Annotated in this window: 47 protein-coding genes; 39 read left to right on the top strand and 8 right to left on the bottom strand. The window is 67.3% G+C overall.

Translation table 11 applies throughout. The annotated features are described in order from the left end of the window. The first annotated feature begins 180 nt into the window (after nucleotides 1-180). The gene (locus F3J18_RS10640) at nucleotides 181-1,473 is read left to right on the top strand and encodes a GTP-binding protein (RefSeq protein ID WP_166912782.1); all 1,293 of its coding nucleotides are present in this window, start codon (nucleotides 181-183) and stop codon (nucleotides 1,471-1,473) included. A 156-nt stretch (nucleotides 1,474-1,629) separates the two neighbouring features. Here the strand turns inward: F3J18_RS10640 and F3J18_RS10635 are convergent, their stop codons facing one another. Next, entirely contained in the window at nucleotides 1,630-1,908 is a 279-nt protein-coding gene (locus F3J18_RS10635) for an HU family DNA-binding protein (protein ID WP_006401505.1), read from the bottom strand. 415 nt (nucleotides 1,909-2,323) lie between these two features. Here F3J18_RS10635 and mnmC point away from each other — a divergent pair, with 415 nt between their 5' ends. The 7 genes from mnmC to F3J18_RS10600 all read left to right on the top strand — a co-directional run bounded on the left by mnmC (nucleotide 2,324) and on the right by F3J18_RS10600 (nucleotide 11,586). Further along, on the top strand, nucleotides 2,324-4,300 hold the full coding sequence (mnmC, locus tag F3J18_RS10630; protein ID WP_166912781.1) for a bifunctional tRNA (5-methylaminomethyl-2-thiouridine)(34)-methyltransferase MnmD/FAD-dependent 5-carboxymethylaminomethyl-2-thiouridine(34) oxidoreductase MnmC: 1,977 nt from the start codon (nucleotides 2,324-2,326) through the stop codon (nucleotides 4,298-4,300). 773 nt (nucleotides 4,301-5,073) lie between these two features. Further along, nucleotides 5,074-6,288 (top strand): cation:proton antiporter, encoded by a 1,215-nt coding sequence (locus F3J18_RS10625; protein WP_166912780.1) that lies wholly within the window; start codon nucleotides 5,074-5,076, stop codon nucleotides 6,286-6,288. Nucleotides 6,289-6,355: 67 nt separating this feature from the next. Then, the gene (locus F3J18_RS10620) at nucleotides 6,356-7,471 is read left to right on the top strand and encodes a YbdK family carboxylate-amine ligase (RefSeq protein WP_017917940.1); all 1,116 of its coding nucleotides are present in this window, start codon (nucleotides 6,356-6,358) and stop codon (nucleotides 7,469-7,471) included. 511 nt (nucleotides 7,472-7,982) lie between these two features. Continuing rightward, a complete protein-coding gene (locus tag F3J18_RS10615) occupies nucleotides 7,983-8,624 on the top strand; it encodes a MarR family transcriptional regulator (RefSeq protein ID WP_025097696.1) in 642 nt (213 codons plus the stop codon). Nucleotides 8,625-8,664: 40 nt separating this feature from the next. Then, nucleotides 8,665-9,375 carry a glutamine amidotransferase gene (locus tag F3J18_RS10610; RefSeq protein WP_166912779.1) on the top strand — a complete coding sequence of 237 codons (711 nt, stop codon included), beginning with the start codon at nucleotides 8,665-8,667 and terminating at the stop codon, nucleotides 9,373-9,375. 216 nt (nucleotides 9,376-9,591) lie between these two features. Beyond that, complete coding sequence (locus F3J18_RS10605) at nucleotides 9,592-10,704, top strand: NADH:flavin oxidoreductase/NADH oxidase (RefSeq protein WP_166912778.1); 1,113 nt, start codon at nucleotides 9,592-9,594, stop codon at nucleotides 10,702-10,704. 306 nt (nucleotides 10,705-11,010) lie between these two features. Next, nucleotides 11,011-11,586 carry an SET domain-containing protein-lysine N-methyltransferase gene (locus F3J18_RS10600; RefSeq protein ID WP_025097699.1) on the top strand — a complete coding sequence of 192 codons (576 nt, stop codon included), beginning with the start codon at nucleotides 11,011-11,013 and terminating at the stop codon, nucleotides 11,584-11,586. 63 nt (nucleotides 11,587-11,649) lie between these two features. Here the strand turns inward: F3J18_RS10600 and F3J18_RS10595 are convergent, their stop codons facing one another. Together F3J18_RS10595 and F3J18_RS10590 are read right to left on the bottom strand one after the other, a co-directional pair. Then, on the bottom strand, nucleotides 11,650-13,206 hold the full coding sequence (locus F3J18_RS10595; RefSeq protein WP_166912777.1) for a sensor histidine kinase: 1,557 nt from the start codon (nucleotides 13,204-13,206) through the stop codon (nucleotides 11,650-11,652). Nucleotides 13,207-13,364: 158 nt separating this feature from the next. After that, nucleotides 13,365-14,057, bottom strand: a complete 693-nt coding sequence (locus F3J18_RS10590; protein ID WP_025097701.1) for a response regulator transcription factor — start codon at nucleotides 14,055-14,057, stop codon at nucleotides 13,365-13,367. Between the two features lie 110 nt (nucleotides 14,058-14,167). On the opposite strand from F3J18_RS10590, the gene F3J18_RS10585 reads away from it, so the two are divergent. Beyond that, nucleotides 14,168-14,398: a DUF3717 domain-containing protein gene (locus F3J18_RS10585; protein ID WP_013696146.1), complete on the top strand. Its 231-nt coding sequence runs from the start codon at nucleotides 14,168-14,170 to the stop codon at nucleotides 14,396-14,398. A 368-nt stretch (nucleotides 14,399-14,766) separates the two neighbouring features. Here F3J18_RS10585 and F3J18_RS10580 read toward each other — a convergent pair whose 3' ends face one another. Then, on the bottom strand, nucleotides 14,767-15,072 hold the full coding sequence (locus F3J18_RS10580) for a 4a-hydroxytetrahydrobiopterin dehydratase (RefSeq protein ID WP_013696147.1): 306 nt from the start codon (nucleotides 15,070-15,072) through the stop codon (nucleotides 14,767-14,769). A 110-nt stretch (nucleotides 15,073-15,182) separates the two neighbouring features. Continuing rightward, nucleotides 15,183-16,082 (bottom strand): phenylalanine 4-monooxygenase, encoded by a 900-nt coding sequence (phhA, locus tag F3J18_RS10575; RefSeq protein WP_166912776.1) that lies wholly within the window; start codon nucleotides 16,080-16,082, stop codon nucleotides 15,183-15,185. Nucleotides 16,083-16,220: 138 nt separating this feature from the next. Between phhA and F3J18_RS10570 the strand changes: the two genes are divergently transcribed. Next, nucleotides 16,221-16,712 (top strand): Lrp/AsnC family transcriptional regulator, encoded by a 492-nt coding sequence (locus F3J18_RS10570; protein WP_013696149.1) that lies wholly within the window; start codon nucleotides 16,221-16,223, stop codon nucleotides 16,710-16,712. A gap of 86 nt (nucleotides 16,713-16,798) precedes the next feature. Here the strand turns inward: F3J18_RS10570 and F3J18_RS10565 are convergent, their stop codons facing one another. Further along, nucleotides 16,799-17,329, bottom strand: a complete 531-nt coding sequence (locus F3J18_RS10565) for a class IV adenylate cyclase (RefSeq protein WP_013696150.1) — start codon at nucleotides 17,327-17,329, stop codon at nucleotides 16,799-16,801. A gap of 224 nt (nucleotides 17,330-17,553) precedes the next feature. Continuing rightward, nucleotides 17,554-18,450: a LysR family transcriptional regulator gene (locus tag F3J18_RS10560; protein ID WP_025097703.1), complete on the bottom strand. Its 897-nt coding sequence runs from the start codon at nucleotides 18,448-18,450 to the stop codon at nucleotides 17,554-17,556. A 135-nt stretch (nucleotides 18,451-18,585) separates the two neighbouring features. Here F3J18_RS10560 and F3J18_RS10555 point away from each other — a divergent pair, with 135 nt between their 5' ends. The 26 genes from F3J18_RS10555 (at nucleotide 18,586) to F3J18_RS10430 (ending at nucleotide 48,052) form a co-directional block, all read left to right on the top strand. After that, on the top strand, nucleotides 18,586-20,283 hold the full coding sequence (locus F3J18_RS10555) for a GMC family oxidoreductase N-terminal domain-containing protein (protein WP_166912775.1): 1,698 nt from the start codon (nucleotides 18,586-18,588) through the stop codon (nucleotides 20,281-20,283). 485 nt (nucleotides 20,284-20,768) lie between these two features. Next, on the top strand, nucleotides 20,769-21,548 hold the full coding sequence (locus F3J18_RS10550) for an ABC transporter ATP-binding protein (protein ID WP_013696153.1): 780 nt from the start codon (nucleotides 20,769-20,771) through the stop codon (nucleotides 21,546-21,548). Beyond that, complete coding sequence (locus F3J18_RS10545) at nucleotides 21,545-22,339, top strand: ABC transporter ATP-binding protein (protein ID WP_240154498.1); 795 nt, start codon at nucleotides 21,545-21,547, stop codon at nucleotides 22,337-22,339. Before F3J18_RS10550 ends, F3J18_RS10545 begins: the two co-directional genes overlap by 4 nt. A 125-nt stretch (nucleotides 22,340-22,464) precedes the next feature. Beyond that, entirely contained in the window at nucleotides 22,465-23,670 is a 1,206-nt protein-coding gene (locus F3J18_RS10540) for an ABC transporter substrate-binding protein (protein ID WP_025097706.1), read from the top strand. 90 nt (nucleotides 23,671-23,760) lie between these two features. Continuing rightward, nucleotides 23,761-24,645 (top strand): branched-chain amino acid ABC transporter permease, encoded by an 885-nt coding sequence (locus tag F3J18_RS10535; RefSeq protein WP_013696156.1) that lies wholly within the window; start codon nucleotides 23,761-23,763, stop codon nucleotides 24,643-24,645. Then, nucleotides 24,645-25,619 carry a branched-chain amino acid ABC transporter permease gene (locus F3J18_RS10530; protein ID WP_013696157.1) on the top strand — a complete coding sequence of 325 codons (975 nt, stop codon included), beginning with the start codon at nucleotides 24,645-24,647 and terminating at the stop codon, nucleotides 25,617-25,619. Before F3J18_RS10535 ends, F3J18_RS10530 begins: the two co-directional genes overlap by 1 nt. 547 nt (nucleotides 25,620-26,166) lie before the next feature. Next, nucleotides 26,167-27,339, top strand: a complete 1,173-nt coding sequence (locus F3J18_RS10525; protein WP_166912774.1) for an ABC transporter substrate-binding protein — start codon at nucleotides 26,167-26,169, stop codon at nucleotides 27,337-27,339. A 186-nt stretch (nucleotides 27,340-27,525) separates the two neighbouring features. Next, entirely contained in the window at nucleotides 27,526-28,683 is a 1,158-nt protein-coding gene (locus F3J18_RS10520; RefSeq protein ID WP_025097709.1) for an ABC transporter substrate-binding protein, read from the top strand. 191 nt (nucleotides 28,684-28,874) lie between these two features. Continuing rightward, nucleotides 28,875-29,930, top strand: coding sequence for a branched-chain amino acid ABC transporter permease (locus F3J18_RS10515; protein WP_025097710.1), 1,056 nt, complete (start codon nucleotides 28,875-28,877; stop codon nucleotides 29,928-29,930). A gap of 4 nt (nucleotides 29,931-29,934) precedes the next feature. Beyond that, entirely contained in the window at nucleotides 29,935-31,719 is a 1,785-nt protein-coding gene (locus F3J18_RS10510; protein WP_166912773.1) for a branched-chain amino acid ABC transporter ATP-binding protein/permease, read from the top strand. Further along, nucleotides 31,719-32,495, top strand: coding sequence for an ABC transporter ATP-binding protein (locus F3J18_RS10505; protein ID WP_166912784.1), 777 nt, complete (start codon nucleotides 31,719-31,721; stop codon nucleotides 32,493-32,495). The genes F3J18_RS10510 and F3J18_RS10505 overlap by 1 nt, the downstream gene beginning before the upstream one ends. A 182-nt stretch (nucleotides 32,496-32,677) precedes the next feature. Then, complete coding sequence (mnmG, locus tag F3J18_RS10500; RefSeq protein ID WP_025097713.1) at nucleotides 32,678-34,648, top strand: tRNA uridine-5-carboxymethylaminomethyl(34) synthesis enzyme MnmG; 1,971 nt, start codon at nucleotides 32,678-32,680, stop codon at nucleotides 34,646-34,648. Further along, the gene (gene rsmG, locus F3J18_RS10495; RefSeq protein ID WP_025097714.1) at nucleotides 34,645-35,334 is read left to right on the top strand and encodes a 16S rRNA (guanine(527)-N(7))-methyltransferase RsmG; all 690 of its coding nucleotides are present in this window, start codon (nucleotides 34,645-34,647) and stop codon (nucleotides 35,332-35,334) included. The genes mnmG and rsmG overlap by 4 nt, the downstream gene beginning before the upstream one ends. 56 nt (nucleotides 35,335-35,390) lie before the next feature. Continuing rightward, entirely contained in the window at nucleotides 35,391-36,161 is a 771-nt protein-coding gene (locus tag F3J18_RS10490) for a ParA family protein (protein ID WP_013696165.1), read from the top strand. A 38-nt stretch (nucleotides 36,162-36,199) separates the two neighbouring features. Continuing rightward, complete coding sequence (locus F3J18_RS10485) at nucleotides 36,200-37,087, top strand: ParB/RepB/Spo0J family partition protein (RefSeq protein ID WP_013696166.1); 888 nt, start codon at nucleotides 36,200-36,202, stop codon at nucleotides 37,085-37,087. Between the two features lie 7 nt (nucleotides 37,088-37,094). Continuing rightward, nucleotides 37,095-38,228 (top strand): SLC13 family permease, encoded by a 1,134-nt coding sequence (locus F3J18_RS10480; protein WP_046580203.1) that lies wholly within the window; start codon nucleotides 37,095-37,097, stop codon nucleotides 38,226-38,228. A gap of 264 nt (nucleotides 38,229-38,492) precedes the next feature. Further along, on the top strand, nucleotides 38,493-39,023 hold the full coding sequence (locus F3J18_RS10475) for an ATP synthase subunit I (RefSeq protein ID WP_013696168.1): 531 nt from the start codon (nucleotides 38,493-38,495) through the stop codon (nucleotides 39,021-39,023). A gap of 161 nt (nucleotides 39,024-39,184) precedes the next feature. Beyond that, a complete protein-coding gene (gene atpB / locus F3J18_RS10470) occupies nucleotides 39,185-40,036 on the top strand; it encodes a F0F1 ATP synthase subunit A (RefSeq protein WP_025097717.1) in 852 nt (283 codons plus the stop codon). Between the two features lie 76 nt (nucleotides 40,037-40,112). Then, a complete protein-coding gene (atpE, locus tag F3J18_RS10465; protein WP_013696170.1) occupies nucleotides 40,113-40,382 on the top strand; it encodes a F0F1 ATP synthase subunit C in 270 nt (89 codons plus the stop codon). A 126-nt stretch (nucleotides 40,383-40,508) separates the two neighbouring features. Continuing rightward, nucleotides 40,509-40,979: a F0F1 ATP synthase subunit B gene (locus tag F3J18_RS10460; protein ID WP_013696171.1), complete on the top strand. Its 471-nt coding sequence runs from the start codon at nucleotides 40,509-40,511 to the stop codon at nucleotides 40,977-40,979. A 2-nt stretch (nucleotides 40,980-40,981) separates the two neighbouring features. Beyond that, entirely contained in the window at nucleotides 40,982-41,521 is a 540-nt protein-coding gene (locus tag F3J18_RS10455) for a F0F1 ATP synthase subunit delta (RefSeq protein WP_060004443.1), read from the top strand. Between the two features lie 44 nt (nucleotides 41,522-41,565). Then, nucleotides 41,566-43,107: a F0F1 ATP synthase subunit alpha gene (atpA, locus tag F3J18_RS10450; RefSeq protein ID WP_013696173.1), complete on the top strand. Its 1,542-nt coding sequence runs from the start codon at nucleotides 41,566-41,568 to the stop codon at nucleotides 43,105-43,107. Nucleotides 43,108-43,179: 72 nt separating this feature from the next. Beyond that, nucleotides 43,180-44,058 carry a F0F1 ATP synthase subunit gamma gene (gene atpG / locus F3J18_RS10445; RefSeq protein WP_025097719.1) on the top strand — a complete coding sequence of 293 codons (879 nt, stop codon included), beginning with the start codon at nucleotides 43,180-43,182 and terminating at the stop codon, nucleotides 44,056-44,058. Between the two features lie 72 nt (nucleotides 44,059-44,130). Continuing rightward, nucleotides 44,131-45,525 (top strand): F0F1 ATP synthase subunit beta, encoded by a 1,395-nt coding sequence (atpD, locus tag F3J18_RS10440; RefSeq protein ID WP_017917924.1) that lies wholly within the window; start codon nucleotides 44,131-44,133, stop codon nucleotides 45,523-45,525. 159 nt (nucleotides 45,526-45,684) lie between these two features. Next, a complete protein-coding gene (locus F3J18_RS10435) occupies nucleotides 45,685-46,110 on the top strand; it encodes a F0F1 ATP synthase subunit epsilon (protein WP_013696176.1) in 426 nt (141 codons plus the stop codon). A gap of 175 nt (nucleotides 46,111-46,285) precedes the next feature. Further along, nucleotides 46,286-48,052: an AMP-binding protein gene (locus F3J18_RS10430; protein ID WP_166912772.1), complete on the top strand. Its 1,767-nt coding sequence runs from the start codon at nucleotides 46,286-46,288 to the stop codon at nucleotides 48,050-48,052. 673 nt (nucleotides 48,053-48,725) lie between these two features. Here the strand turns inward: F3J18_RS10430 and F3J18_RS10425 are convergent. Then, complete coding sequence (locus F3J18_RS10425; protein WP_152554330.1) at nucleotides 48,726-49,574, bottom strand: transporter substrate-binding domain-containing protein; 849 nt, start codon at nucleotides 49,572-49,574, stop codon at nucleotides 48,726-48,728. A 183-nt stretch (nucleotides 49,575-49,757) separates the two neighbouring features. Here F3J18_RS10425 and hemE point away from each other — a divergent pair, with 183 nt between their 5' ends. The 3 genes from hemE to putA form a co-directional block, all read left to right on the top strand. Further along, entirely contained in the window at nucleotides 49,758-50,852 is a 1,095-nt protein-coding gene (gene hemE, locus F3J18_RS10420) for a uroporphyrinogen decarboxylase (protein ID WP_345891759.1), read from the top strand. Between the two features lie 528 nt (nucleotides 50,853-51,380). Further along, on the top strand, nucleotides 51,381-53,633 hold the full coding sequence (locus F3J18_RS10415; RefSeq protein ID WP_166912770.1) for a primosomal protein N': 2,253 nt from the start codon (nucleotides 51,381-51,383) through the stop codon (nucleotides 53,631-53,633). A 493-nt stretch (nucleotides 53,634-54,126) separates the two neighbouring features. Continuing rightward, nucleotides 54,127-57,671: trifunctional transcriptional regulator/proline dehydrogenase/L-glutamate gamma-semialdehyde dehydrogenase (putA, locus tag F3J18_RS10410; protein ID WP_166912769.1), on the top strand; the 3,545-nt coding region annotated here is incomplete at its 3' end.

Genomic DNA, 57,671 nt, shown 5'->3' with positions numbered 1-57,671 from the left:
GCCGCCTGCTATCCAGATATGGCGAGCCGACGTTTGGGGCCTCGCGGCCGGCGCCCCAGCCCGGCGCGGGCGGGCCCAGCCGGGTTTGATGCACAATGCGGCTTTCACGCCGCCGTGCGCGCGAGCCTCGTTTCGCCGCGCCGGCCGCCGCTTCCGCCACTTTCCAGGGTACGCACCGCCATGAACCAGCCCCTGCCCGTCACCGTGCTGTCCGGCTTTCTCGGCGCCGGCAAGACCACGCTGCTGAACCACGTCCTCGCCAATCGCGAGGGCCTGCGCGTGGCCGTGATCGTCAACGACCTGGCCGAGGTCAATATCGACGCCGCGCTGGTCGAGGATCGCGCCACCCTCTCGCACGTCGAGGAGCGGCTGGTCGAGATGTCCAACGGCTGCATCTGCTGCACGCTGCGCGACGACCTGCTGGTCGAGATCCGCCGGCTCTCGGCCGAGCAGCGCTTCGACGCGATCCTGGTCGAATCGACCGGCGTGGCCGAGCCGATGCCGATCGCCGAAACCTTCGGCTTCGTCGACGACGAGGGCGAGACGCTCGGCGATATCGCGCGGCTCGACACCATGGTCACCGTGGTCGACGCCTTCAATTTCCTGCGCGACTACGGCTCCGACGAGGGCCTGGCCGACCGCGGCCTGGCCGAGGGCGACGACGATCGCCAATTGGTCGAGCTGCTGATCGAGCAGATCGAGTTCTGCGACGTGCTGGTGATCAACAAGGCCGACCTCGTCGCGGCGGACGAACTCGCGCGCCTGCAGACGATCCTGGCCAGCCTCAACCCGCGCGCGCGGCAACTGGTGAGCCGCTTCGGCGCGGTGCCGCTGCGCGAGGTGATCGACACCGGCCTGTTCGATTTCGAGGCCGCCGCCAATGCGCCGGGCTGGCTCGCCTCGCTCGAGCATCGGCACGATCACGAACACGGGGAAGATTGCGGCGAGGATTGCGGGCACACGCACGCGGCCGGCGAGTTCGGCATCGACAACTTCGTCTATCGCGCGCGCCGACCGTTTCATCCGCAACGTTTCTGGACCCTGCTGCACGACGAATGGCAGGGCGTGCTGCGCAGCAAGGGCTTCTTCTGGCTGGCCACGCGCAACGATATCGGCGGCTCGCTCTCGCAGGCGGGCGGCGTCTGCCGGCACGGGCCGGCCGGGCTCTGGTGGGCCGCGCAGGACCGCGCCGAATGGCCCGACGACGATCCGGCGCTGCTCGAGGAGATCGCCGCCGACTGGCATGGCGCGCCCGACGACGACAGCATCGGCGACCGCCGCCAGGAACTGGTGCTGATCGGCATCGGCCTGGACGCCGCGCAATGGCGCGCGAAATTCGACGCCTGCCTGCTCGACGATGCCGAATACGCGGCCGGCGTCGAAGCCTGGCGCGCGCTGCCCGATCCGTTTCCGTCCTGGGACCTCGACGAACACGACGATCACGACGACGAGGAAATCGTCCATCGCCACTGAAACGGGCGCTTTCGAGGCCCGCCTCGGTCGATGGTCAAGCTTGGTCAAATCGGGGAAAAGCGTCGCGCAAACACGTCATTCCAGCGCCCGCGACGCTTCCTGGGGACGAAAAAAAACCCGCCGCGAGGCGGGTTTTTCCGTTCACAAACGCTGGACTCAGCGCTTGTTCACTGCATCCTTGAATGCCTTGCCAGCCGTGAACTTGACGGTCTTGGCTGCCGGAATCTTGATGGTTTCGCCCGTCTTCGGGTTGCGGCCGGTACGTGCTGCACGCTTACCCGAGCCGAAGCTGCCGAAGCCGATCAACTGAACCGCGTCGCCTTTCGACACGGCCTTCTTGATCACCTCGAGGAGCGTGTCCAGCGTTTCGCCGGTTTGAGCCTTGCTGGCGCCCGTCTGTGCGGCGACGGCGTCGATCAGTTCCTGTTTGTTCATTAAGGTTCCTTTCTCAGGTTAAGTTGACACGAACAGCGCGGACGCGCCGATTATACGTGCGCAGGCCGTAGCATCGCAGTTCGCGGCGACGACCAGGCGCATCCGGACCGCGCCGCGCCTGGTACCCGCGGGTGAGCCCTGAGGCGCTTCCGCAGTACGGCGCTTGCTATGATAGCGCAGCGCAAACCCAATAACGACAAGGGTTTCAAAGATTTTCATCCGGATTTTGCCGGATCTTCAGGCCGTTGCCCGCATTTTTGCCGCGTGGCGACCAGCGTTGTCAAGCGCCGCAAGCGAGCCTTCGGAGCCGACGTTGGTTTTTGCCAACGCCAGGCTGGGCGCGGCTTTGGCGGCTCCGGCCAGGTGTTGCAGCGCATTTGCCCGGACCCTTCGCCGGCCCTTTCGATTGTTTCGCATGACCGACCGACTCGCTCCCGCCACGCTCGTCTTCCGCGAAGACGGCACGCTCGTTTCCCCCGCCTACGGCGATATCTACCATAGCGCGGCCGGCGCGCTCGCCCAGGCCGAGCACGTGTTCCTGCGCGGCAACCGCCTGCCCGAACGCTGGCGCGGGCGTCGCCACTTCACCATCGTCGAGACCGGCTTCGGCACCGGCTGCAACTTCCTCGCGACCTGGGCCGCCTGGCGCGCCGATCCTTCGCGCAGCGAGCGGCTGCATTTCGTCTCGGTCGAGAAACATCCGTTCGCGCGCGAGGACCTGCGCAAGGCCGCTCGCCATATCGTTGCGGGCACAACCATCGAGGCGAGCCTCGTCGACGAACTCGCCGATGCCTGGCCGATGCTCACGCCGGGGCTGCATCGCGTCGAACTCGATGCAGGACGCGTGGTACTGACGCTCGCCTTCGGCGATGCGCGCGAGATGCTGTCCTCGCTGGTGCTGCGTGCCGATGCGTTTTATCTCGATGGTTTCGCGCCCTCGCGCAACGCCGAACTCTGGTCCGTCGAGGTGTTCCGCGCGCTCGCGAAACTGGCCGACGAACACGCCAGCTTCGCCACCTACACGAGCGCCGGCGATGTGAAACGAGCCCTGGAAAACGCGGGCTTTTCGTATCGCAAGGTGGCGGGATTCGCGGGCAAGCGCGCGATGCTGGTCGGCGAATTCGCGCCGCGCTGGAAGCTGCGTCGACACGAACCGCCGCGCGCCTTCGACGCCGATACGCGCGACGCGATCGTGATCGGCGCGGGCCTGGCAGGTTGCGCGCTGGTCGAGCGTCTCGCCGCGCGCGGCTGGCAAGTCACGCTGATCGATCGACATACCGAACTCGCAGGCGAAGCCTCGGGCAATCGCGCCGGCGTGTTCCATCCGCTGGTCGCGATCGACGACAACTTCGGCGCGCGGCTCTCGCGTGCCGGTTATCAATACGCGCTGTCGCGATGGCGCGCGTTCGAAGCAGCCGGACATGCGTTCTCGCGTAGTCGCGAAGGCCTGCTGCAACTCGCCTGCGACGAGCCGGAATTCGCGCGCATGCAGGCCGCCGCCAATGCGCTGGGCATGCCCGATGAACTGGCCTCGCTGCGCTCGCGCGAGCAGGCCGGCGAGCAACTGGGTAGCGAAACCGCGCAAGGTGGATGGTTCTTCCCGCAAGGCGGCTCGCTCGATCCGGCGAAACTGGCCGCGGCCGCCTGCGCGACGGCGGGCGAACGGCTCACGCGGCTGGCGAACGTGGAAGTCGCGCGCCTGGTGCCGCGCGAGGGCGGCGGCTGGCTCGCGCTCGACGCGAACGGCGCGACACTGGCCTCGGCCGCGGTGGCGATCGTCGCGAACGCTGCCGACGCGCCGCGCCTGGCCGGCTTGCGACATGCGCCGGTACAGCAGGTGCGCGGCCAACTGAGCATGCTGCCGGCAGGCAGCGCACCCAAGGTCGCGCTGCCCGTGATCGGCGACGGCTACCTGATCCCGTTCGCCGACGGCAGCGCGCTGACCGGCGCGACCTACGAGCCCGACGACCTCGATCCGATCCCGCGCGAAGCCGGCCATCGAGAGAACCTCGTCCGGCTCGCCGCGCTGCTGCCCCGCGCCCAGGTCGATTCCGGCATGCTCGCCGATCCTGCCTCGCTGGCCGGCCGAGTCGCGTTCCGCTGCGTGGCCAGCGATCGCCTGCCGCTGGCGGGCGCGCTGGGCGACGAAGCCGCCGCGGCCGCCCATGCTCGTGCCTTGTCGGGCGCCCAGCCACGCGACCTGCCGCGCGCGGCCGGTCTCTACGGCGCCTTCGGCTTTGGTTCGCGCGGCTTCGTCTGGGCCTGGCTGGCCGCCGAGCTGATCGCCTCGCAACTGGAGGGCGAACCCTGGCCGATCGAGCGCGAGCTGGCCGAGGCGATCGATCCCGCGCGCTTCCTGCTGCGCGCGCTACGCCAGGGCCGCGCCGGCTGAGCCAACCGGGCGGCGTTCGTCCGCCCGTCATTTCCATTGCATCCAATGCTTTTCCGAGCGGCGCCGGCCGAGGCAGGCCCGCGCCCGCTCGCCGCGAGCCACAGTATTTTTTGCACGGCAACACAGCGGCGAGGGCAGGTTATCCACCCGAATCTGTGGATAAGCGCGCGAATTGCCTGCGAGTTGTCTGTGCAAGCACAGTGGACGTAAACGGGGTAACTTGGCTTCGCCGCACAGCACAGCAAAAGTTGCTCTGTGAATCCCTGTGCGCACGCACAGCCTGTGCGAGTGCTTATGATTTTCCCAAGCCCATGAATCTGTGAGGTTTACCGGAGTTATCCACAGAAAAGGCATGCCTTTGTTAACTTCTACTACGTATACATACAGGTAAACCTTTGGATATAACCCCGAGCCATCAGCCGGGCGGCCAGGCACCGGACAAATCCGATCCGGATCGAAATAGATGTGGCACAATCGGACACCTTCGCGCCGCACCGGCATGCCACCGGCGCGGCACCCACGGAACAGTTATTGCGAATCGGAATCTGAGGATGAGAGATCGCGCTGTTTCCTTCACACCCCAGGCCGACGATCAGATCGGCCATCGCCCGAGCGGCAAGTCCACCCGCCGCGAATCGGGCAGCCCCGTGTCCTGACGCCCAGACCAGCGAACACACCGATCACGGGGCGATCAGCCGCCAGCGCGCCCACTCGTTCGACATGCTCGACCCCGCGTCGCTGCCGGTTGCCTTCGAATAGGAGAAGTCACCACGATGAAGTCGGCGTTCTCGTTTCTACCGAATTGGCCGCTTGTTCCCGACGCCGTGTTCTGGGCCGGGATTGCGCTGTTTGCCGCCGGCCTGTGCGGCGAGCTCTGCTACCGGGCCTGGCGCCTGCCGCGCGTGACCGGTTACGCGGTGATCGGCCTGATCGCCGGCTCGGCCGGCTTCGGCGCGATCGACGCGAGCGACAGCGATACCGCGCGGCTATTGATCAACGTCGCGCTCGGCCTGCTGCTGTTCGAGCTCGGCAACCGGCTCGACCTGCGCTGGATCCGCCGCAACCCCTGGCTGATCGCCACCAGCGTGGCCGAGGCGACGCTGACCTTCGCCCTGGTGCTGACCGTGCTGCTGGTGCTCGGCGTACCGGCGATGGTGTCGATCGTGCTGGCCGCCATCGCGGTGGCCACCTCGCCCGCGATGGCGATCCAGCTCAAGACCGAACTGCGCGCGGAAGGGCAGGTCTCGCAGCGGCTGCTCACGCTGACGGCGCTCAACAGCGTCTATTCGGTGGTGCTCACCAAGCTGCTGACCAGCTGGCTGCACCAGGAGGAATACGGCAACGTGTTCGCCACCATCCTCCAGCCGATCTACCTGATCGCCGGTTCGCTGATCCTGGCCTACCTGCTGGCGCGCGCCTGCCGCTACCTGTTCCGCCACATCGCGCCGGCGATGCGCGACGAGCATTCCTTCGTCGCCCTGTTCGGCCTGGTGGTGCTGGCCATCGCGATTGCCCAGGCGCTCAAGCTCTCGACCGTGCTGACCCTGCTGCTGGCCGGCATCATCGTGAAGAACCTCGAGGTGCGCCCGCAGCTCTGGCCCGAGCACTTCGGCACCGCCGGCTGGCTGCTGACCGTGATCCTGTTCGTGCTGACGCTGACCTCGTTCACCTGGCACGACCTCGCCGCCGGCGGGCTGGTGGCGGTGGTGCTGATCCTCACGCGGCTGGTCGCCAAGCTGGTGGGGGTGGTCGCCTTCGCGAAGAAGAGCGGCATCAACGTCAAGCAGGGCGTCGCGCTCGGCTTGTCGCTGGCGCCGATGTCGGCGCTTGCCTACCTGCTGGTCGACGACACCTACCAGGCCTATCCGAATTTCGACCCGCACCTGCGCGCGGTCGTGATGTGCTCGATCGTCCTGCTGCAGCTGGTCGGTCCGCTGTTCGTCTACCGCAGCCTGTCGGCCGTCGGCGAACGACGCGACGAAAGCTGACCGGCGCGGCCGCCGCCCTGCGTCGAGACGGCGGCGGCCGTGCCCAACCCGTTATCCGGAATTCGCCATGGCACTCGAAACCTTCAACAATTCCGAGCCGTTCACCTTCGGCGTCGAACTCGAAATCCAGATCGTCAACACCCATAACTACGATCTGACCAAAGCGGCTTCCGACCTGATGCGCCTGGTCGAGAACGAGCCGCACCCGGGCAACATCACGCCCGAAATCACCGAGAGCATGATCGAGCTGTCGACCGGCATCTGCCATTCGCACGAGCAGGCCCTGAGCGAGCTGCATGCGATCCGCGACGTGCTGGTCAAGGCGGCCGACCATCTCAACGTCGGGCTGTGCGGCGGCGGCACCCACACCTTCCAGCAATGGAGCGAGCGGCAGATCTACGACGCGCCGCGCTTCCAGTACCTGTCCGAGCTGTACGGCTACCTGGCCAAGCAGTTCACGGTGTTCGGCCAGCACGTGCATATCGGCTGCCCCGACGCGGACAGCGCGCTGTTCCTGCTGCATTCGATGTCGCGCTACATCCCGCACTTCATCGCGCTGTCGGCGTCCTCGCCCTATGTCCAGAATGTGGACACCGGCTTTCATTCGGCCCGCCTCAATTCGGTGTTCGCCTTCCCGATGTCGGGCCGCGCGCCCTATACGCTGACCTGGGACGGCTTCGAGGAGTACTTCTCGAAGATGGTCAACACCGGCGTGGTCAACAGCATGAAGGACTTCTACTGGGACATCCGTCCCAAGCCCGGCTTCGGCACGATCGAGGTGCGCGTGATGGATACGCCGCTGTCGGTCGACCGCGCGGCGGCGATCGCCTGCTACATCCAGACGCTGGCGCGCTACCTGCTGCTCGACAAGCCGCTCACGCTGTCCGAGGACGATTACCTGGTCTATACCTTCAATCGCTTCGAGGCCTGCCGCTTCGGCCTGGACGGCACCTGCGTGAACCCGCAGACGGGCGAGCGGCGCACCATCGCCGAGGACATCCTCGACACGCTCGACAAGCTCGCCCCGCACGCGGCCGCGCTCGGCTCGCGCGCCGCGCTCGACGAGGTGGGCGCGCTGGCCAAGGCGCGCGTGAACGACGCTTCCTGGCTGCGCACCGTTTTCAAGCAGGAAAAATCGCTCAACGAGACGGTGCGACAACAGTGCTTGCGCTGGCGCGAATGAAAAAGACTATTTCCGCGATCGGCTGTACTGGCGCAAAGCGATACCGACTGTCCGTCCTGCCCGAACAAAGGTAGTAGTCGCAAACAATTCGCCTGGCGCGCTTGTGGATAACCGGGACTTTCCCAGCAAAGTCAAGGCTCTGCGAGCGCCGCCGGGCGCCCCGCGCAAGGCCCGCGGCGGCGCGTTGTTTGTCGAATGAAAGCGTCGCGGCGATTTCATATGAGATTGATTCACGAAATCACAGCGCGCTGATTCACTTATCCTCGCTTTATCCACAGACTTATTTGGATAACTTAGCTGTGCGATTTTCCGCTCTCGCTTAGAATGTCGGCTTTGCGAGCGACGGCACCGGATAGTGCCGCGTTCGCGCGCCGGTTCGTGGCGAATCCAGCCACGGTGAACGGGCATCGGTTGCGCCGTTCCGGGCACTGCAGCTCGATCGCAGGACCGGACACGGATCTCCCCACAAAGGCCGTCGGATGGAACCGAGGCCGGCAACAGCGAAAAGACTATGAGCGAAGGCGTTTACGGGAACGAGGCAGCGGGTCGTGTGACCCACAGCCTGTTGCGATTGAGTACGGCCATGCGGAGCGAGGCATGGGATTGGGCGGAAGGCGCTGGCCTCACGCCGACGCAGGGCGAAATCCTGGTGCTGCTGCTGCAGCGCAAGGGCCCGATGCGGCTCGGTGAGATCGCCCGTGAAACCCAGCTCACCGCGGCGACCACCAGCGACGCGGTCAGCACGCTCGAAGGCAAGGGTCTCGTCGAAAAGCGCCGCGCGCTCGACGACGGTCGCGCGCTGGCGGTGCGCCTGAGCGCGCGCGGCCGCACCGCGGCCAAGAAGGCGCTGCAATGGCCGGAGTTCCTGTCGAAGGCGGTCGGCGTGCTGGCCAACGACGAGCAGGGCGCCCTGTACCGCTCGCTGCTGAAGGTGCTGCGCGAACTGCAGGTGGCGGGCCAGGCGCCCCAGCACCGCATGTGCGTCACCTGCAAGCACTTCCAGCCCGGCAAGGCCGCCAAGAAGCCGTCGTATCGCTGCTCGCTGCTCGACCTGACGATGGCCGACAGCGATCTGCGCCTCGACTGCTCGGTGCACGAGGAAGCCGATGCGCTGACGCAGAAGAAGACCTGGAAGGTGTTCGCGCAGTTGTGATGACGCGCCGCGCGTGGCGTGCCAGACGGAGTTCGGTTGAATGAATGCAGAAGTCGTAGCAATCCGCCACGTGCACTTCGAGGACCTCGGCAGCTTCGAGCGCGTGCTCGGCCAGCGGGGCAGGCGGGTGCGGTATGTCGATGTCGGCACCTCGCGCGTCGAGGTGCTCGATGCCTGCGGCCCATCCCTGCTGGTGGTGCTGGGCGGCCCGATCAGCGCCTATGACGATGATCTCTATCCGACCACGGCGCCGCTGGTCGAGCTGATCCGCAAGCGCATCGAAGCGGGCCTGCCGACGCTCGGGATCTGCCTGGGCGCCCAGCTAATCGCTCGCGCGCTCGGTGCGCGCGTCTATCCGGGCAAGGTCAAGGAAATCGGCTGGACGCCGCTGACGCTGACCGACGCGGGCCTCGCGTCGCCGCTGCGGCACCTGGCCGGGAGCGAGACCTCGATGCTGCACTGGCATGGCGATACCTTCGACCTGCCGCCCGGCGCGATCCATCTCGCCTCCACGCCCGATTGCGCGCACCAGGCGTTCTCGTGGGGCCAGCACGTGCTGGGCCTGCAATGCCACCCGGAAGTCGCCACCGAGAGCTTCGAGGCCTGGCTGATCGGCCATGCCAACGAGATCGGCTCGGCGCCCGGCGTGGATGCCCGGCAATTGCGCGCGGCCACCGCCCAGCACGGGCCGGCGCTGGAACCGGCCGCGGCGCGCATGTTCGGCGAATGGCTCGCCTCGGTGGGGCTCTGAGCGGCACGGGCAACCGGAACCGGCAACGGATCTCGAAACGGCACGCATGGCGTGCCGTTTTGCTTGGCGGTCCCGATACTGGTATCCACATCTTCATCCGGCGCTTTCGTGCACCCCGGCGGTGCCGCCGAACGCGGCCCGGGCCCGCGCCAGCAGCCGCGCGGCACGCGTGCTAACCTCGTGCGCTCCCGTCCCCCCTGTAGCGAGTCACACCCGATGAGCGCCCTGTTTTCCCCCCTCCAGCTGCGTGACATCACGCTGCCGAACCGTATCGTCGTGTCGCCGATGTGCCAGTACTCGGCCGAACGCGGCGAGCCGACCGCCTGGCACACCATCCATCTCGGCCAGCTTGCCTTGTCGGGCGCCGCGCTGCTCTGCACCGAGGTGGTTGCCGTTGAGCCCGACGGCCGCATCACGCCGGGCGATCTCGGCTTGTGGGACGACGCCACCGAAGCCGCCTACGTGCCGCTGCTGGCGGCGATCCGCAAGCATTCGCCGATCCGCGTGGCGATGCAGATCGGTCACGCGGGACGCAAGGCCTCGAGCCGCGCGCCCTGGGAAGGCGGCTCGCTGATCGAGGTGGCCGACGGCGGCTGGCTGCCGCACGCGCCCTCGGCGGTGCCGCACAAGGAAGGCGAGACGGCGCCGCTGGCGCTCGACACGGCCGGCCTGAACCGCCTGCGTCGCGCCTTCGAGGCCACCGCCAGGCGCGCCGCGCGGCTCGGCATCGATGCGCTGGAAGTGCATGCCGCGCACGGCTACCTGCTGCACCAGTTCCTCTCGCCGCTCGCCAACCAGCGCGACGACGAATACGGCGGCTCGCTCGAGAACCGCATGCGCTTCCCGCTCGAGATCTTCGAGATCGTGCGCGCCGCGTTCCCCGCGGACCGGCCGGTGGGCGTGCGCGTCTCCGCCACCGACTGGGTCGAGGGCGGCTGGACGCTGGACGAGACGATCGCCTTCGCGAAGGCGCTCAAGGCGCGCGGCTGCGACTGGATCGACGTGTCCTCGGGCGGCGTCTCGCCGCTGCAGAAGATCCCGCTCTCGGCCGGCTACCAGGTGCCGTTCGCGCGCGCGGTGCGGCACGCGGTGGAGCTGACCACCTTCGCGGTCGGCCTGATCACCGAGCCGGCGCAGGCCGAGAAGATCGTCGCCGAGGGCGATGCCGACGCGGTCGCGCTGGCTCGCGCGATGCTCTACGATCCGCGCTGGCCGTGGCATGCGGCCGCCGAGCTCGGCGCGACGGTGACGGCGCCGCCGCAATACTGGCGCTCGCAGCCGCGCGACCAGAAGAACCTGTTCGGCGACATCTCGTTCGGCCAGCGCTGAGCGCGGCCGCGGCGGCCCGGGCGGTGCCGGCGTGCGAGGGAAGCGATTCCGCGCGCCGGCACCGCCATGTTTTTGATGCTGCATCATGATCGGCACGACGCGCCCGCGTCGTTGCCAACCCACGTCGCTTCGCCCGATTGGTTGAACGAAGCAAGGCCGAGCGTGTAGCATTCGGTTGGCTCGTTCACGGCGGCCTCGTCGCCGAGGCATGCCGCCGCGCGCGAGCGCGTTCGCGCGCAGCGGGCGGACGGCGCCACGCCGGCGGCCGGTATCGCGCCATTCCATCGTCTTCACAAGGATTCATCGATGAGTTCACGCAGGATCGTGGTGCGCCGTTCCGGCGTTCACGGCAAGGGCGTATTCGCGGTCGCGCCGATCAGCGCGGGCGAGCGCGTGGTCGAGTACAAGGGCGAGCGGATCTCCTGGAAGGAGGCGCTGCGTCGTCATCCGCACGATCCGAACGAGCCCAACCACACCTTCTATTTCGCGCTCGAAGAGGGCGGCGTGATCGACGGCAAGGTCGACGGCAACAGCGCGCGCTGGATCAACCATTCCTGCGAGCCGAACTGCGAGGCCGAGGAAACCGCCGGGCGCGTGCATATCCAGGCGCTGCGCGACATCGCGGCCGGCGAGGAGCTGTTCTACGACTACGGCCTGGTGATCGACGCCAAGCTGACCAAGGAGCTCAAGCGCGAATACGCCTGCCATTGCGGCACCGCGAGCTGCCGCGGCACGCTGCTGGCCGTCAACGACGAGGACAAGAAGAAAAAGAAGAAGGCGAAGAAGGACGCCAAGTCGGAGAAGGGCGAGAAGGCGGGCAAGGCCGACAAGGCTTCGCGCAAGGAAAAGGGCGCCGAAAAAGGCACCAAAAAGAAGAAGTGAGGCCGGCGCATGACGGCGCCCGGGTGGCACCGTCATGCAGGCTCGGCCCGGGCGCCGACACGCTCAGGCGTGTTGCGTCGCCGATTCGGCGGCCTTCGGCGCCGCCTCGGCCGGCTTCGCAGCCAGCGGGATCCGCACGATGAAGCGCGAACCGCCCTCGGGCGCATCGGCATAGGACACCGCGCCGTCGTGCATCGCGATGATGTCGTGCACGATTGCCAAACCCAGCCCCGCGCCGGTCTCCACCCCATTGCCGCTCTGCGCGTCGCCGCGGAAGAAGCGCTTGAACAGGTCGGCCTGCTGCCCGGCCGGCACCCCCGAACCATTGTCCTCGACCACGATCTCGGCGGCGGCGCGGCCGTTGCCGAGCGTCACCTGCGAGACGTTCAGCGTGATGCGCGCGCCTTCGGGACGCGCCAGCGGCACGTATTTCAGCGCGTTGTCGAGCAGGTTCGCGATCACCTCGCGCAGCAGCACCGGGTTGCCGCGCACCACCAGCGGCGGCACGCTGGCCAGGTCGAACTCGTCGGGCGGCAGCTCCTCGCTGTCGTCGCCGACCGAGGCGGCGCGGCCGCTGCCGGCGGCGTGTTCGTCGTCGGTCTGGAAGCCCAGGTCGACATGGCAGGCCAGCGCGCGCGGCACCCATTCCGCGCCGGTCTCGAAGGCCAGCGCCGCCAGGTCGACCTCCACGAAGCGGGCCGCCTGCTCGCCCGGCTCGGCGCGCGCCAGCGACAGCAACTGGTTCGAGAGCCGCACCGCGCGATCGGCGGCGGCGCGCAGCTCGTGCACGGCGGTGAGGGTCTGCTGGGGGTCGCGCGCCACGGCGGCCTGCTCGGCATGCAGCTTCACCGCGGTCAGCGGCGTGCGCAGCTGGTGCGCGGCATCGGCGATGAACTTGCGCTGCGCGTCGAGCGCAGTCTTCAGGCGCCCGAGCAGCGCGTTCATGGCGCTGGTGAGCGGCCGGATCTCGAGCGGCACCTCGGTCTCGTCGACCGGCTCCAGCGAAGTGTGGGTCTGTCGGTTCAGCGAATCGGCCAGGTGCGTGAGCGGCCCGAGCTGCTGGTTCACCACGCGCCAGACGATGCCCCAGCCGGCCAGCAGCAACAGCAGCAGCGGCATCATGATCGCCACCAGGAATTCGGCGGCGATCTGGTAGCGGTGCCGCACCGGCTGGGCCACCTCGACGATCATCGGATTGCCGCTGTCGGCCTGCTCCACGCGCACCTGCGCGACGCGCACGGCCTGGCCCTCGTAGTCGGACTCGAACACATAGGCGTAATGCATGCGGCGCACGCTGGTGCCCTGCAGCGGCAGCCGCGGGTCGCCGGCCAGCTCGTGTTCGCCGTCGCTGATGCGGTAGATCAGTTGCTCGGCGGGATCGGAGAACATCGCCTGCGCCAGCGGCGGCACCGTGAACGGCGCGTCGGGCCCGGCGATCTGGATCTGCTTGGAGATCGCGGTGGCGAGATCGGCCAGCGAACGGTCGATCACGTGCTGCGTGTACTGCCAGGCCAGCCAGTAGGCGATCAGGCCGCTCATCAGCGCGAGCATCGACAGCGGGGCGGCGAGGCGGCGCAGCAGCGAGCGGCGCAGGCTGGAAGCGGCCGGTTCAGTGGACATCGCGTCAACCATCCAAAAAGCAGCGCCCGGCATGAACCGGGCGCGGCGGGGATACGAAAACGCGGCACGGCGCGAGGCCGGCCGCGTTGGCGTCGGGGCGGCGGCGCCGCGTCATTACCGGCCCGCGAGGGGCCGGCGGGCACGCGGCGCGCGCGGCCTCAGACGCTGGCCGGCTGGCGGATTTCCTGCAGCAGGTAGCCGAAGCCGCGCACCGTGACGATCTCGACACGGCATTGCTCGAGCTTCTTGCGCACGCGGTGCACATAGACTTCGATCGCGGTATCGCCGAGATCGCCGCCGAAGTGGGTCAGGTGATCCTGCAGCTGGGCCTTGCTGACCACGCGGCCGTGGCGCAGCAGCAGCATCTCGAGCACCGCGAATTCGCGCGGCGACAGTTCGAGCGGCTTGTCGTCGTTGAAGATGCGGCGATCGACGCCCGACAGGCGCACGCCGCCGAGCGAGACTTCCGGACGCGGCATGTCGCTGTGCGGGCCGCTGCGGCGCATCACCGCGCGGATCCGCGCTTCCAGCTCGGCCGGTTCGAAGGGCTTGAGCATGTAGTCGTCGGCGCCGGAATTGAGGCCCTGGACGCGGTCGTTCAGCTCGTCGCGCGCGGTCAGTATGATCACCGGCGTGTGGCGGTTGGTCTGGCGGAAGCGCGACAGCAGGGTCATGCCGTCGATGCCCGGCAGGCCCAGGTCGAGGATCACCAGCTCATGGCGATTCTGCGCGAGCGCCTGCTCGGCGAAAATGCCGTCATGAACCATGTCGACGGTGAAGCCGGCTTGTTCGAGGCTGCTCTGGATGCCGCGTGCGATGGGGCGGTCGTCTTCGATGAGGAGGAGTCGCATGAGATTCGCTCAAGTACAATGGGTTGGCTGGGACAGCACGACGCCGTTTCCAACAGCATGTCGCGTGGCCGACGACAGGCAAGGCGGCTAGCGAACGAAATTCCAACTATATGTCCGACATCTCGATCCACGAACTCGAAGCCGCGATCAATTTCTGGCGCGCCCGTTCGCCGTCCAGCGGCGACGAACTCAGACTGTGCGAAGAAGCGAGCGCGCTTTCCAAGCCGTATGCGTTGCTGATTGTACAGCGGCAAAGCGCACTGAAACTGGAAGGTTTGGACCCCATTGCGCGTCGCGCCTGGGAGTCTTACGTGCGCCTTATGAACGGCTTGGAAAGCTGAAGGCTCGCACCTTTTCACAGCTTTCCGTTCTCAAAGGAACGCGCGTTGACGGTGAACCGTTGACGCGCGTTTTGTTTTGCGCGGTGCTTTTGTGGCGAAGCCATGAAGAATCGGCGGCAGCGGCGTGGCGCGCGCTGACAGCCGTGATTCGTGCGGCCTGCGGGGATGGCGGTTTCGTCAGGCGCTCGTCGGTCGGGCGTTGGCGCTTCGTCGGCGGTTTGTCGGTTTCGCCGTATCGACCCCATCCGCGCTTCGGTAATGGTTCGAAATAGGGAAGGGCGAGAGACGTGCTGCGATCGCAGCGGCGGTTCGGGAAGCAGGTGGGGAAGGGCACCGCGCGGGAAGGTGATGCGCGGCGCCCGGGGGGATCAGCCGAGCTGGGCCTCGCGGCCCGCTTCGTCGATGAAGCGCGCCAGCGCGATGTCGCGTTCGGTCAGGCCGTTCGCGTCATGCGTCGAGAGGGTGATGTCGACACGGTTGTAGACATTGAACCACTCGGGATGGTGGTTCATTTCCTGCGCCTTGATGGCGACGCGCGTCATGAAGCCGAACGCGGCGTTGAAGTCGGCGAAACGCAGGCTGCGCTCGATCGCATCGCGGCCGGGCACGGCCGACCAGTGCGGCAGCGTCTCGAGCTGCGTCTTGCGTTCTTCCGATGTGAGCTTGTGGATCATCTTGATTGCCTCGTCTCCGAATGAGGCGCGCCGGTCTCGTGGAGGCGCGCCGATCCGGACATTCTTTCATACTTGCGCGCCCTGCCGCTTGATCGGGGCACGATCGCTGCTCAGTGCGTGGCGTCCTGGTCCTGCGCCCAGCCCTCGCCGGTGCCGCGATGGATCACCCGATCGCCGTCGAGCACGGCGCCGGCCGGGTACTCGCCCATGCCGGCCAGGCGCCTGGCCAGCGCCCTCGCGTCGACCTTCAGCAGGGCGAACAATTGCTCGAAGTCGTCGATCACGAAATAGGTCTTCTGGAAGGTGTCGATGCGATAGGCGGTCCGCATCACGCGGTCGAGCTCGAAGCCGATCCGGTTGGGCGCCTCGCTCTCCAGGCTGTAGACCGACTCGCCGCGGCTCGACACGATGCCCGCGCCGTAGATCTGCAGCGTGTCGCGATCGTGCCGGCTGCGGATCAGCCCGAACTCGACCGTGTACCAGTAGAGCCGGCCCAGCAGCGAGAGCGCTAAGGGATCGTCGGCAACCGCCAGCGCGGCCCGGCCGTAGGCGTGCATGTAGTCGGCGAACACCGGGTCGATCAGCAGCGGCACGTGGCCGAACAGGTCGTGGAAGCAGTCGGGTTCCTGCAGGTAGTCGAGCTGGTCCGGGCGGCGCATCCACCAGGTCACCGGGAAGCGCCGTTCGGCCAGATGGGCGAAGAACACATCGCCGGGCACTAGGCCCGGCACCGCGACGATCTTCCAGCCGGTGGCGGGCTCGAGCTGCCGGTTCACCTCCTCGAACGAGGGCACGCGATCGGCCGGCAGCGTGAGCCGCTTCATGCCGGCCACGAAGGCGTCGGCGGCGCGCCCTTCCAGCAGCGCCGTCTGCCGCGCATAGAGCTGCGCCCACACCGCGTGATCGACCCGGCCGTAACGCTCGAGCGGCTGGTCGATGGTGAAATCGGCGCGGGTTTCGAGGCCCGCGTCGAACTGCTCCTGCAGCTTCGCGGTGACGACGGTGGACATGACTGGCTCGCTGGCGAGGGGTGGAACGAGATGCCAGTGTAGAGCGGCCGGCGCGCGGGAAGGGCGCAATCTCGACGTGAAATCGATCAATGATGCGATAATCGCGCATCAACAAGATATTCGACGCGGAGAATCTTCATGCTGGAACTCGATCACTTCGATTTGGCCCTGCTCGACGTGCTGCAGCGCTTCGGACGCGCCACGCATCAGCAGCTCGGCGAGCAGGTGCCGCTCTCGCCCTCGCAGATCGGCCGGCGCCTGCAGCGGCTCGAATCGGCCGGCGTGATCGACGGCTATCGCGTGGTGCTGCGGCCCGAGCGGCTCGGGCTGGGCGTGACCGCCTTCACGAGCCTGAAGCTCAAGCACCATGGCGATTCGATCATCGAGCAGTTCCAGCAGCAGATCGACGTGCTGGCCGAGGTGCTCGAATGCCATGCGGTGGTGGGCGATGCCGATTACCTGCTGCGCATCGTGGCGCCGGACCTCAACGCGCTGTCCACCTTCGTGATGAAGAAGCTGATGCGGGTGCCCGGCGTGGACAGCGTGCGCTCGAACATCGTGCTGACCACCTTCAAGCGCAACGGGCCGCTGCCGCTGTCGCACCTGGAGCCGGGCGCGGCGCCGGCCTGAGGCGGCGTCGCCGCTTCGTTGCGCGGCGCGCCGCTTCGTTTCGTTTCGTTCCGCGCGGGACGGCCAGGTCCCGCGCGCGGCGCCGTTCAGGCGGCGCTCGGTTCCTGCGCGGCGAGCAGGTCGACATAGGCGACCGCCACCAGGTCGTCGCTCGACACGCCGAGCTTGGCGAACACTTCATGCGCCTCGGTCTCGCCGCCGCTCTCGTCGTCGTCCTCGGCCAGCACCACTTCCAGCTCGACGAAGTCGCCCAGGCCGTCGACGCGGTCCAGGTGGATGCGCGTGCGGCCCGCCAGGTAGACGTGGCGTTCCTTGGTGACGATGCCGCGTGTGGTCAGCGCGGTGGCCAGCAGCGAGTGCATCGCCTCGGGATTGGTGACGGGGCTGCGCGTGTAGTACGAGGCCTTTGGGCCGTCGCGATCGTCGCGCTGGTAGAAGATCAGCTCGGCCGGCGTGTTGTCGTCGAAGCGGCGCAGCTTGAGCCGGCCGCGCGGCACGTCGTAGAAGAAGTCCTGCTGACGGTAGAACAGCGGTTCGTCGGTCGCGAGCGATGCTGCCTTTTCGCGCAGGCTGTCAAAGTCGCGGGCGCGAGCCTTGATCTCGATGTTGCGTGCCATGCAGTTCTCCTCGGTCTGGGCGATCGAATCGCCTTGGGTGGGGGATCAATCTAGCAAAAAGTCCGCGACCGTGGCGTGACGTAATGAGGCGCGTGCCGCTCACTATCGATTTCGGCGGCAAGGTGAGCGGTAACGAAACGCCCGGCTCACCCTGGCGCGAACGCAAAACCGTGGATAAGTGCGGCCAACGTGGATAGGCGATGCGAGGTGAAGAGGGCCGCCCCTCAGCTCGCCCATTGCTGCTCGACCAGCCGCAAGGCCGCCGCGATGGCGGGCTCCTCGCGGCGCTCGGCCAGCGTGAGGAAGGTCAGCTCGGCGGGCACCGTCACCGCCTCGACGATCACCAGCGCATGCGCATGCGCCTCGCGCAGGGCGATCGAGTCGCGCACCAGGGTGAGGCCGACGCCGGACTTCACCAGATCCAGCATCGAAGGCTCCTGGTCGACTTCGGCCACCTTCACCGGCTGCACGCCGGCCTCGCCGAACAGGCGCGAGAGCAGCCGATGATGGGCCGAGGAGGGCGGCGTCCAGATCCACGGCAGGGCGGCCAGCGCGCGCCAGTCGCGGGCGCGCTGCACGCGTTCCTTCCAGCCGGCCGGCGCCAGCACGCGGTAGTGGTAGCGCGTCAGCGTGAGGGTGTGGAACAGGGCGGCGTCGCCGGCATCGTCGTCGGGTCGGCCGATCGAATAGCCGACGTCGAGCTCGCGCGCCTGGACCGCGTCGCGGACCCAGCCCGACATGCCGTGACGCAGCTCGGTCTCGATCTGCGGATGGGTTTCGACCAGTTGGCGCAGGAAGCCGCCGAGCCGCAGGAATTCGGGATCGAGCACGGTGCCGATGCGCAGGCGCCCGCGCACTTCCTGGCGCAAGGCGCTGGCCGCGCGCTGCACCTCGGCGGCGGCGGCCAAGGCGCGCTCGGCATGCGGCAGCAGGGCCTGGCCGTCGCGCGTCAGCACCAGTCCGCGCGAGGTGCGCGAGAACAGCACCACGCCGAGCGTCTGCTGCAGATGCTTGATCTGCAGGCTGACGGCCGGCTGCGTCAGGCACAGGCGGGCGGCGGCGCGCGTCAGGTTGCCTTCGCGGGCCACCGTCGCGAACGCGCGGAGCAGGATCAGGTCCATCGAGCGATATTAGCGCGGCTTATGAAGCTGTTCAGCATAACTCATTGGATGCCGGGGGCGCCGCGCGAGTACGCTTCGATCCATCGCGGCGCGCCCGAGGCCAGCCGCTGCCAGAACAAACCAAGGAGACGCATCGTGACTTCCCAGCGCACGCTCGAGGGTGAATTCGACTATGTGATCGTCGGCGCTGGCACGGCCGGCTGCGTGCTCGCCAATCGCCTCAGCGAGGATCCGGATGTCTCGGTCCTGCTGCTCGAGGCCGGCGGCAAGGACGACTACCACTGGATCCACATCCCCGTCGGTTATCTCTACTGCATCGGCAACCCGCGCACCGACTGGCTCTACAAGACCGAGCCCGAGGCGGCGCTGAACGGCCGCGCGCTGTCCTATCCGCGCGGGCGCGTGCTGGGCGGCTGCTCGTCGATCAACGGCATGATCTACATGCGCGGCCAGCGCGAGGATTACGACGGCTGGGCGCAACTGACCGGCGACTCGGGCTGGGCCTGGGACGCGGTGCTGCCGGTGTTCAGGCGCAGCGAGGATCACCATGGCGGCGCCGACGAGGCGCATGGCGCGGGCGGCCCGTGGCGGGTCGAGAAGCAGAGGCTGCATTGGGAAATTCTCGAGGCCTTCTCGCAGGCCGCGCAGCAGACCGGCATTCCCGCCACCGAGGATTTCAATCGCGGCGACAACGACGGGGTCGGCTATTTCGACGTGAACCAGAAGCGCGGCGTGCGCTGGAACGCCTCGAAGGCCTTCCTGCGCCCGGCCATGTCGCGCCCGAACCTGAGCATCATCACCGGCGCGCAGGCCGAGCGGCTGGTGTTCGAGGGCGCGCGCTGCAGCGGCGTCGAGTATCGCGGCGGCGGCCAGGACTTCGTGGCCCGCGCGCGCGGCGAGGTGATCCTGGCCTCGGGCGCCGTCAATTCGCCGGCCCTGCTCGAACGCTCGGGCATCGGCGACGGCCGGCGGCTGGGCGCGCTCGGCATCGCGGTGCGGCGCGACCTGCCGGGCGTGGGCGAGAACCTGCAGGACCACCTGCAATTGCGCATGGCCTATCGCGTGGCCGGCGTGCGCACGCTCAACACCTTGTCGGCGCATTGGTGGGGCAAGCTGGCGATCGGCGCCGAATACCTGCTGCGGCAGAGCGGGCCGATGGCGATGGCGCCCTCGCAGCTCGGCGTGTTCACCCGCTCCGATCCCGCCGATGCCGCGATCACGCGGCCCGATCTCGAGTATCACGTGCAGCCGCTCTCGCTCGATCGCTTCGGCGAGCCGCTGCATCGCCACGATGCCTTCACCGCCTCGGTCTGCAACCTGCGTCCGAGCTCGCGCGGCAGCATCCATGTCGACTCGCCCGATCCGTTCGCGGCGCCGCGCATCGCGCCGAACTACCTGTCGACCGAAGCGGATCGGCGCGTGGCCGTGAACGCGCTGCGCCTGACGCGCCGCATCGCGGCGGCGCCGGCGCTGGCGCGCTATCGCCCCGAGGAGGTGCTGCCGGGCACGCGCTACCAGAGCGAGGCCGAGCTGGTGGAGGCGGCCGGCGCGGTGGGCACCACCATCTTCCATCCGGTCGGCACCTGCCGCATGGGACGCGCCGACGATCCGGCCGCGGTGGTCGACAGCCGCCTGCGCGTGCGCGGCATCGAGGGGCTGCGCGTGGTGGATGCCTCGGTGATGCCGACCATCACCTCGGGCAATACCAACTCGCCGACGCTGATGATCGCCGAGCGCGCCAGCGAGATGATCCGCGCCGATCGTCGTGGCGCGCGCGAAGGCGGCGCGGTGGCGAATGAGGCGAAGTCGAGGGCCGATACCGCGGCGGCTTGAATCGAGGTGCCGAAGCCGGGCCACCCGGGCCTGGCGAAGTAAGCCGAACCGGCAGCCGGCCGGCAAGCCGTTGCGGCTTGTCGTGGCTTATCGCGACGTGTCATGCACGCCCTCGCGCCGCGCGGCTGGTAGCCCGCCACAATCCGCGCCGCAATCGAGGTTTCCCTGCAGTCACGCGATTGCCACACGCGCCTCATTGCGCGTTTTCGCCGGCGCGTCGCCGCGCGCGTTGCCGCGACGCGCCATCGCGCGGGACCGGCGCTTGCGCGAGGCGGCGCCTCAGTGCAAATCCCGATGAATGCACTGCACCAACAAGGCGACAATGGCGCGCAGCAGGCATGCAGCACCGGCACGCGTTCGACCTCGGTCCTCGGCGTGGCGGCATGCCCGCATCGAGCCCGGGGGCTGGCCTCGCAGCACGAGGACGCAGCGGCCGCTCGCGCGAGATGTTGCGGTGTTTCGCGTCATATCGGACGGAAGCGGACATGATTCTCGGCGACACCATACTCGAGACGCGCGGGCTCACGAAGGAATTCCGCGGCTTCACCGCCGTCGGCGGCGTGAACCTGCGCGTGCGGCGCGGCTCGATCCATGCGCTGATCGGCCCGAACGGCGCCGGCAAGACCACCTGCTTCAACCTGCTCACCAAGTTCCTCAAGCCCAGCGCCGGTCAGATCGTCTACAACGGCATCGACATCACGCGCGAGCGCCCCTCGCAGGTGGCGCGGCGCGGCATCATCCGCTCGTTCCAGATCTCGGCGGTGTTCCCGCATCTCACCGCGCTGCAGAACGTGCGCGTGGGCCTGCAGCGGCAGCTCGGCACCGAGTTCCATTTCTGGCGCAGCGAACGCAGCTTGCGCCGCCTCGACGATCGCGCCATGGACCTGCTCACCGAGGTCGGCCTGACCGACTTCGCCCACGTGCCGACCGTCGAGCTCGCCTATGGCCGCAAGCGCGCGCTGGAGATCGCCACCACCCTGGCGATGGAGCCCGAGCTGATGCTGCTCGACGAGCCGACCCAGGGCATGGGCCACGAGGACGTCGATCGCGTCACGGCGCTGATCAAGAAGGTCTCCAGCGGCCGCACCATCCTGATGGTCGAGCACAACATGAACGTGATCGCCGGCATCTCCGACACCATCACCGTCCTGCAGCGCGGCGAGGTGCTGGCCGAAGGTACGTATGCCGAAGTATCGAAGAACCCGCTGGTGATCGAGGCCTACATGGGCAGCGCGGACACGAGCCTGACCGGAGCGCACGGATGAGCCAGGGCCCGCGCATGGAACCGGAACTGGGCGGCACGCTGCAGGGCGCGACGGCGGCCGCGCTCGATGCGGTGGCGCATGCCGAGGTACCCGCGCTGGAGATCCGCGATCTCGAGGCCTGGTACGGCGAATCGCACATCCTGCACGGCGTGGACCTGAGCGTGGCGCGCGGCGAGGTGGTCACCCTGCTCGGGCGCAACGGCGCGGGCCGCACCACCACGCTGCGCGCGATCATGGGCCTGACCGGGCGGCGGCGCGGCTCGATCCGCATCGCCGGCGCCGAGACCATCGAGCTGGCCACGCATCGCATCGCGCATCGCGGCGTGGGCTACTGTCCCGAGGAACGCGGCATCTTCGCCAGCCTGTCCTGCGAGGAGAACCTGCTGCTGCCGCCGGCGGTAGGCCCGCGCGAGCACGCCATGCCGCTCGACGAGATCTACGCGCTGTTCCCGAACCTCGCCACGCGCCGGCACAGCCAGGGCACGCGCCTGTCGGGCGGCGAGCAGCAGATGCTGGCGGTGGCGCGGATCCTGCGCACCGGCGCCAACCTGCTGCTGCTCGACGAGATTTCCGAGGGCCTCGCGCCGGTGATCGTGCAGACGCTGGCGCGCATGATCCTGGCGCTGAAGGCGCGCGGCTACACGATCGTGATGGTCGAGCAGAACTTCCGTTTCGCCGCGCCGCTGGCCGACCGTTTCTACGTGATGGAGCATGGGCGCATCGTCGAGCACTTCGACGCGGCGCAGCTGCAGGGCAAGATGAGCGTGCTGCACGAGCTGCTCGGCGTCTGAGGCCGCGCCGCTCGCGCCGTCTGCCTGTCGTATGCGCCGCACGGGCCGGCGCCCGGCCTCGAGCCGCGCTCGCGGTGGCCGCGATTGCCCGACCTACAACCACAACGCATCACCAGGAGACGTCAATGAAACTGAAGACCCTCGCGCGCGCGTGCCTGTCCGCCACGCTGGCGGTGGCTGCCACCGCCGGCACCGCCCACGCCGCGGCCGATTCGGTGAAGATCGGCTTCATCACCGACCTGTCGGGCCTGTATGCCGACATCGACGGGCAGGGCGGGCTGGAGGCGATCCGCATGGCGATCGCCGACTTCGGCGGCAAGGTGAACGGCAAGCCGATCGAGCTCGTCTACGCGGACCACCAGAACAAGGCCGACATCGCCGCCTCGAAGGCGCGCGAGTGGATGGACCGCGAGGGGCTCGACCTGCTGGTGGGCGGCACCAACTCGGCCACCGCGCTGTCGATGAACCAGGTGGCGGGCGAGAAGAAGCGCGTCTACATCAACATCGGCGCCGGCGCCGACACGCTCACCAACGAGCAGTGCACGCCCTACACGGTCCACTACGCCTACGACACCATGGCGCTGGCCAAGGGCACCGGCTCGGCGGTCACCAAGCAGGGCGGCAAGACCTGGTTCTTCCTGACTGCCGACTACGCCTTCGGCAAGGCGCTCGAGAAGAACACCTCGGACGTGGTGAAGGCCAACGGCGGGCAGGTGCTGGGCGCGGTGCGCCATCCGCTGTCGGCCTCGGACTTCTCCTCCTTCCTGCTGCAGGCGCAGGCTTCCAAGGCCCAGATCCTGGGCCTGGCGAACGCCGGCGGCGACACCGTCAACTCGATCAAGGCGGCCAAGGAATTCGGCATCACCAAGAGCATGAAGCTGGCCGCGCTGCTGGTGTTCATCGACGACATCCACAGCCTGGGCCTGGAAACCACCCAGGGGCTGGTGCTGACCGACAGCTGGTACTGGAACCGCGACGCGGCCTCGCGCCAGTGGGCGCAGCGCTACTTCGCCAAGACCAAGAAGATGCCTTCCAGCCTGCAGGCGGCCGATTATTCCTCGGTGACCACCTACCTGAAGGCGGTGCAGGCGGTCGGCTCGACCGATGCCGACAAGGTGATGGCGCAGTTGAAGAAGCAGAAGATCGACGACTTCTACGCCAAGGGCTACGTGCGCGCGGACGGCAGCATGATCCACGACATGTACCTGATGGAGGTGAAGAAGCCCTCGGAATCGAAGGAACCTTGGGATTACTACAAGATCCTCGCGACCATTCCCGGCGAGCAGGCCTTCGGGACCAAGCAGGAGTCGCGCTGCGCGCTCTGGAAGTAAGGACTTCGTCTCAGGGCAGGGCGCGGCGCCGGGCCGGCAAACGAGCCGGGCGCCGCGGCCCGCCTGCCTCTCTTACGGACGGCAGTTTCGATGAACATCTTTGGCATTCCGTTGTCGGCGATGCTGAGCCAGTTGCTGCTCGGCCTCGTCAACGGCTCGTTCTACGCGATCCTGAGCCTCGGGCTCGCGGTGATCTTCGGGCTGCTCAACGTGATCAACTTCGCGCACGGCGCGCTGTTCATGCTCGGCGCGATGCTGGCGTGGATGGGCCTGAACTACTTCTCGCTGCCGTATTGGGCGATGCTGGTGCTCGCGCCGCTCGTCACCGGTCTGTTCGGAATCCTGATCGAGCGCAGCATGCTGCGCTGGCTCTACCGGCTCGACCATCTCTACGGGCTGCTGCTGACCTTCGGCATCACGCTGGTGATCGAGGGCGTGTTCCGCTCGATCTACGGCGCCTCGGGCCAGCCCTACGACGTGCCCGCGCTGCTGTCCGGCGCCACCGACCTCGGCTTCATGTACCTGCCGAACTACCGCGCCTGGGTGGTGGTGGCCTCGCTGACGGTGTGCCTGGCCACCTGGTTCGTGATCGAGAAGACGCGGCTGGGCGCCTACCTGCGCGCCGGCACCGAGAACCCGAAGCTGGTCGAGGCCTTCGGCGTGAACGTGCCGCTCATGATCACGCTCACCTACGGCTTCGGCGTGGCGCTGGCGGCCTTCGCCGGCGTGCTGGCCGCGCCGGTGATCCAGGTCTCGCCGCTGATGGGGCAGCCGATGATCATCACCGTGTTCGCGGTGGTGGTGATCGGCGGGATGGGCTCGATCCTCGGCTCGATCCTCACCGGCCTGCTGCTCGGCGTGATCGAGGGCTTCACGCGCGTGTTCTATCCCGAGGCCTCGGCCACCGTGGTGTTCGTGATCATGGCCCTGGTGCTGCTGGTGCGCCCGGCCGGCCTGTTCGGCAAGGAAAGATGATGCCCAGAAAAGTGCTCTACGGCCTGCTGCTGGCCGGCCTCGCGCTGGCGCCGCTGGCCGGCGCCTATCCGCTGTTCGTGATGAAGGTGATGTGCTTCGCGCTGTTCGCGGCGGCCTTCAACCTGCTGATCGGCTACACGGGCCTGCTGTCCTTCGGCCATGCGATGTTCCTCGCCACCGCCGGCTACCTGAGCGGCTACACGATCCAGACGCTCGGCGCCACGCCCGAGCTGGGCGTGCTGGCCGGCACCGCGGCGGCCACCGTGGTGGGGCTGGTGGTGGGCCTGTTCGCGATCCGCCGGCAGGGCATCTACTTCGCGATGATCACGCTGGCCTTCGCGCAGATGCTGTACTTCGTCTACCTGCAGGCGCCCTTCACGCACGGCGAGGACGGCTTGCAGGGCGTGCCGCGCGGCCGGCTGTTCGGCCTGCTCGACCTGTCCTCGGACCTCGCGCTCTACTACGTGATCCTGGTGGTGGTGGCGCTGGCCGCGATGCTGATCGTGCGCATCGTCCATTCGCCCTTCGGGCAGGTGCTGGTCGCGATCAAGGAGAACGAGCCGCGCGCGATCTCGCTGGGCTACGACACCGACCGCTTCAAGCTGCTGGCCTTCGTGCTGTCGGCGGCGCTGGCGGGCCTGGCCGGCTCGCTGAAGGTGGTGGTGCTCGGCTTCGAGACGCTGGGCGACGCCTACTGGACCATGTCGGGCCTGGTGATCCTGATGACCCTGGTGGGCGGCATGGGCACGCTGTTCGGCCCGCTGCTCGGCGCGGCGCTGATCGTGGCGCTGGAGGAGCGGCTCGGCGACATCGGCAGCGCGCTGGCCTCGCTGACCGGCGTCGAGTGGTTCCGCTCGCTCGGCGAGTCGACCTCGATCGTCACCGGCATCATCTTCATCGCCTGCGTGCTGGCGTTCCGGCGCGGCATCGTCGGCGAGATCGTGGCGCGCGTGAAACCCTTGCGGGCCTCGTGATGCGCAGCGGCAAAACGCGACATGGCGCGGGCGACAAGCTGCGCGAAAAGCGCGCCAACGCCGCTCAAATCGCTGCCTCCTCACCGGGAATCGTGCCCAATTTCCGTGCGGCGATGCACCATAGGGGTAAATGCTAGGTTGCTCCATATTCTGGGCTTGTTTAATCTTCGTTCCAGTTCTGATGCACCGCGAAACGAATTTGCAGGTGGAGAACGAGGAGACAATCGAGGCACAAAGTGCCCGGCCCCAAAGCGCTGTTGGACGGAATCCAACAGCGCTTTTTCATTGCACCTTCGTGCAGCGGGTTCGCCCGATCATCCCTTCCGTTTGCGCTTCGCCCCGGCTTGCCGCCTGTTGTCTCGAGCGGATCCACTCGCGCCGCGAGCCACGCCTCTCATCCTGTCCCAGCTTGCACCTGGCCTACGGGCTAACCCGGTTTGTCGCGTGCGTGCGCCCTCGCTACACTCGGCTTTCCCCGACCGATCGGTCGGGAAAAGCGGCCCCGAGCGAAGTCGGCCCCGATCTCGTTCTCTTGGAGAATCACGGCATGAATGGAGTCAGGCGGCGGGTGGCGATCGGCGCGGCCCTTGCCCTTGTCCTCGTCGGAGCGCTGGCTCGGCAGGATGCGCGGGCCGACGTGCGGATCGGCGTGACGGTATCGGCCACGGGCCCGGCGGCCTCGCTCGGCATTCCCGAGAAGAACAGCATCGCGCTGCTGCCCAGGGAAGCCGGCGGCCAGAAGATCGACTACATCGTGCTCGACGACGCCACCGATCCGACCCAGGCCGTGAAGAACTTCCGCAAGCTGGCGAGCGAGGACAAGGTCGATGCCGTGATCGGCTCGAGCGTGGTGCCGAACTCGCTGGCGATGATCGACATCGCCGCGCAGACCGGCACGCCGATGATCTCGCTGGCCGCGGCGGCCTCGATCGTCGAGCCGATGGACGCGAAGCGTGCCTGGGTTTTCAAGACCCCGCAGAACGACCAGCTGATGGCCGACGCGATCGCCGAGCACATGGCCCGGCGCGGGCTCAGGACGGTGGGCCTGATCGGTTTCGCCGACGCCTATGGCGAGAGCTGGTTCAAGACCTTCGGCCAGGCCGCCGCCGCGCGCAAGCTGCAGGTGGTGGCCAGCGAGCGCTACGCGCGCAGCGATACCTCGGTGACGGGGCAGGTGCTCAAGGTGATGGCCGCCAGGCCCGACGCGGTGCTGATCGCCGGCGCCGGCACGCCGGCCGCGCTGCCGCAGAGCACGCTGAAGTCGCGCGGTTATCGCGGCGCGATCTACCAGACGCACGGCGTCGCCAACAACGATTTCCTGCGCGTGTGCGGCGCCGATTGCGAGGGCACCTACCTGCCTGCCGGACCGATCCTGGTGGCCGCGCAACTGCCCGATACGAACCCCGTGAAGGCCTCCGCGCTGGCCTACCAGAGCGCCTACGAGCGCGCCTATGGCCCCGGCTCGGTGTCGACCTTCGGCGGCCATGCCTGGGATGCCGGCCTGCTGCTGCGCGAGGCGATTCCGCTCGCGCTGAAGGCCGGCCAGCCCGGCACGCCGGCTTTCCGCACCGCGTTGCGCGGCGCGCTCGAACAGGTACAAAAGCTGCCCGGCGCGCATGGCGTGTTCAACCTGACGGCGACCGATCACAACGGGCTCGATGCGCGGGCACGCGTGATGGTCGAGATCGTCGGCGGGCGCTGGAAGCTCGTGCAGAACTAGCCGGAGCGAGGCAAGGGCAAATCATCGAAACAGGGCGCGTGCTTCGGGACGCGCCCTTTTTTGTTGTCCGCGCAACCAGTTGGCGAGCGCGGATGGAGGGGCGCCGGCGGGGCAGGGTGGAGACAGGCCCGGCACGCCGTCGGCGACGACGACAACAAGGCGAAGCGGGTAGCGTGGAGGCAGGACATGAAGATCGGGACATGGACGCGGGCGGCGCTCGCGCTGGGGCTGGTTTGCGGCGCGACGGCCGCGCTCGCGCAGGTGAGGATCGGGGTGACGGTATCGGCCACCGGGCCGGGCGCCTCGCTCGGGATTCCGGAGAAGAACACGGTGGCGCTGCTGCCGAAGACGATCGGCGGGCAAGCGGTCAGCTACCTGGTGCTCGACGACGCCTCGGACAGCAGCCGCGCGGTGCAGAACGCGCGCAAGCTGATCGACGAGGAGCATGTCGATGCGATCGTCGGCTCGACCATCACGCCGAACTCGCTGGCGATGATCGACGTGGCCGCGCAAGGCCGCACGCCGATGATCTCGCTGGCGGCCAGCGCGCAGATCATCGCGCCGATGGACGCGAAGCGCGCCTGGGTGTTCAAGACGCCGCAGAACGATCGGCTGATGGCCGACGCGATCGCCGGCTACATGGCCGCGCACGGCGTGAAGACGGTGGGCTTCATCGGCTTCGCCGATGCCTACGGCGACGGCTGGTCGAACGTGTTCACGGCGGCGGCGGCCGCGAACGGCCTGAAGCTGGTGGCCAGCGAGCGCTACGCGCGCAACGACACCTCGGTGACGGGGCAGGTGCTCAAGCTGCTGGCCGCCCGGCCCGACGCGGTGCTGATCGCCGGCGCCGGCACGCCGGCCGCGCTGCCGGCGAAGACGCTCAAGGAGCGCGGTTACGCGGGCAAGGTCTACCAGACGCACGGCGTCGCCAACAACGACTTCCTGCGCGTCTGCGGCAAGGACTGCGACGGCGAACTGCTGCCGGCCGGCCCGATGCTGGTGGCCGAGCAGTTGCCCGATTCGAACCCGGTCAAGATCCCGGCGCTGGCCTACAAGGCGGCCTACGAGGGCGCTTACGGCGCCGGCTCGCTGTCGACCTTCGGCGGCCATATGTGGGACGCCGGACAGATGCTGCAGCGGGCGATTCCCGAAGCGCTGAAGACGGCCAAGCCGGGCACGCCGGCCTTCCGCGAAGCCCTGCGCGCGGCGCTCGAGAACCTGCGCAACGTGCCGGCCTCGCATGGCGTGTTCAACACCACGCCCGCCGATCACAACGGCTTCGATGCGCGCGCCCGCGTGATGGTGCAGATCGTCGACGGCAAGTGGAAGCTGCAGGCCGATTGAGGCCGCATCCGTGTGCCGCGCCGATGGAATAAGCGAGGGGGCCGCGCCGTTGAGTTTCACGTGGAAACACGCGAGGGGCGGGGTGGTTCTTGGCCCCGTCCTTGCTCCTGTTCCCGACTCGATAACGGCGGCGGCCTTGGCCATGCCGCCCATCTCGTTCCCGATTCTCGATCCAACCTGAAACCGACCGTATGGACCTTTCGATTGCGCTGATCCTCGCGCAGGACGGCATCACGACCGGCGCGATCTACGCGCTGCTCGCGCTGGCCCTGGTGCTGGTGTTCTCCGTCACGCGCGTGATCTTCATCCCGCAAGGCGAGTTCGTCGCCTATGGCGCGCTCACGCTCGCGGCCCTGCAGACGCAGAAGTTTCCGGCCACCTGCTGGCTGCTGGTGGTGCTCGGCATCGCCTGCTTCGTGCTCGAGGTCGCCGTGCTGATCCGGCATCGCGAGCGGCGTCACCAGCTCGGCCGCACGCTCTCCACGCTGGCGGGGCGCTGCGTGCTGCTGCCGCTGGCGCTGTTCGCGCTGGCGCATGCCGTCGCCGCGCTGGCCCTGCCGATGCTCGCGCAGATCGCCCTGACGCTGGCGATCGTGGTGCCGATGGGGCGCTTCATCTATCGCCTGGCCTACCAGCCGATCGCCGAGGCCAGCACCCTGGTGCTGCTGATCGTCTCGGTGGCCGTGCACTTCGCGATGGTCGGGCTCGGCCTGGTGATGTTCGGTGCGGAGGGTTCGCGCACCACGCCGTTTTCCGACGCGCAGCTCGCGATCGGCGCGCAGTCGGTGTCGGTGCAGAGCGTGGTGGTGGTGATCACGGCGCTGGTGATGATCGCGGCGCTCGCGCTGTATTTCGGTCGCACGATCGCCGGCAAGGCGCTGCGCGCGACCTCGGTGAACCGGCTCGGCGCGCAGTTGGTGGGCATCGGCACCAGCCAGGCGGGGCGCCTGGCCTTCACCTTGTCGGCCGCGCTCGGCGTGCTGTCGGGCGTGCTGGTGGGGCCGCTGACGACGATCTACTACGACTCGGGTTTCCTGATCGGCCTGAAGGGTTTCGTCGGCGCGATCCTGGGCGGGCTGGTGAGCTATCCGCTGGCGGCGGCCGGCGCCCTGCTGGTCGGCCTGCTCGAATCGTATTCCTCGTTCTGGGCCAGCTCCTACAAGGAGGTGATCGTCTTCACGCTGATCATCCCGGTGCTGCTCTGGCGCAGCCTGGCCAGCCCACGGCACGACGAAGAGGAGGCTTGAGGCGATGAGAGCCCTGTTCCACAACCGCCTGTTCTGGGCCTTCGCGATCGTGCTGTTCGCGCTGCCGGTGCTGCCCGGCGTGCTGCGCATCCCCGAATACTGGGTGACGCTGCTGAACTACATCGGCCTGTATTCGATCGTCGCGATCGGGCTGGTGCTGCTCACCGGCGTGGGCGGCATGACGAGCTTCGGCCAGGCCGCCTTCGTCGGCATCGGCGCCTACGCCACCGCGCTGCTGAGCACCGGCTACGGCTTGTCGCCCTGGCTCGGCCTGATCGCCGGCGTGATCGTCACGGCCGCGGTGGCGCTGGTGCTCGGCGCCGTGACCATGCGCCTGTCGGGCCACTTCCTGCCGCTCGGCACGATCGCCTGGGGGCTCGCGCTGTTCTACCTGTTCGGCAATCTCGATCTGCTCGGCAAGTACGACGGCATCAACGGCATCCCGGCGCTGCGCGTGTTCGGCATCACGCTCGATACCGGCCGCAGCCTCTATTACCTGATCTGGCTGGTGGTGATCGCGGCCATCGTCTCGGTGCGCAACCTGCTGAACAGCCGGCCCGGCCGCGCGATCCGCGCGCTGCGCGGCGGCGGCGTGATGGCCGAGGCGATGGGCGTCAATACGGCCTGGATGCGCGTGCTGATCTTCGTCTACGCGGCCGTGCTGGCTTCCGTTTCGGGCTTCCTCTACGCGCACCTGCAGCGCGCCGTGAATCCCACGCCGTTCGGGCTCAATCACGGCATCGAGTTCCTGTTCATGGCCGTGGTAGGCGGCGTGGCGCATGTCTGGGGTGCCGTGCTCGGCGCCGCGATCCTCACCGTGCTGCAGGACTGGCTGCAATCGCTGCTGCCGCGTCTGCTCGGGCAGGACGGCAACTTCGAAATCATCGTGTTCGGCGTGGTGATGGTGGTGCTGCTGCAGACCGCGCGCGACGGCGTCTGGCCGTTCCTCGCCAGGCGTTTTCCGCGCGGCCCGCGGCTGGCGGTGCCGGATCACACCGACCCGCTGCCGCGGCGCGAGCGGCCCGCGGCCGGCGAAGCGCTGCTGGTGGTGGAGCAGGTCCGCAAGACTTTCGGTGGATTGGTGGCCGTCAACGACGTCAGCTTCGAGGTCAAAGCGGGCCAGATCGTGGGCCTGATCGGCCCGAACGGCGCCGGCAAGTCGACCACCTTCAACCTGGTGACGGGCGTGCTGCGCGCGAATGGCGGCTCGATCCGTTTCCGCGGCGAGCGCATCGACGGGCTTGTTTCACGTGAAATCGTGCGGCGCGGGATCGGCCGGACTTTCCAGCATGTGAAGCTGCTGCCGGGCATGACAGTGCTCGAGAACGTCGCGCTGGGCGCGCATCTGCGCGGCTCGACCGGCATCTGGCGCAGCGTCGCGCGGCTCAATGGGCGAGAGGAAGGACGGCTGCTGGCCGAGGCGGCGGCACAGATTCGCAGGGTCGGGCTGGAGGCGCAAATGCATGAGGAAGCGGGCAGCCTGGCGCTGGGCCAGCAACGGATCGTCGAGATCGCGCGGGCCTTGTGCTGCGATCCGACGCTGCTGTTGCTGGACGAGCCGGCGGCCGGGCTGCGCTACCTGGAGAAGCAGCAACTGGCCGGGTTGCTGCGCAAGCTGCGCGACGAGGGTATCAGCGTGCTGCTGGTCGAACACGACATGGACTTCGTGATGAACCTGACCGATCGGCTGGTGGTGATGGAGTTCGGCACGCGCATCGCCGAGGGCTTGCCCGAGGAGGTGAGGCAGGATCCGGCGGTGCTCGAAGCCTATCTCGGCGGGGTGGAGTGATGATGGAAGCGATGCAAGCGAAAGTGCCGGCCGTGGCGCCGATTCTCGAAGTCGATGGCTTGTCGGTGCGTTACGGCAAGGTCGAGGCGCTGCACGGCGCGGCGATCCGCGTTGCGCCGGGGCAGATCGTCAGCGTGATCGGGCCGAATGGCGCCGGCAAGTCCACGCTGCTGAACGCGATCATGGGCGCGCTGCCGGTAACGGGGCGGGCGAGCGGGATGGTGCGTTATCGGGGCGAGGCGGTCGGCGCCTTGCCGGTCGAGTTGCGCGTGGCGCGCGGCATGTGCCTGGTGCCGGAGAAGCGTGAGCTATTCGGGACGATGTCGGTCGAGGACAATCTGGTGCTGGGCGCCTATCGTCGCAAGCAGGCTGGCGAGGTGGGCTATCTCGACCAGCTCGACCCGGTGTTCGCGCTGTTCCCGCGTTTGAAGGAGCGCCGCAAGCAGGCGGCCGGCACGCTGTCTGGCGGCGAGCGCCAGATGCTCGCGGTCGGTCGCGCGCTGATGGGCAAACCCGACCTGCTGATGCTCGATGAGCCCAGCCTTGGGCTCGCGCCCCTGATCGTCAAGGAGATCTTCCATATCATCAGCGCGCTGCGGGGAACCGGCGTGGCCACGCTGTTGATCGAGCAGAATGCACGCGCGGCCTTGCAGATCTCCGATTACGCCTATGTCCTCGAAACCGGCGAATTCGTGCTCGATGGACCGGCAGCGGAGCTGGCGCAGAACCCCCGCGTGATCGACAGCTATCTTGGGCTGGCTCGGAAGTCAGGCTGAAATCGAGCGAGCAGGGCGCTTGAAAGTGCCGGAGGTGTTGGAAAAATGCGGCGTGTTTCACGTGAAACACGCCGTTTTTGTTGATCGGCTGTTCGGCCGATATTCGGGCCAAAAGCGAACCCGCTATAATTCGCCCCATACTTCTCTCTCAGGTTCGCGTACGTTCTGACGCGAAATCCGCAATGCTTTATCCCACTGAATTTGACGTGATCGTCGTCGGCGGCGGTCACGCCGGTACGGAAGCCGCTTTGGCTGCCGCACGCATGGGCGTGAAAACGCTGCTGCTGACCCACAATATCGAAACGCTCGGCCAGATGAGCTGCAACCCGTCGATTGGCGGGATCGGCAAGGGCCACTTGGTCAAGGAAGTCGATGCGCTCGGCGGCGCCATGGCGATTGCCACCGACGAAGCCGGCATCCAGTTCCGGATCCTGAATTCGTCCAAGGGCCCGGCCGTGCGCGCCACGCGAGCCCAGGCCGACCGTCTGCTCTACAAGCAGGCGATCCGCAGCCGTCTCGAGAATCAGCCGAACCTCTGGTTGTTCCAGCAAGCCGTCGACGATCTGATCGTCGAAGGTGAACGCGTGGTTGGCGCGGTGACGCAGATCGGCATTCGCTTCCGGGCGCGCGCCGTGGTGCTGACCGCCGGCACCTTCCTCGACGGCAAGATCCACGTCGGCCTCAATAATCACACGGGCGGTCGGGCAGGGGATCCTGCCGCCGTCTCGCTTTCCTCGCGCCTCAAGGAACTGAAGCTGCCGCAAGGCCGGCTCAAGACCGGTACGCCGCCGCGTATCGATGGCCGCTCGATCGACTTCTCGAAGCTCGAAGAGCAGCCGGGCGACCTCGATCCGGTGCCGGTGTTCTCGTTCCTGGGCCGCGTCGAGATGCACCCGCGCCAGATGCCATGCTGGGTCACGCATACCAACGAGCGCACGCACGACATCATCCGCAGCGGCCTCGATCGCTCGCCGATGTACACCGGCGTGATCGAGGGCGTCGGCCCGCGTTATTGCCCGTCGATCGAGGACAAAATCCATCGCTTTGCCTCGAAGGACTCGCACCAGATCTTCCTCGAACCGGAAGGGCTGACCACCAACGAGTTCTACCCGAACGGGATCTCGACCAGCCTGCCGTTCGACGTGCAGCTCGACCTGGTCCATTCGATGCGCGGCCTCGAACATGCGCACATCCTGCGTCCCGGTTATGCAATCGAGTATGACTACTTCGATCCGCGCGGCCTGAAGGCTTCGCTGGAAACCAAGGCAATCGAAGGCCTGTTCTTCGCGGGCCAGATCAATGGCACGACGGGTTATGAAGAGGCAGCAGCGCAAGGGCTGCTGGCCGGGATCAATGCCGGCCGTTATGCCCAGGAGAAGGATGCCTGGTGCCCGCGTCGCGACGAGGCCTACCTGGGCGTGCTGGTCGACGATCTGGTTACGCGCGGTGTGTCCGAGCCTTATCGGATGTTCACCAGCCGCGCCGAGTATCGCCTGAGCCTGCGTGAAGACAATGCCGACATGCGCCTGACCGAAATCGGTCGCGAACTGGGCGTGGTCGACGACGCGCGCTGGGATGCGTTCTCGCGCAAACGCGATGCTGTTTCACGTGAAACCGAACGTCTGCGTTCAACCTGGGTGACGCCGAAGACGTTGCCGGCCGAGGAAGCGACGGCGCTGCTCGGCAAGGCGATCGATCACGAATACAGCCTGGCCGAGCTGCTGCGTCGCCCCGGCGTGAGTTATGCCGGTGTCTGCGGCCTGCGCGAAGGAGAGTGCGGGCCGGCAGAGCCGCTCGCCGAGGATCCGGTGCTGTTGGCGCAGATCGAGGAACAGATCGAGATTGGCATCAAGTACCAGGGTTACATCGAGCGCCAGGCCGGCGAGATCGAGCGCAACGGCGCGCATGAAAATACCCGTCTGCCGGAAGGCATCGACTACGCCGAAGTGCGTGGCCTGTCCTTCGAGGCACGTCAAAAGCTGAACCAGCATCGTCCCGAAACGATCGGCCAGGCGTCACGGATCTCGGGCATCACGCCGGCGGCGATCTCGCTGCTGATGGTGCACCTGAAGCGCGGCCTGGGCCGTCGCGGCGCGTCGAGCGCGAACGGCGCGGGCGAAGCAGGGGGCAGCAACGTCCCGACCCAGCAATGACGGCGCGGCAACCGGTGGCGGGCTCGTCCCGCGAGGCGCTGCATGATCTGCTGAGCCAGGGACTCGATTCGCTCGGCATCGAACTCGAACAGGCGCAGGTCGACAAGCTGCTCGACTACGTGGCGCTGCTCGGCAAGTGGAATGCGGTCTACAACCTGACTGCGATTCGCGACCCGCGGCAGATGCTGATCCAGCACATCCTCGATTCGCTTTCGATCGTCCCGCATCTGCGCGAGCTCGATGTGAAGACGGCGCTCGATGTCGGTTCGGGCGGCGGCCTGCCCGGCATCGTGCTGGCGATCGTGTTCCCGCATTGGCAGGTCACGCTCAACGATATCGTCCACAAGAAGTCCGCATTTCAGACCCAGGCGAAGGCCGAACTGAAGCTGGCCAATCTGTCGGTCGTCACCGGCCGCGTGGAATCGCTGCGCCCTGGTCACGAAGTACCGGGTCAGTTCGACGCGATCGTCTCGCGCGCCTTCGCGGATCTGTCGGACTTCGTGGTGCTCGCGCGGCATCTGGTGGCGCCGGGCGGGGCGATCTGGGCGATGAAGGGCGTGTTGCCCGAAGACGAAATCTCGCGCCTGCCGGCAGGCTCGCAAGTGCGCCAGACGATTCGGCTCGCGGTGCCCGCGCTAGACGCGGAACGGCACCTGATCGAAGTCGGCGTTGACGAAGCACAATGAAATTGGGGCGCGGTGAATCCGCGCCCGATGTCTTAAAAAAGAGGGACGAACCAACGATGGCAAAAATCTTCTGCGTGGCCAACCAGAAGGGGGGCGTCGGCAAGACGACGACGACAGTCAATCTCGCCGCGAGTCTCGCTGCCCAGCAGCAGCGCGTATTGCTGATCGATCTGGACCCGCAGGGCAATGCCACCATGGGCAGCGGCATCGACAAGGCGGCCTGCGAGTCGACCGTCTACGAGGTGCTGGTCGATGGCGTGAGCATCGAGCAGGCGCGCGTGCGCCCCGAGTCGCTCGACTACGACGTGCTGCCGGCGAATCGCGAACTGGCGGGCGCGGAGATCGAGCTGGTCGGCGTCGAGAATCGCGAGCGCCAGCTGAAGGCCGCGCTCGAGAAGGTCGCGGATCAATACGACTTCGTGCTGATCGACTGCCCGCCCGCGCTGTCGCTGCTGACGCTGAACGGGCTGTGCTCGGCGCACGGCGTGGTGATCCCGATGCAGTGCGAGTACTTCGCGCTGGAAGGACTGTCCGACCTGGTCAACACCATCAAGCAGATCCACGCGAACCTGAATCGCGACCTGAAGGTGATCGGCCTGCTGCGCGTGATGTTCGATCCGCGCATCACGCTGCAGCAACAGGTGTCCGACCAGTTGAAGGCGCACTTCGGCGACAAGGTGTTCGATGTCGTGATTCCGCGCAATGTGCGGCTTGCCGAGGCGCCCAGCTACGGGCTGCCGGGCGTGGTGTTCGACCGCGCCTCGCGCGGCGCGCAGGCGTACCTGCAGTTCGGCGCGGAAATGATCGAGCGGGTGAGGGCGCTTTGACGCGTCGTGCCAACGGACCAGCAAACGAGGGAAATGCGATGAATGCGGTAGCGAAGAAGAAAGGTCTGGGACGCGGGCTCGAAGCCCTGCTCGGCGGCAGCGCCGACATCACCGAATCGGTGAAGATCGAGGGCGCGCTGAACACGCTGTCGCTCGACAAGCTGCAGGCCGGCAAGTACCAGCCGCGCACGCGCATGGACGAGGGCGCGCTGCAGGAGCTCGCGGCCAGCATTCGTGCGCAGGGTGTGATGCAGCCGATCCTGGTGCGCCCGATCGGCGCCGAGCGCTTCGAGATCATCGCCGGCGAGCGCCGCTTCCGGGCCGCGCGCCTGGCCGGGCTCGCCGAGGTGCCGGTGCTGATCAAGGAGGTGACCGACCAGGCCGCCGCCGCGATGGCGCTGATCGAGAACATCCAGCGCGAGGATCTCAACCCGCTCGAGGAGGCGCATGGCATCCAGCGCCTGCTCGACGAATTCAGCTTCACGCACGAGCAGGCCGCCGAGGCGGTGGGACGCTCGCGCAGCGCCGTGTCGAACCTGCTGCGCCTGCTGAACCTGGCCGCGCCGGTGCAGACCATGCTGCTGGCCGGCGATCTCGACATGGGCCACGCGCGCGCGCTGCTGGCCGTCGATGCGGCTACCCAGATCACGCTGGCTCACCAGGTGGTGAACCGCCGCCTGTCGGTGCGCGAGACCGAGAAGCTGGTCGCGCAGACCACCAAGGAAGCGCCCGCCCTGAAGGCCAAGGCCAAGGACGACGGCGGGCGCGACACGCGGCGCCTCGAGGAGGAGCTGTCCGACATGCTGGCCTCGAACGTGAAGATCAAGCTCGGCCGCCGCGGCCGCGGGCAATTGACGATCGACTTCGGCGATCTCGATGCGCTCGAGGGCATCCTCCTGCGCCTGCGCGGCAATATCGCAGCCTGAGGCGCCGATGAGCGAAGTTCGCGGGTGGCTTGCCCCGCGCCGCTGGTTCGCCTTCGTCGCGAACGAGCCGGTGCTGTCGATCCTCGTCCTTGCCCTGGTGGTGCTGCAGGTCGCGCGGCCGCAACCGGCGCTCGCGCTCGCGCGGCTGGTCGACTGGCAGACCGTCGCCACGCTGGCCGGCCTGCTGATGGTCACCAAGGCGCTGGAGTTGTCGGGCTTCCTGATGTGGCTCGCGCATCGCATCGTGCATCACGTGCGCAGCGAGCGCTCGCTGGCGATGCTGCTGATCGTGTTCGCGGCCGTGCTCGCCACCTGGCTCACCAACGACGTTGCCCTGTTCGTGGCGGTGCCGCTGGTGGTGTCCCTGCAACGGCTCACGCCCCTGCCATTCAAGCGGCTGGTGATCTGCCTGGCGATCGCCGTCAACGCCGGCTCGATCGCCACGCCGCTCGGCAATCCGCAGAACCTGTTTCTCTGGCAGCGCAGTGGTGCGTCATTTGGTCGCTTCGTGCTCGAGCTGGGACCACTCGCGCTGATCACGATGCTGATGCTGCTCTTGCTGGCAGCTTGCATGTTCCGTTCAAAACCGCTCGATTTCTCGGGCGACACCGAGGCGCACGCGGTGCGCCGGCCGCTCGCGATCACCGCGGCGGTGCTGTTCGCGGGCTTCGTGCTGGCCGCCGACGCGCACTACGCGGTGCCGGGCGTGATCGCGGTGGCGGTGCTGCTGCTGGCGATCCGGCGCGACGCGGTGCTGCGCATCGACTGGCTGCTGCTGCTGATCTTCGTGCTGATGTTCATCGTGCTGCGCAGCGCGGCGGCCTTGCCGGTGGTGCACGACACGGTGGCCGGGCTCGGCCTGGACGCGCCGCTGCGCCTTTATACGGCGGGCGCGGTGCTGTCGCAGGGCATCAGCAACGTGCCGGCGGCGATCCTGCTTTCCGAGTTCGGCGGTGATTGGCGCGCGCTCGCCTTCGGCGTCAGCGTGGGCGGTTTCGGTTTCGCGGTCGGCTCGCTGGCAAACCTGATCGCGGTGCGCCTGGCGAAGACGCCGGGCCTCTGGGGGCCGTTCCATCTGGTGTGCATTCCCTTCGGCCTGATCGCCTTCGCGATCGGCGGGCTCTGGTTGCATTTCGTCTAGCTGTCGCGTTCGGTGTTTCGTCTGCCGAAGCGGAACGAAAACAAGCTGTAAGGTGCGCGTGCCGAGCACCTTACAACTGTTGTCTGACGTCGGAAATTGACGCGATTTTCCACGCAACTCGCCGCGATTTCGTGGTGTTTTTGTCGCCTGCAAAACCTTGAATCGCTTGCGGGTATCGCTTACAATCGCTCGGATTTGTTAGCACGGCCAGCCCGAAGGCTTTTTGAAAGCTGAAGGCTTACGGCGATTTAGCGGAAGACGAAGATGGCGGGTCAAGCGCCGGAAGACAGGCACGACGATCATCGCCACGCGCAGCAGGTCGCTGGCGTGCAGCGGCACGGTGTTCCACACGCGGAAGACGATTGGGAAGCCGGGCAGCAGGATAACAATATCGTTCCGCTCACGCGGGCCGAGGCTGAAGCGCTGTTCGGTCCGGACGTGAGCCGGCCATCTCGCGTCACCCCGTTTCGGGTGGTGATCGCACAGGTGGTCTTGTCCCTGGTTGCAACGCTGGCGTGGTGGCTGTTTTCAAAGTCGCCGGGTGCCGCTGCGCAATCGGCAATGCTGGGCGGAGCGATCGGCTGGGTACCGAGTGCGGTGTTTGCAGCGAGACTGAGATTCGGCGGTGCGAACACCGTGATGGGCTGGATGTTCGGCGAGGCGCTGAAGCTGGGCGTGACGATTGCGATGTTCACCGCGGTGGCGCTCCGGTTCCCGGACGTGCACTGGGTGCCGCTGCTCGTCACCTATCTCGTCGCACTGAAGACCTACTGGCTCGCACTCGCCTGGCGGTAAAGCATCTTGCGGCAAATCGATGTCGGATTTCGACGCATACGCGGCGCAGCGTGTGCAAGTATCGCAGTTCGACTCGAGGTTGCGCTCTCGTGTTCCCGCAATAATTTCTTGCGGTAATACGTAAAACAACGATTTTCGACAATTGGGTGGCATTAACGACTATGGCAGCTAGCGAAGGCACGCACGCTCTGGATCCGTCCGAGTACATTGCGCACCACTTGCAGAACTTCACCTCCTCGCATCAGACGTCGATCGTCGACTTCCATGTGTGGAATCTCGATACGCTGTTCTGGTCGATCGTCTGTGGTCTCGTGACCATCCTGGTGCTGCGCCTTGCTGCTCGCAAGGCCACGCCGGGCGTGCCGGGCCGCTTCCAGTGCCTGATCGAGATGATCGTCGAGATGGTCGAGGATCAATCGAAGGCGGTGGTGCACGGCAACCGCACCTTCATCGCGCCGCTGGCCCTGACGGTCTTCGTCTGGGTGCTGCTGATGAACTCCCTCGACTTCCTCCCCGTCGACCTCCCGGGCCGCGTGATCGGCGCGCTGGGCCTGGCCGGCGTGATCCCCAATCACCGCATCGTCCCCACCGCCGACCTGAACGGCACGCTCGGCATCGCGCTCGGCGTGTTCATCCTGATGCTCTACTACAGCATCAAGATCAAGGGCGTCGGCGGCTTCGCGCACGAGCTGGTCTCGGCACCGTTCGGCGCGCACCCGCTGCTGTGGATCCCGAACCTTGCGTTGAACATCGTCGAATACGTCGCCAAGACCGTTTCGCTCGGCATGCGGCTGTTCGGCAACATGTACGCGGGTGAGCTGGTGTTCCTGCTGATCGCTCTGCTGGGCAGCATGTGGAGCTTCGGCGGCGACGCGACGGTTCTCGGCTTCGTCGGTCACGTGATCGCGGGCAGCGTCTGGGCAATCTTCCACATCCTGATTGTTCTGTTGCAGGCATTCATCTTCATGATGCTGACGCTGGTGTATCTCGGCCAGGCGCACGAATCGCACTGAGCGGGCGTCCGGTAGAAGAGTCTTCGTTTTTCGTTTTTAAATCTCTAGTTCCAAGTCTTTTCACATAGGAGTGATCATGCAAGCTTTCATCGCCAACATCCAGGGTCTGACCGCTATCGGTATCGGCATCATCATCGGCCTGGGTGCCGTCGGCGCCTGTATCGGTATCGGCCTGATGGGTGGCAAGTACATCGAAGCCTGCGCACGTCAGCCCGAGCTGATCAACCCGCTGCAAACCAAGATGTTCCTGCTGGCTGGCCTGATCGACGCGGCATTCCTGATCGGCGTTGGCGTGGCGATGCTGTTCGCGTTCGCGAACCCGCTCCTGTCGAAGCTCGCAGGCTAAGGTTCCCCGGAAATATTGCGCCCGCATGGCGGGCGCAGGGCGGAACGGAGACCGGGCGCTGATCGGATGCAACTCGATGAGCGCCTTACCGTTTCTTTTTCCCGGATAGCAGACTAAGGAAACACCGTGAATCTCAACGCAACCCTGTTTGCGCAAATGGTCGTGTTCCTGATCCTCGCGTGGTTCACGATGAAGTTCGTGTGGCCGCCGCTGATCAACGCACTCGACGAACGCGCGAAGAAGATTGCCGACGGTCTCGCCGCAGCGGAAAAGGGCAAGGCGGAACTCGCAGCGGCGCACAAGGCCGCTGACCAGGAGCTCGCGCAAGCCCGTACCGACGGACAGCAACGCATCGCCGACGCCGAAAAGCGCGCGATCGCCGTCGCGGACGAAATCAAGGCGAACGCGCAGGCCGAAGCGGCCCGCATCGTCGCCCAGGCGAAGGCCGACGCCGAACAGCAAATCGTGAAGGCCCGTGAACTGCTGCGCGCGGATGTCGCGACGCTGGCCGTCAAGGGCGCCGAACAGATCCTGAAGCGCGAAGTCGACCAGGCGGCCCACGCCGAACTGCTGAATCAACTGAAAGCCGAGCTCTGATCATGGCCGAATTTGCAACCATCGCCCGCCCTTACGCAGAAGCGCTGTTTCGCGTGGCCGAGGCTGGTGACGTCGCCGCCTGGTCCACCCTCGTCAAGGAGCTGGCCCAGGTTGCGCAACTGCCCGAAGTCCAGTCTGTCGCGTCCAACCCGAAGGTCGGGCGCGAACAGGTCGTCGAACTGCTGGTTGCCGCGGTGAAGTCGCCGCTGGCGAGCGGCACGGAAGCGAAGAACTTCGTGCGGATGCTGGTCGACAATCACCGCACCGTGCTGCTGCCGGAGATCGCCGTGCAATTCGAGGCGCTGAAGAATGCGCGCGAAGGCGCCGCCGACGTGCAGATCGTCAGCGCGTTTCCGCTCGAAGGCGCGCCGCTCGCCGAGCTGCTCGCGAGCCTCGAACGGAAATTCGCACGCAAGCTGAAGCCGACGGTCGAGGTCGACCCGTCGTTGATCGGCGGCGTGCGCGTGACGGTCGGCGACGAAGTGCTCGACACCTCGGTGCGCGCGCGGCTGGTCAGCATGCAAAGCGCACTGACCGCCTGAGCGCCGCAGCCGGCACGCAACAGAATTGAACATCAGGAGCGAATATGCAACTCAATCCCTCTGAGATCAGCGAGCTGATCAAGAGCCGGATCCAGGGCCTTGAAGCGAGCGCGGACGTTCGCAACCAGGGCACCGTGATCTCCGTGACGGACGGCATCGTGCGCATCCACGGCCTGTCGGACGTGATGCAGGGCGAAATGCTCGAATTCCCGGGCAACACCTTCGGCCTCGCGCTTAACCTCGAGCGCGACTCGGTCGGCGCGGTGATCCTGGGCGACTACGGCCACATCTCCGAAGGCAACATCGTCAAGACGACGGGTCGCATTCTGGAAGTGCCGGTCGGTCCCGAACTGATCGGCCGCGTGGTCGATGCGCTCGGCAACCCGATCGACGGCAAGGGCCCCGTCAACGCCAAGGCCACCGACGCGATCGAGAAGATCGCTCCGGGCGTGATCTGGCGTCATGGCGTGTCGCAGCCGGTGCAGACCGGCGTGAAGTCGATCGACGCGATGGTGCCGATCGGCCGCGGCCAGCGCGAGCTGATCATCGGCGACCGCCAGACCGGCAAGACCGCCGTGGCGCTCGACACGATCATCAACCAGAAGGGCAAGGACCTCGTCTGTATCTACGTCGCGATCGGCCAGAAGGCTTCGTCGATCATGAACGTGGTGCGCAAGCTCGAGGAAACCGGCGCGATGGAATACACCATCGTGGTGTCGGCCTCGGCTTCGGATTCGGCCGCGATGCAGTACCTCGCGCCGTACGCCGGCTGCACGATGGGCGAATACTTCCGCGATCGCGGTCAAGACGCCCTGATCATCTATGACGATCTGACCAAGCAAGCCTGGGCCTATCGCCAGATCTCGCTGCTGCTGCGCCGCCCGCCGGGCCGCGAAGCCTATCCCGGCGACGTGTTCTATCTCCACTCGCGTCTGCTCGAGCGCGCCGCGCGCGTCTCGGAAGAGTACGTCGAGAAGTTCACGAACGGCGAAGTGAAGGGCAAGACCGGTTCGCTGACGGCCCTGCCGATCATCGAAACGCAGGCAGGCGACGTCACGGCCTTCGTGCCGACCAACGTGATCTCGATCACGGACGGCCAGATCTTCCTGGAAACCGACCTGTTCAACGCGGGCATCCGTCCGGCAATCAACGCCGGCGTGTCGGTGTCGCGAGTCGGCGGCGCCGCGCAGACCAACGTCGTGAAGAAGCTCTCGGGCGGTATCCGTACCGACCTGGCGCAGTACCGCGAGCTGGCTGCCTTCGCGCAGTTCGCCTCGGACCTGGATGCCGCCACGCGCAAGCAGCTCGAGCGCGGCCGCCGCGTCACGGAACTGCTCAAGCAGCCGCAGTACCAGCCGCTGCAGGTCTGGGAACTGGCCGTCGCGCTGTTCTCGGCGAACAACGGCTACCTCGACGACATCGAGGTGAAGGACGTGCTCGCCTTCGAGAAGGGCCTGCGCGAGTACCTGAAGACCAGCCACGCCGACCTGATCAAGCGTATCGAAGACACCAAGGCTTTGTCGAAGGAAGACGACGGCGCGCTGCACGAAGCGCTGAAGTCCTTCAAGAAGTCGGGCGCCTATTGATCCGCGAGGGACACCTCGAGGCGATGCCATGCGCGTGAGCGCTGAGGCATCGCTTCGGTCAAGGAGCAAGCAATGGCTGGAATGAAGGAAATCCGCGGCAAGATCAAGAGCGTGCAGAACACGCGCAAGATCACCAAGGCGATGGAAATGGTCGCGGCATCGAAGATGCGCCGCGCGCAGGAACGCATGCGCGCTGCCCGTCCCTATGCCGACAAGGTCCGCGCGATCGCCGCGCACATGAGCCGCGCGAACCCGGAATACCGCCACCCGTTCATGGTGGCGAACGAGGAATCGAAGACGGCTGGCCTGATCCTCGTCACGACCGACAAGGGTCTGTGCGGCGGCCTGAACACCAACGTGCTGCGCACGACGGTGAGCAAGCTGAAGGAACTCGAGAAGCAGGGCCAGAAGTTCGAGGCCACCGCGATCGGCAACAAGGGCCTCGGCTTCCTGAACCGCTTCGGCGGCAAGGTGGTCTCGCAGGTCGTCCAGCTCGGCGATACGCCGCACCTGGACAAGCTGATCGGTGCCGTGAAGGTGCAGCTCGACGCGTACTCGGAAGGCAAGCTGTCGGCCGTCTACATCGCCTACACGCGCTTCATCAACACGATGAAGCAGGAAGCGGTGATCGAGCAGCTGCTGCCGCTGTCGGCCGAGCACTTCGAGAACGGCGCGGACGGTACGCCCAAGACCTCGTGGGACTACATCTACGAACCGGATGCGCAGGCGGTGGTCGACGAGCTGCTGGTGCGCTACGTCGAGGCGCTGGTGTACCAGGCAGTGGCGGAAAACATGGCGTCCGAGCAATCGGCGCGAATGGTCGCGATGAAGGCTGCGTCCGACAATGCGAAGACCGTGATCAGCGAGCTTCAGCTGTCGTACAACAAGAGCCGGCAAGCCGCGATCACGAAGGAGCTGTCGGAGATCGTCGGCGGTGCCGCCGCGGTGTAAGCGGCTCAGCGACCGTTGCCTCGAAACTGCGCCCTTGCGCGAGTAAAGAATCAGGTATTGAAAGGAAAAGCGATGAGTACTACTGCTTTGGTAGAAGGCAAGATCGTACAGTGCATCGGCGCCGTTATCGACGTGGAATTCCCGCGCGACAGCATGCCGAAGATCTACGACGCGCTCACTCTGGATGGCTCGGAACTGACGCTCGAAGTCCAGCAGCAGCTGGGTGACGGCATCGTCCGCACCATCTGTCTGGGTGCCTCCGACGGCCTGCGCCGCGGCGTGGCGGTGAAGAACACCGGCAAGCCGATCTCGGTGCCGGTCGGCAAGCCGACCCTCGGCCGCATCATGGACGTGCTGGGTCGTCCGATCGACGAGGCCGGCCCGATCGAGAGCGAGCATCAGCGCTCGATCCACCAGAAGGCACCGGCGTTCGACGAACTGTCGCCGTCGACCGAACTGCTCGAAACCGGCATCAAGGTGATCGACCTGGTCTGCCCGTTCGCCAAGGGCGGCAAGGTCGGCCTGTTCGGCGGCGCCGGCGTGGGCAAGACCGTCAACATGATGGAGCTCATCAACAACATCGCGAAGGAACACGGCGGTTACTCCGTGTTCGCGGGCGTGGGCGAGCGTACCCGTGAAGGGAACGACTTCTACCACGAGATGAAGGACTCCAACGTGCTGGACAAGGTCGCGCTGGTCTACGGCCAGATGAACGAGCCGCCGGGCAACCGTCTGCGCGTGGCGCTGACCGGCCTGACGATGGCCGAGCACTTCCGTGACGAAGGCCTCGACGTGCTGTTCTTCGTCGACAACATCTACCGTTTCACGCTGGCCGGTACCGAAGTGTCGGCACTGCTGGGCCGGATGCCGTCGGCGGTGGGTTACCAGCCGACGCTGGCCGAGGAAATGGGCAAGCTGCAGGAACGCATCACGTCGACCAAGACCGGCTCGATCACGTCCGTGCAGGCCGTGTACGTTCCGGCGGATGACTTGACCGATCCGTCGCCGGCCACCACCTTCGGCCACCTGGACGCCACCGTCGTGCTGTCGCGTGACATCGCCTCGCTGGGTATCTACCCGGCCGTCGATCCGCTCGACTCGACCTCGCGCCAGATCGACCCGAACGTGATCGGCGAAGAGCACTACACCATCACGCGCGGCGTGCAGCAGACGCTGCAGCGCTACAAGGAACTGCGCGACATCATCGCGATCCTGGGCATGGACGAACTTTCGCCGGAAGACAAGCAGACGGTCGCCCGCGCACGGAAGATCCAGCGCTTCCTGTCGCAGCCGTTCCACGTCGCGGAAGTGTTCACGGGCGCGCCGGGCAAGTACGTGCCGCTGAAGGAAACGATCCGTGGCTTCAAGATGATCGTCGAAGGCGAGTGCGACCACCTGCCGGAACAGGCGTTCTACATGGTCGGCACGATCGACGAAGCCTTCGAGAAGGCCAAGAAGATCCAGTAAGGTCAGGGTGAGTGGCAGGCGCGTGCCGCCTGCGCCGGCGCTTCGGTCGATTTCGGCTGGAGCGCTTGCGCGAGGCGCGCTGCCTGCAACACGCTCGACCTGCCGTGCATGGGACGGGCAGCGGCGCGCCAGCGCCGGGGTCCGTCGACAGGAGTCCATATGGCAACCATCAAAGTAGACGTCGTCAGCGCGGAAGAGGAAATCTTCTCGGGCCAGGCGAAGTTCGTCGCGCTGCCGGGCGAATCGGGTGAGTTGGGCATTCTGCCCGGCCACACGCCGCTCATCACCCGGATTCGTCCGGGCGCGGTGCGCATCGAATCGGAAGGCGGTCAGGACGAATTCGTGTTCGTCGCCGGCGGCATTCTCGAAGTGCAACCGGGCGCCGTGACCGTGCTCGCCGACACCGCGATTCGCGGCCGGGATCTCGACGCCGCGAAGGCCGAGGAAGCGAAGCGTCGTGCCGAGGAAACGCTGCAGAACGCGAAGTCGGATATCGACCTCGCGAAGGCGCAGTCGGAACTCGCCACGGCGATGGCGCAGCTCGAGGCGATCCAGCGTCTTGCCAAGATCCGCAGCAAGAACTGAAGCGTCGGTGCCTCGCGCACCGGCAGGAAGAAGCAGCCTCCGGGCTGCTTTTTTTTCGTCCGGGTTTTCGCCCCGCCTCCGCTGCCGCGAGACGCGGGCCGCGCTAACCCCGATGTCAGCCGATTGTCAGCCGGTGCAGAATGAGCCGGCTCACCGCACCTACTCGGAGATGGCAATGACGACGACGGCAAACCAGGCTTCGAATCCGGGCGACCAGGCTGGCCAGGGCTCCCGCCCTGCGGGAATCGCGCCGCACGACGGCCTTTCCTACGTGCGAGGCACGACCGACGTGCCACTCAGCCACGACACCATCGGCCATTTCCTGGCCGCCGCCATCGCGCGTTTCCCCGATCGGCCGGCCGTGGTATTCCGCGAGCAGGACGTGCGCTGGAGCTGGCGCGAGTTCGGCGACGAGGTCGATGCGCTGGCCGCGGCGCTGATCGAGCTCGGCATCGCGCCCGGCGAGCGCGTCGGCATCTGGGCGCCGAATCGCGTCGAGTGGCTGCTCACGCAGTTCGCTACCGCGCGGATCGGCGCGATCCTGGTCAACATCAACCCCGCCTACCGGCTCGCCGAGCTCGAATACGCGCTGAACCTGGTCGGCTGCAAGATGCTGGTGGCGGCCGATTCGTTCAAGAGCTCGCAGTACACGCAGATGCTGCGCACGCTCGCGCCCGAGCTCGACGACTGCGCGCCGGGCGCCCTGCATGCGGCGCGCCTGCCCGCGCTGCGCGCGGTGGTGTCGATGAGCGAGGCGCCGCCGGCCGGCATGCTGCGCTTCGACGACGTGCTCGCGCACGGGCGCACGCTGCGCGAGCACGCGGGCCTCGACGTGCTCGGCGCGGGCCTGGCCGACACCGATCCCATCAATATCCAGTTCACCAGCGGCACCACCGGCAGCCCGAAGGGCGCGACTCTCACGCATCGCAACGTGGTCAACAACGCGCGCGCGATCGCGCGGGTGATGCGGCTCACCGAACAGGACGCGCTGTGCATTCCGGTGCCGCTCTATCACTGCTTCGGCATGGTGCTGTCGGTGCTGGCCAGCGTGTCGGTCGGCGCGAAGATGGTGTTTCCCGGCGCCGCCTTCGATCCGCTCGCCACCCTGGCCGCCGTCGAGGCCGAGCGCTGCACGGCGCTGCAGGGCGTGCCGACCATGTTCATCGCCGAGCTCGACCACCCCGAATTCAAGCGCTTCGACCTCGGCACGCTGCGCACCGGCATCATGGCCGGTTCGCCCTGCCCGATCGAGACCATGAAGCGCGTGGTGGCCGAGATGCACATGGCCGAGGTCACCATCGCCTACGGCATGACCGAAACCAGCCCCGTCTCGTTCCAGAGCACCACCGACGACACGCTGGAGAAGCGCACCACCACGGTCGGCAGGATCCAGCCGCACCTGGAGGCGAAGATCGTCGATGCCGAGGGCGCGATCGTGCCGGTCGGCGCCACCGGCGAACTCTGCACGCGCGGTTACGCGGTGATGGCGGGCTACTGGGGCGACGAGGCGCTCACGCGGCGCGCGATCGTCGACGGCTGGATGCACACGGGCGACCTGGCCACCTTCGACGAGGAAGGCTTCTGCAATATCGTCGGGCGCCTCAAGGACATGCTGATCCGCGGCGGCGAGAACATCTATCCGCGCGAGATCGAGGAATTCCTGTTTCGTCACCCGAAGATCCAGAGCGCGCAGGTGTTCGGCGTGCCTGATCCGAAGTACGGCGAGGAAGTGTGCGCGTGGATCGTGCTGCGCGCCGGCGAGGCGATGGACGAGGAGGAGCTGCGCGACTTCTGCCGCGGGCAGATCGCCCACTACAAGGTGCCGCGCTACGTGCGATTCGTGGAGGCGCTGCCGATGACGGTGACCGGCAAGGTGCAGAAGTTCGTGATGCGCGACGCGATGATCGACGAACTGCGGCTGACGGAGCAGAAAACGGCCTGACGCGGGAGCGTTTGCGTTTTCTATGGACGAAAAAAAGCGGGCTTATTAGCCCGCTAAAAACCACACGCTACGGGGTTAGCGCGAGGAGACCAAAGGTGGAAGCAATCGGCATGAGCCGATCACGATTCCAACAAGGATGCCCCTGGGAAGGGATTCGGTACGAGACCGACGGACTATTCAGCGTGCTTCGTATCCGCTCACACAAGGCACAAGAAAGACCGCATCCGTGTTGAAACCGTGAGAGCCATTGTGGGCGAATTGATCGGGGCTGGCGGTAACAAAGTGTATCAGGTTGTAACGCCCGCCAGATAAGGCTCTCCGGGATTTTTTACTTTCTGTCGGAGTTTAAAGCGGGGTTTTTTTACCGTATTTTCCGGCCATCATTTTGTGTGTTTTTTTGTGTTTTCGCCAAACGCCAGAATAAGGCCGACAAGCCGGCAAAACTGGTATTTCCTGCATTCGGATAATCCCCGATTTCCCGGACGAATATCCTCGCGATGGTGCATCAATCCGGCTACAGCCGACTTCCTGCCGCCTTGCGGGCCGGTTCGGTGCCCCGCCGGGCCCGGCGGCGGCACCGATGGCCGGCTGGACTACCCGGTCCGGTAAGCCTTGCCGCCCCGGGTGTAACCGGCGCGCCGCGTCGTAAGACACCGAAACGCCGGCCGCGCCCCTACTTGAGCCATTTGTCCGTCACGGCCTGGAATTCGCCGGTCTCGCGGGCCAGATGCAGCCACTGGTCGACGTATTGCTGGAACACCACGTCGCCGCGCGGAACCATGTAGGCCTTCTCGCCGAACTGGAACGGCTGCTCGGGGTGGACCGAGCAGAGCCCGGGATTGAGCTTCTGCTGCCAGAGCGTTTCCGAGGCATCGGTGACCATCACGTCGGCGCGGCCGTCGAGGATCTCCCGGAAGATCGTCACGTTGTCGGGATGCACGCTCAGTTGCGCGTGGCCCAGGTACTGCCTGGCGAAACGCTCGTTGGTGCCGCCCGGGTTGACGATCACGCGCGTGGCCGGCTGGTCGATCTGGGCGACGCTCTGGTAGCGGCCCACGTCGGCGCAGCGCACGATCGGCGTCTTGCCGTCCTGCATGGTCGGGCGCGTGAAAAAGGCGCGCTGTTGGCGATCGAGCGTGGTGGAGATGCCGCCGACGGCGATATCGCAGCGCGCCACGAAATCGTCGGTGAGCGCGCGCCAACTGGTCTTCACGTACTCGGTGCGCACCTTCAGCGAACGCGCCAGCGATTCGGCCAGGTCGATGTCGATGCCCTCGAAGCGGCCGTCGGGCCGGTAATACGAATAAGGGCGGTAGTCGCCGGTGGTGCACACGCGCAGCACGCCGCGCGCGAGCACTTCGTCGAGCCGCGAGGCGGCGGCGGGCGCCGCGCCGGCCGCGTTGGCGATCGGCTCGGCGGGGCTGGCCGCGAAGGCCGTGGCGCCCGCGCAGGCGATGCCAAAGCCAAGGCAGGACGCGACTGCGCGTGCACGGAAGCGCGCCGGAATGAGGGCCGGGATCATCGATGTCTCCAAACGGGGTTTTCTGGTGGCGAGTGCTGGAATGCGGCGCCGGCTCCGGGGCACGGGCGGCGCGCATCGGTCCCCGATGATAGCGGCGCGCGCCGGTCCCGCGAAGCCGTCGCGCGGCCGGCGGCGGGCGGCTCCGGTAGAATGCGCGTTTGCACCCGCTTCGTCGCTCATACCGTGGCTCATAACCTGCTCAACGACACCTTCCTGCGCGCGCTGCGTCGCGAGCCGACCGACTACACGCCGATCTGGCTGATGCGCCAGGCAGGCCGTTACCTGCCCGAGTACAACGCCACGCGTGCGCGCGCCGGCAGCTTCCTGGGCCTGGCCAAGAATCCCGACTACGCGACCGAGGTGACGCTGCAGCCGCTCGAGCGCTACCCGCTCGACGCCGCGATCCTGTTCTCCGACATCCTGACGATCCCCGACGCGATGGGCCTGGGCCTCGAGTTCCAGGCCGGCGAGGGGCCGAAGTTCGCCAGCCCGGTGCGCACCGAGGCCGACGTGGCGCGGCTGGCCGTGCCCGACATCGGCGCGACGCTGGGCTACGTGACCGATGCGGTGCGCGAGATCCGACGCGCGCTGACCGACGCGCAGGGCCGCCAGCGGGTGCCGCTGATCGGCTTCTCGGGCAGCCCCTGGACGCTCGCCTGCTACATGGTCGAGGGCGGCGGCTCGGACGATTTCCGCACCGTGAAGTCGATGGCCTATGCGCGGCCGGACCTGATGCAGCGGATCCTCGATGTCAACGTGGATGCGGTGGCGGCCTACCTGAACGCGCAGATCGAAGCCGGCGCGCAAGCCGTGATGATCTTCGACACCTGGGGCGGCACGCTGGCCGACGGCGCCTACCAGCGCCTCTCGCTGGACCCGATCCGTCGCGTGGTGGCCAAGCTCAAGCGCCAGCACGACGGTGAGCAGGTACCGGTGATCACCTTCACCAAGGGCGGCGGGCTGTGGCTCGAGGAGATCGCCGCCAGCGGCGTCGACGCGGTGGGCCTGGACTGGACCGTCAACCTCGGCCGCGCGCGCGAGCGCGTGAACGGCGCGGTGGCCCTGCAAGGCAACCTCGACCCGAACATCCTGTTCGCGCCGTCGGCGACGATCCGCATGGAAGCGCGCGCGGTGCTCGACAGCTACGGCAACCATCCCGGCCATGTGTTCAACCTCGGCCACGGCATCTCGCAGTTCACGCCGCCGGAAAGCGTCGCCGAGCTGGTCGACGAGGTGCATCGCCATAGCCGCACGCTGCGCGCGGGTTCGCTGGGCTGAGGAAGTCGCGCGGGCGGCGCGTTGGCGGGGCTTTCCACCTGCTCGCCCGGGCTACCTGGCGCGGGCAGGACAGGGCCTGATCGGCGCGTCGAATCGAAGCCGGGATGCTGCGTCGCAGCGATTCCGGTTTGCGCCGGCCGGGCGAATCGGGGCGCAAGCGCCCGTCGATCGGCACTTCCCGGCTTGTCAAGACTTGACTTATACACATTTTGCACGTTGCGGCGCGGTAGAGCGCCGCGTCGACAAAACGTCCACGCTATTGCGCCGGAAATCGGATAGCAGCCTTGCTGGATAAGGCTCGGCGACAAGGACTCCGATGTATCAAAAAGCAGTGATCGGCACGCGGGGAAGCCATTCCGGGACAGTCAAGCACGAGTTCTCAACAAAGTTATCCACAGGAAGGATCGGCTTCCACTGATTCTTAATGAGAATCCGAAACTTAGCGCCGAAAGTGATGTTTTACTTTAACTTCGCGTCGCCGGCCGTGCGCCGGCCGTCGATCGCGCCTGCCGGCGCGCCGGGCGGCCAATGAGCGAAGCCCTCTACGTGAGCGTCGCGCTCGATCATCCTTTAGCGACGCTATTCGATTACCGCTATCGCGGCGCGCTGCCGCCGCGCGTCGGCATGCTGGTGCAGGTGCCGTTCGGCAAGCGGCTGGTGGTGGGGCTTATCTGCGAAGTCGCCACTCACACCGAGGTGCCCGAGAATCGCCTGCGCGAGGTCGCCGCGATCTGCGGCGAGCTGCCGCCGCTGGCCGGCGACTGGCTCGACCTGGTCGATTTCGCGGCCGATTACTATCAGCGCGGCCGCGGCGAGGTTGCCCTGCCGGCGCTGCCGCAGGCGCTGCGCGACGCCGAGCGCTGGGGCCGCCTGCTGGCGCCCGAGATCCGCTACCAGCTCTCGCCCGCCGGCCGCGATGCCCTGCCCGATGCGCTGCCCGCGCGCGCCGCGGCGCTGCGCCGGCTCGCGCAGGCGCTGCTCGACAACCCCTCCCTCCCCCTGCCCGAACTGCGCGCGCTGCATCCCAAGGCGCAAGCGACGCTCGACGCCTGGTGCGAGGCGGGCTGGGCCGCCTGCATCGAGATCGCCGCGGCCGACGTCGGTGGACAAGCGGTGGATAACTCGATCGTCGCGCCTGTGCCGCCGGCCCTCACCGCCGAGCAGGCCGACGCGCTGGAAGCGATCGAGGCCGCGCGCGGCTTCGCGCCCTTCCTGCTGCACGGCGTGACGGGCAGCGGCAAGACCGAGGTCTACCTGCGTGCGCTGGCGGCGCTGCTGTCCACGCGACCCGAGGCGCAGGCGCTGGTGCTGGTGCCCGAGATCAACCTGACGCCGCAGTTCGAGGCCGCGTTCCGCGCGCGCTTCGCCGCGGTGCTGCCGCCCGGCGCGATCGTCACGCTGCACAGCGGGCTGGCCGAGGGCGAGCGCGCGCGACACTGGCTCGCCGCGCATACCGGCCGCGCGCGCATCGTGCTCGGCACGCGCCTGGCGGTGCTGGCCTCGCTGCCGTCGCTGGCGATGATCGTGGTCGACGAGGAGCACGAGCCCGCCTACAAGCAGCAGGAAGGCCTGCGCTACTCGGCGCGCGACCTCGCGGTATGGCGCGCCAAGCGGCTCGAGATCCCGGTGGTGCTGGGCTCGGCCACGCCCTCGCTGGAAAGCTGGTGGCAGGCCGAGCAGGGCCGCTACACGCGGCTCACGCTGTCGCGCCGCGCGGTGGCCGACGCGGTGCTGCCCACCGTCAGGCTGGTCGACCTGGAGGAGGAGCGGCGGCGCGGCCGCGCCTCGATCGGCGGCTTGTCTGGGCCGCTGGTGGCCGCGCTCAAGGGCCGGCTCGAACGCGGCGAGCAGAGCCTGATCTTCCTGAACCGGCGCGGCTACGCGCCGGCGCTGGCCTGCGACGCCTGCGGCTGGGTGGCCGGCTGCCCGCGCTGCAGCGCCTACGTGGTGCTGCACAAGCCCGAGCGCGCGCTGCGCTGCCACCATTGCGGCTGGGAATCGCGGATCCCGCACAACTGCCCCGAGTGCGGCAATGTCGATATCGCGCCGCTCGGGCGCGGCACGCAGCGCGTCGAGGAGACGCTCGCCGAGGCGGTGCCGGGCGCGCGGATCCTGCGCATCGACGCCGACAGCACGCGCCGCAAGGGCAGCGCCGAGGCGCTGTTCTCCGACGTCCATGCCGGCGAGGTCGACATCCTGGTGGGCACCCAGATGATCGCCAAGGGGCACGACTTCCGGCGCGTCTCGCTGGTCGGCGTGCTCAATGCCGACACCGCCCTGTTCTCGCACGACTTCCGCGCCACCGAGCGCCTGTTTGCGCAGCTGATGCAGGTCAGCGGCCGCGCGGGCCGCGCCGGGCTGCCCGGCGACGTGCTGATCCAGACGCGTTATCCGCGCCACGCGCTCTATCACGCGCTGGCGCGGCACGATTACGTCGGCTTCGCCGGCTCGACGCTGGCCGAGCGCCGCGACGCGCACCTGCCGCCCTTCGTCTACCAGGCCTTGCTGCGCGCCGAGGGGCGCACCCTGGAGGCCGCGCTGGCCTTCCTGCAGGCGGGCGCGGCCGAGCTGGCGGCGCTGCCCGGCGCCGAGCGCGTGACCGTCTACGACGCCGTGCCGATGACGATCGTGAAGGTGCTCCATGTGCACCGCGCGCAACTGCTGGTGGAAAGCGCCTCGCGCGCGGTGTTGCAACACGTGCTGGCGGCGTGGCAACCGCGGCTGCGCGAATTGAAGGGCGTGTTGCGCTGGAGCGTCGAGGTGGACCCGCTCGACATCTGAGCGACGCGCCGCCAAGGCCTTCCCGAGCCGGTTTGCGCGACGGGAGCGCATGCATCGAAGTGGTGCAACCAGCGGGCTTCCCGGACGTTTTCCAGGTCGCGCCGGCTGCCTTCGATGCTGCCGTGGGCCCACATTTCGCCTGCTTCGCGATGCGCCGGAATCAAACCGGAACCCACGACAGGCAAGGCGCGAGGTCGATCACCGCGTAGCGAGCACTCGCCTCGCCGCCGTGCGAGGTACTTCCCAAAACACCAATTCCCCATTCCGGTGCACCAAAAAATCCGCGCCAGACGCTCACCCGTCCTAAGGGAAAATACCGATCACCCTAGTGCTTGGCGTGGACCGGTTGCGATGCTCTAATGCATTGATTTCAAAGTATTTTGCAAAGGTGCAACCGAACTCGCGATTCGGTTGCACCTTTTTATTGTGTGGCATAGGATTCCGCGAGTCTTATCCACGCGACCGCCGGCCAAGTACCGGCACACAAGGAATCATGGCAAGCACCACCCTAGGCGTCAAAGTCGACGATCTGCTCCGTTCGCGTCTGAAGGACGCCGCCGCGCGCCTGGAGCGCACCCCCCACTGGCTGATCAAACAAGCGATCTTCGCGTACCTCGAGAAGATCGAGCACGGCCAGCTTCCGGCCGAGCTGTCGGGTCGCAGCGGTTTCGCCGAACTCGCCGACAGCCATGCCGACAACGACGACGGCGCGCCCCACCCGTTCCTCGAATTCGCGCAGAGCGTGCAGCCGCAATCGGTGCTGCGCGCCGCGATCACGGCCGCCTATCGTCGCCCCGAGCCCGAGTGCGTGCCCTTCCTGATCGGCCAGGCCCGCCTCAGCGCGAACCTGTCGGCCGACGCGCAGAACCTGGCCGCCAAGCTGGTCGAGACGCTGCGCAGCAAGAGCTCCGGCGGCGGCGTCGAAGGGCTGATCCACGAATTCTCGCTGTCGAGCCAGGAAGGCGTGGCGCTGATGTGCCTGGCCGAGGCGCTGCTGCGCATCCCCGATCGCGCCACGCGCGACGCGCTGATCCGCGACAAGATCAGCAAGGGCGACTGGCGCTCGCACGTCGGCCACGCGCCCTCGCTGTTCGTCAACGCGGCCACCTGGGGGCTGATGATCACCGGCAAGCTGGTCACCACCAACAGCGAGGCCGGGCTGTCCTCCGCGCTCACGCGCCTGATCGGCCGCGGCGGCGAACCGCTGATCCGCAAGGGCGTCGACATGGCGATGCGCCTGATGGGCGAGCAGTTCGTGACCGGCGAGACGATCTCGGAGGCGCTGGCCAACAGCCGCAAGTACGAGGCGCGCGGCTTCCGCTATTCCTACGACATGCTCGGCGAGGCCGCCACCACCGAGGAGGATGCGCAGCGCTACTACGCCTCCTACGAGCAGGCGATCCACGCGATCGGCAAGGCCGCCGGCAGCCGCGGCATCTACGAAGGCCCGGGCATCTCGATCAAGCTGTCCGCGCTGCATCCGCGCTACTCGCGCGCGCAGCAGGATCGCACCATCAGCGAACTGCTGCCGCGCGTGCGCGCGCTGGCCCTGCTGGCGCGCCGCTACGACATCGGCCTCAATATCGACGCCGAGGAAGCGGACCGCCTGGAGCTCTCGCTCGACCTGCTCGAGGCGCTCTGCTTCGATCCGGACCTGGCCGGCTGGAACGGCATCGGCTTCGTGGTGCAGGCCTACCAGAAGCGCTGCCCGTTCGTGATCGACTACCTGATCGACCTGGCGCGCCGCAGCCGCCACCGCCTGATGATCCGCCTGGTGAAGGGCGCTTATTGGGACTCCGAAATCAAGCGCGCCCAGGTCGACGGCCTGGAGGGCTACCCGGTCTACACGCGCAAGATCTACACCGACGTGTCCTACCTGGCCTGCGCAAAGAAACTGCTCGGCGCGCCCGACGCGGTCTATCCGCAGTTCGCCACGCACAACGCGCACACGCTCTCGGCGATCTACCACCTGGCCGGCCAGAACTACTACCCGGGCCAGTACGAGTTCCAGTGCCTGCACGGCATGGGCGAGCCGCTGTACGAGGAAGTGACGGGCCGCGACAAGCTGAACCGCCCGTGCCGCGTCTACGCGCCGGTCGGCACCCACGAAACCCTGCTCGCCTACCTGGTGCGCCGCCTGCTCGAGAACGGCGCCAACACCTCCTTCGTGAACCGCATCGCCGACAAGGCGGTGGCCGTGAAGGACCTGGTGGCCGATCCGGTCGAGGAAGCCGCCAGGATCGTCCCGCTCGGCGCGCCGCACGCGAAGATCCCGCTGCCGCGCCAGCTCTACGGCGATTCGCGCGCCAACTCGATGGGCCTCGACCTGTCGAACGAACATCGCCTCGCCTCGCTGTCCTCGGCACTGCTGACGAGCGCGCATCATCCGTGGCGCGCCGCGCCGCTGCTGGCCGACGAGGCCTTGTCCGACGCGCCGGCGCGCGAGGTCCGCAACCCGGCCGACCTGCGCGACGTGGTCGGCACCGTCAGCGAGGCGACGCCCGAGCAGGTCAGTGCCGCGCTCGCGCATGCCGTGTCGGCCGCGCCGATCTGGCAGGCCACGCCGGTCGAGGATCGCGCCGACTGCCTGGCGCGCGCCGCCGACCTGCTCGAGGCGCAGATGCACACGCTGATGGGCCTGGTGATCCGCGAGGCCGGCAAGTCGCTGCCGAACGCGGTGGCCGAGATTCGCGAGGCGATCGACTTCCTGCGCTACTACTCGGCGCAGATCCGCGACGAGTTCTCCAACGACACGCATCGCCCGCTCGGCCCGGTGGTCTGCATCAGCCCCTGGAACTTCCCACTGGCGATCTTCATGGGCCAGGTGGCGGCCGCGCTGGCCGCCGGCAACACGGTGCTGGCCAAGCCCGCCGAGCAGACCCCGCTGATCGCCGCGCAGGCCGTGCGCATCCTGCGCGAGGCCGGCGTGCCGGCCGGCGCGGTGCAACTGCTGCCGGGCGACGGCGAGACGGTCGGTGCCGCGCTGGTGGGCGATCCGCGCACGCGCGCGGTGATGTTCACCGGCTCGACCGAGGTCGCGCGCCTGATCAACAAGGTGCTGGCCGCGCGCCTGGACCCGGACGGCAAGCCGATCCCGCTGATCGCCGAGACCGGCGGCCAGAACGCGATGATCGTGGATTCGTCCGCGCTGGCCGAGCAGGTGGTGGCCGACGTGCTGAACTCGGCCTTCGACTCGGCCGGCCAGCGCTGCTCGGCGCTGCGTGTGCTCTGCCTGCAGGACGACGTGGCCGACCGCACGCTGACCATGCTCAAGGGCGCCATGCACGAGCTCGCGCTCGGCAACCCCGATCGCCTCTCGACCGACGTCGGCCCGGTGATCGACGCCGACGCCAAGCGCGGCATCGATGCCCACGTGGCCGCGATGAAGGAAAAAGGCCACCCGGTCACCCAGCTGCCGATGCCGGACGGCTGCGCGCAGGGCACCTTCGTGCCGCCCACGCTGATCGAGATCGGCAGCATCGACGAGCTCAAGCGCGAGGTGTTCGGCCCCGTGCTGCACGTGGTGCGCTATCGCCGCAGCGCGCTCGACAAGCTGCTCGAGCAGGTGCGCGCGACCGGCTACGGCCTCACGCTCGGCATCCATACGCGCATCGACGAGACCATCGCCCATGTGATCGGCCGCGCCCATGTCGGCAACATCTACGTGAACCGCAACGTGGTGGGCGCCGTGGTGGGCGTGCAGCCGTTCGGCGGCGAGGGACTGTCCGGTACCGGTCCCAAGGCCGGCGGCGCGCTCTACCTGCAGCGCCTGCTGGCCACGCGCCCGGCGGGCCTGCCGAAGTCGCTGGAGGCCTCGCTGGTGGTGGATGCGCCGGTGGAGGGCGAGTCGGGTGATAATCCGGCGTCGGCCCTGGCCGCGCTGCGCGACTGGCTGATCGAACAGCGCGAGGCCGCGCTGGCCGCGCGCTGCGAAGGCTACCTGTCGCGCGTGCTGGCCGGCGCGACCGCGGTGCTGCCCGGCCCGACCGGCGAGCGCAACACCTACACGCTCGGCCCGCGCGGCACGGTGCTCTGCAT

The organism is Burkholderia sp. Ax-1720, from assembly GCF_011753035.1.
GTDB classification, from domain to species: Bacteria; Pseudomonadota; Gammaproteobacteria; order Burkholderiales; family Burkholderiaceae; genus Burkholderia; species Burkholderia gladioli.
Note: the sequence above shows the minus strand (reverse complement) of the source record. Positions and strands in the feature narration are given on the sequence as shown.

Coding starts and splice junctions, on each gene's coding strand:
- F3J18_RS10640 (WP_166912782.1), top strand. CDS start 181: ATGAACCAGCCCCTGCCCGTCACCGTGCTGTCCGGCTTTCTCGGCGCC.
- F3J18_RS10635 (WP_006401505.1), bottom strand. CDS start 1,908: ATGAACAAACAGGAACTGATCGACGCCGTCGCCGCACAGACGGGCGCC.
- mnmC (WP_166912781.1), top strand. CDS start 2,324: ATGACCGACCGACTCGCTCCCGCCACGCTCGTCTTCCGCGAAGACGGC.
- F3J18_RS10625 (WP_166912780.1), top strand. CDS start 5,074: ATGAAGTCGGCGTTCTCGTTTCTACCGAATTGGCCGCTTGTTCCCGAC.
- F3J18_RS10620 (WP_017917940.1), top strand. CDS start 6,356: ATGGCACTCGAAACCTTCAACAATTCCGAGCCGTTCACCTTCGGCGTC.
- F3J18_RS10615 (WP_025097696.1), top strand. CDS start 7,983: ATGAGCGAAGGCGTTTACGGGAACGAGGCAGCGGGTCGTGTGACCCAC.
- F3J18_RS10610 (WP_166912779.1), top strand. CDS start 8,665: ATGAATGCAGAAGTCGTAGCAATCCGCCACGTGCACTTCGAGGACCTC.
- F3J18_RS10605 (WP_166912778.1), top strand. CDS start 9,592: ATGAGCGCCCTGTTTTCCCCCCTCCAGCTGCGTGACATCACGCTGCCG.
- F3J18_RS10600 (WP_025097699.1), top strand. CDS start 11,011: ATGAGTTCACGCAGGATCGTGGTGCGCCGTTCCGGCGTTCACGGCAAG.
- F3J18_RS10595 (WP_166912777.1), bottom strand. CDS start 13,206: ATGTCCACTGAACCGGCCGCTTCCAGCCTGCGCCGCTCGCTGCTGCGC.
- F3J18_RS10590 (WP_025097701.1), bottom strand. CDS start 14,057: ATGCGACTCCTCCTCATCGAAGACGACCGCCCCATCGCACGCGGCATC.
- F3J18_RS10585 (WP_013696146.1), top strand. CDS start 14,168: ATGTCCGACATCTCGATCCACGAACTCGAAGCCGCGATCAATTTCTGG.
- F3J18_RS10580 (WP_013696147.1), bottom strand. CDS start 15,072: ATGATCCACAAGCTCACATCGGAAGAACGCAAGACGCAGCTCGAGACG.
- phhA (WP_166912776.1), bottom strand. CDS start 16,082: ATGTCCACCGTCGTCACCGCGAAGCTGCAGGAGCAGTTCGACGCGGGC.
- F3J18_RS10570 (WP_013696149.1), top strand. CDS start 16,221: ATGCTGGAACTCGATCACTTCGATTTGGCCCTGCTCGACGTGCTGCAG.
- F3J18_RS10565 (WP_013696150.1), bottom strand. CDS start 17,329: ATGGCACGCAACATCGAGATCAAGGCTCGCGCCCGCGACTTTGACAGC.
- F3J18_RS10560 (WP_025097703.1), bottom strand. CDS start 18,450: ATGGACCTGATCCTGCTCCGCGCGTTCGCGACGGTGGCCCGCGAAGGC.
- F3J18_RS10550 (WP_013696153.1), top strand. CDS start 20,769: ATGATTCTCGGCGACACCATACTCGAGACGCGCGGGCTCACGAAGGAA.
- F3J18_RS10545 (WP_240154498.1), top strand. CDS start 21,545: ATGAGCCAGGGCCCGCGCATGGAACCGGAACTGGGCGGCACGCTGCAG.
- F3J18_RS10540 (WP_025097706.1), top strand. CDS start 22,465: ATGAAACTGAAGACCCTCGCGCGCGCGTGCCTGTCCGCCACGCTGGCG.
- F3J18_RS10535 (WP_013696156.1), top strand. CDS start 23,761: ATGAACATCTTTGGCATTCCGTTGTCGGCGATGCTGAGCCAGTTGCTG.
- F3J18_RS10530 (WP_013696157.1), top strand. CDS start 24,645: ATGCCCAGAAAAGTGCTCTACGGCCTGCTGCTGGCCGGCCTCGCGCTG.
- F3J18_RS10525 (WP_166912774.1), top strand. CDS start 26,167: ATGAATGGAGTCAGGCGGCGGGTGGCGATCGGCGCGGCCCTTGCCCTT.
- F3J18_RS10520 (WP_025097709.1), top strand. CDS start 27,526: ATGAAGATCGGGACATGGACGCGGGCGGCGCTCGCGCTGGGGCTGGTT.
- F3J18_RS10515 (WP_025097710.1), top strand. CDS start 28,875: ATGGACCTTTCGATTGCGCTGATCCTCGCGCAGGACGGCATCACGACC.
- F3J18_RS10510 (WP_166912773.1), top strand. CDS start 29,935: ATGAGAGCCCTGTTCCACAACCGCCTGTTCTGGGCCTTCGCGATCGTG.
- F3J18_RS10505 (WP_166912784.1), top strand. CDS start 31,719: ATGATGGAAGCGATGCAAGCGAAAGTGCCGGCCGTGGCGCCGATTCTC.
- mnmG (WP_025097713.1), top strand. CDS start 32,678: ATGCTTTATCCCACTGAATTTGACGTGATCGTCGTCGGCGGCGGTCAC.
- rsmG (WP_025097714.1), top strand. CDS start 34,645: ATGACGGCGCGGCAACCGGTGGCGGGCTCGTCCCGCGAGGCGCTGCAT.
- F3J18_RS10490 (WP_013696165.1), top strand. CDS start 35,391: ATGGCAAAAATCTTCTGCGTGGCCAACCAGAAGGGGGGCGTCGGCAAG.
- F3J18_RS10485 (WP_013696166.1), top strand. CDS start 36,200: ATGAATGCGGTAGCGAAGAAGAAAGGTCTGGGACGCGGGCTCGAAGCC.
- F3J18_RS10480 (WP_046580203.1), top strand. CDS start 37,095: ATGAGCGAAGTTCGCGGGTGGCTTGCCCCGCGCCGCTGGTTCGCCTTC.
- F3J18_RS10475 (WP_013696168.1), top strand. CDS start 38,493: ATGGCGGGTCAAGCGCCGGAAGACAGGCACGACGATCATCGCCACGCG.
- atpB (WP_025097717.1), top strand. CDS start 39,185: ATGGCAGCTAGCGAAGGCACGCACGCTCTGGATCCGTCCGAGTACATT.
- atpE (WP_013696170.1), top strand. CDS start 40,113: ATGCAAGCTTTCATCGCCAACATCCAGGGTCTGACCGCTATCGGTATC.
- F3J18_RS10455 (WP_060004443.1), top strand. CDS start 40,982: ATGGCCGAATTTGCAACCATCGCCCGCCCTTACGCAGAAGCGCTGTTT.
- atpA (WP_013696173.1), top strand. CDS start 41,566: ATGCAACTCAATCCCTCTGAGATCAGCGAGCTGATCAAGAGCCGGATC.
- atpG (WP_025097719.1), top strand. CDS start 43,180: ATGGCTGGAATGAAGGAAATCCGCGGCAAGATCAAGAGCGTGCAGAAC.
- atpD (WP_017917924.1), top strand. CDS start 44,131: ATGAGTACTACTGCTTTGGTAGAAGGCAAGATCGTACAGTGCATCGGC.
- F3J18_RS10435 (WP_013696176.1), top strand. CDS start 45,685: ATGGCAACCATCAAAGTAGACGTCGTCAGCGCGGAAGAGGAAATCTTC.
- F3J18_RS10430 (WP_166912772.1), top strand. CDS start 46,286: ATGACGACGACGGCAAACCAGGCTTCGAATCCGGGCGACCAGGCTGGC.
- F3J18_RS10425 (WP_152554330.1), bottom strand. CDS start 49,574: ATGATCCCGGCCCTCATTCCGGCGCGCTTCCGTGCACGCGCAGTCGCG.
- F3J18_RS10415 (WP_166912770.1), top strand. CDS start 51,381: ATGAGCGAAGCCCTCTACGTGAGCGTCGCGCTCGATCATCCTTTAGCG.